The sequence below is a fragment of the Lunatimonas sp. genome, from assembly GCF_020832325.1.
Lineage (GTDB): Bacteria > Bacteroidota > Bacteroidia > Cytophagales > Cyclobacteriaceae > Lunatimonas.
The window spans coordinates 1-57671 of the sequence record NZ_JAFIEU010000027.1 but is presented as its reverse complement, the minus strand read 5'-3'; the positions used below and the strand labels follow the sequence as shown (position 1 = coordinate 57671).

Genomic DNA, 57671 nt, shown 5'->3' with positions numbered 1-57671 from the left:
GATGCTGCCCTGGCCACTGTGTAACCTCCCAAACTGGGACCAAAAACCGCCAACCTCTCCATATCCACATCCGGTCTGCTTTCCAGGTAATCGATTACTTTTCCTATAGGTTTTTCCATGGCAGGTTCCATTTTCATGCCCTCTGCCGCGGTATTTCCCATTCCGGGAAGGTCCACAGTGATCATATTGTAACCACGTTCCTGGTCACCTATGCCAAATATCATACACATGTCCTCACAAAAGGATTCTCCTCCACCTACATTGTATATCGTCGGCCTTTTGACATTGCTGTTATCTGGTTTGATAAAATAACCAGGTAGTTTCTTCCCTTCAAATTCAATTTCAATGGCTTCAATGGGTGGGTTAAATAATGCCGCAGCTTTCCTGATATTTTCTACAGAATGCTTTCTGATTTCATTATAGCGCTGGGTTTCTTTCACAGGACTCAGATTCAACAGAGCAGCCCTATTTAAGTAGTATACACGTAAGAAAGTTTCTCTGGCTGTTATGGCATGTCCACGGGAAAGGCTTTTTTGCGCTTGAATTTCTAATAAATCTGCTATTTTGGTGAGTTCACGTACCCATGCTTGGGTATCATACTGTCCAACATTCCTGACGGCAGCAAAGGCTTCGCCCACATCGGCTCCTCCTCTTGCTCCAAATGCAAGGAGATAGGAAAAGTAGGCATCTACGATCGGATTTTTGTAATAAAACCTCATTCTTCCGACAAGGGGTTTATTGTCTTTGGACACCTGGTGGGAATCGTTTTTTGCGGCTGTGTTGTGTATTGTCTGGACTTTCATTGTATTGGAATTTTGGTAAGATAACTTGTTGATTTACCGTAAAATTCACCAAAAAAAACCCCGTTCTTAGGGAAAAAACCAGTGGAAATTTGGTACAAAAATCAGTTTAGAATGACCGTATTCTCAGATCCATTGCTATATTGGAATTCTCAGTCCTTCTTTTCCAGTCCCTTTCGGAAAGCAGCAGGGGTCAATCCGCTCATTTTTTTGAAAAATTTTACAAAATGACTGTAGTCATCAAAGTTTAAGGTCCAAGCCAGTTCCTTGATGCCCATATCCGTTGAGCTTAGCAGGGTTTTCGCGTACAAATAGGTCATCTCATTGATCAAACACTTAGGCGTGGTTTGAAAAACCTTTTTTACTGCATCCGCTAGGTAAGCGGAGCTTATACCCAGCATTCGGGCATAGCATGTCACCGATTTTTCCTTCAAGTAGTGCTCAAGAACCAAACTTTTAAACCTGGTTGCTACCTGCTGGTATGGAGAAACCACAAATATACCGGATTGATCCCTATCGGACACAATTCGGTTTACATAGACTACCAAAACCTGTAGCAAGTTGCGTGTCACCATGGTCTGTTCCTCCCCAAACGCACGACTTTCTCGAAGCATCAACTTAAAAACGCCCCTCAACAGCCGGTACTCCTTTTTGGAGAGCGACAGGATCAACGGGTTCACGTGATGAAGAAATGCAAAGCTTTCCTTCTGATGACCTATGCGTCCCAAGTTCAAAAATGATTCCTTGAAATTCACCAAATATCCGTCCCAATTGCCCGTTTTTTTCCAAGACAGGATTTGACCGGGCAGAAAAACCACCATAGTATAAGCTTCGGTTTCTTCGCGCAGGTCAAAGACATCCACCTTTGCTTTAATTTCACTCCCAATGGCAATTTGGAAATAGCTGATGCTATACGGTCCCATTTCCTGTACGATATCATCACCCAAGTCTCTGAAGCGAAAGACATGGAATGCGTCGTTCATGGACCGCATGGGCGTATTGGCGGCTTTGTAATAGTCGTTGAACTCTCTGTAGGTCGGTATTTGCAGCTCCTCCCCCATTTGCGCTTAGAATCGTTGGTAAACTATTCTTCTGGTTTCATCCGGAATGGTAGGCAAATCCACCCATCATAGCAAGCTTTTGATAGTCGTTACCATCAAGCTGGTTGCTTTTCGATGGCCTCTTCCATCGATTTGGTTGGTGGTCCCGCAGAAATACAGGTCCGTTTTCGGATTGTAAAAGGCAAAGCTGCCGGTCTGCCCCCAAAATCCCAAGATCTCTCCAGGGTACTTAATTGGAGAAAATATCCATGGAATCCATAGTTTCTCCAATCCTACCCCAAAAAGAAACAGCCCGGGAGGAGGGAATATCGTCTTCCACTGTTTCATGGATGCAATGCGTGACGTTGGAAAAAAGACGCCCGAAAAAAAGCCTTTTACAAACACCATTACCTCCTCAATGGTGGAAACGATACCACCCTCCGGCCCAATTGAAGCCATATATGTCGGCAGCCACAATTTCTTGGTCCCGTAGTAGAATGGAACCGGTCTAGTATCCTTCGGATCCTCGTACAAATAGGTGTGTTTCAGATTCAGGGGATCAAAAATACAGGCTTTCAGCACTTCGCTCAGAGGTAGGCCGGTCACTTCCTCTATAACTTTGCCCAATAGCTGGTAGTTGGAATCGGAATAGGCGGCCTTTTTTCCTGGTATAAAATTCGATTCCAGCTTCTTAACCAATGAGATGGTCCTGTCTAATGGCCATGCTTCGTCCTTACCTTCCAAGAGTTCATCGGCTGCTGTCCTTCCGTTTTCCTGTTTGTGAAAAAAGTAATCGGGAATTCCCGAGGTATTGCTGATAAGGTGCCGAATCGTAAGTTGGCGGGAATAATCCACCCCTTTGAATATGTGAAGGCCATCGCAGAAGCTATCGGGTAAATGCCTGCTGATTTTATCATCCAGGCTGACCTTTCCATCTTCGATAAGTTTCATCATGATCACAGTGATGTACATCTTAGTGACAGACGCAATAAAATACGGATCTTCTACCCGCATGTCCCCTGCGGATCCGGACCATAAAATACTGCCGTCGCCGCGTTCAACCTTCATGGCCACACTGAAAATCCGCTTTTGGTCTACCATGTCCTGCAGCGATTGCTGAAGGTTCATTGTAAGTTTTTTTGCGTTCATACCCTAAATATAAGCCAAAAAAATCAGGGGGTAAAGGGCTGATTATACGTAAGATCTACGATTTCCAGCTTCAGCCATGTCCATTCCCCAGTCTCCAGCCCCCAGGTGGCCGTCATCTTGGAGGGCACCCGAATCCCCTCAAACACCTTGTGATCCTCCACCTGAAGAATCCATTCCCTTCGGCCTGCATCGGACTCATTGCCCCGGAACCGCATGGCTGAAAACAACACCAAATCACCCTCTGGACTGAAATGAAAAACCCCGCTGCCCCGGGTACCTTTGTATTCCATAGTTGCCCTGACACTAGAATCGCTCAGAGCTTCCCAGGTGATGTAGGGACTCAAGGCCATGGAAGGAAACCAAACCACTTCCCCCAAGTAGCGTTGTAGCGTTCCTTCATCCAACTTCTCTCCGGCCTCATTGACCACGGTAAGCAGCGAATTGACCTTGATCAGTATCTCCCCCTTACCATCCTCAAACTTATCCCGACCCTGAAATCCCAACAAGCTATTCATGCGTACGTCCACGCTCCATATAAAGGAAGGCGGGTCCGCAGTGGTAAACTGCACTGCATGGGCGCTCATCCAGGCGTTCTGCTCCGGCTTTAACTTCATATTTGCGCGCTGGGTGACTTTCCCTATATGGATAAAGGGCTTACCCAACATACCGGAGTGCCGAAGCCAACGCTGCACCGATTCAGGAAGATGGCCAATCGCTTCCTCGGTGACATAGGAGGTTTCCAGAGGTTGATGGTGGTTGGTCAATTGAAGGGTCTCCTGCGCGATTCGGGCCTGAAACCAGTAAGACGCAGCCATTGTGATGGATACCAATAAAATGGCTACATTCGGCAGAGTTCCAAATTTCGCATCGCGCCAATAGACAAATACCAATACTTGAGACAAACCCATAGCCACGAATCCTACAATCCAAGCAAACTTGGCATTAGCCCCATACAACCAGGCAAATACCAAGATCAACAGGGCTGCCAACAGCCAAAGCAGCCCTTTGGACTTTGTAATAGGCATCGTCAGTCCCTTTACCTCTTTGAACCCAAAGCCTTTAACAAAACCGAGCACATGGATCATACCATGCACCAAGATCAGGAGGAAAAACAGCATTCTCATAGGATTCGGTGTTCAAGGTTTTGCCATCGGGTTCCCATTATGAGTCCACGGGAGGAATTAACACTACAAGTCGACAAAAAATCGACCCTCCAACCAAGAAGCTAACCTTGTATTCTGCCCTGGGTCATCCATTCGGCTGGAAAAAGACAGGTTACTTCTCACTTCAATACCGAAATTTCTACCAACCCGCTTATTTTGCTTGGTACCAACTACTACAGGCACGTGTCCCCCTAGGACACTGAATCGGGATTCGCTAGCTTCGATTACAATTACCTCATTTCCATACTCCCCCCCTCCAAAAGAGGTGCTCTCCAGCATACCCATAGAAAGCGAATGAAATGAAAACCCGACACCTAAACCTACATAAAACAAATATTTAGCAGGTAAATAACCTACTCTGTCAGGATTGGTATAATAGACTGGCGTAAGATCAAACGCAATAGAACGCTGACCACTTATCTCCGCGATCTTTTGCCTGCCTTCATTAACATTTATCACATTATTTGGTGAAAACCCGGCCAAAAGACTACCTGAATATTTCAAATCGAAAAATGTGTTCAGATTTTTGGCGTAGCTAGCAAACAGGCCTGCTTGAGGAACAGGCTCTACCCGTTGTCCGATCACATCAATTGTCGAAAAAAAGCTAGACGATAAAATGGGTCCAGCAGACCAACCACTCTTTCTCTCAAGTTGTGCGGATGCACTATTCATCGAAAAGCAAAAGAGAGTAAACACCAATCCAATTTTGAGTACCACAGACACGTTATTCATAGTTTAGATTTTGACTTTCATACATTCACATACCGACTAACTGCATATCTCTTCTTGATCCAAACCCTATTCAACAAAATACTCGATTTTGGCTTTAGAAAAAATCTAAAACTATCCGAGTGCACCCAACTTTAGGCTGGATCCACATCAACGATTACTCGTATAGACCTAAATTCCCTTTCCTGGTATACCTCATGGATTTTTTCCTCTAGCATTCGTTTGAATACCGTTTGAGCAGTCCCATGCCGGTCTAATTTAACAAGAATTTCGAAGATATACTGATTTTTTATTTTTCCAATCAAACCTTTCTCCGGTCCTAAAACAATATTTTTTACAGTTATCTCTTTGAGTAATCCCGCAAGGAATTTTGCCGCTTTTTCGGAAACCTTGTTATCCTTGTGCTTAACCGTAATCCGGATATTTTTCACCCAAGGTGGATAAAAAAACCGCTTCCGATCAGCCATTTCCAACTGAAAAAAACCTACGTAGTCTCCTCTTAGTACAAAATCGAACAACGGATGATCAGGTTTTCTGGTTTGCAAAATCACCGTACCTGTCTTTTCTCTCCTGCCAGCCCTACCTGCTACTTGGGTAATCATCTGGAAGGCCCGCTCACCTGATCGAAAATCAGGAAAAAACAGCATTCTATCCGCATCTAGTACACCAACCACAGTAACACCGTCAAAGTCCAGTCCTTTGGAGATCATTTGGGTGCCCACCAATATATCGATATTCCGCGCGGCAAAATCCTCCAAAATACGCTGATAGCCGTGCTTGCTTCTGGTGGTATCTAAGTCCATACGGGCTACCCGGGCTTCAGGGAATAGCAACGCAATATTCTCTTCAATCCGCTCGGTACCTAGTCCCACCGCAGAAATCTTCGGATTCCCACATGCACCACAAACCTGCGGAGGCTGGTCCTTAAATCCACAATAATGACACCTCAATTCCTCTGCATACTGGTGATAGGTAAGACTGACATCACAGCGCTCGCAAGTAGGCGTCCATCCGCATTCATCACAGGAGAGAAATGGCGAGTAACCTCGCCGGTTTTGGAACAACAACACTTGCTCCTGCCGGTTTAACGCTTCCTGAATCTTTTCCCGGAGTAGCCGGGTCATATCCAGTTTCAATAGGTTTTTCTTTTTATCCTGATTGATGTTTGCCAGTAAGTATTGGGGCAGACCGGCCTTACCGAACCGCTCATCCATTTGCACCAGGCCGTATTTTCCACTTAGCGCATTTTGATAAGATTCAAAAGACGGGGTTGCGCTACCCAGCAATACCTTCGCCTGATGAAGCCAAGCCAGCATAATCGCCGAATCCCTTGCTTGAAACCTAGGTGCCGGGTCATACTGCTTGTACGAACTTTCGTGTTCTTCGTCCACGATGATCAACCCCAAACTGGAGAACGGTAGAAACACCGAGGAACGCACGCCAACTACAAAGTCGTATCTACCAGACAAAACTCCCTGCCAAACTTCCACCCGCTCATTATCAGAGTATTTTGAATGATACACACCCATCTTGGAACCAAACACACCCAATAACCGACTAACCATGTGTGTCGTTAATGCTATCTCAGGCAACAGCAGCAGAACCTGCGAGCCACTCTGTAGGGCCTCAGAAATCAATCGGATATAAATCTCGGTCTTGCCACTGCCCGTAACTCCATGCAGGAGTACCGTTTGCTTTTCTTCAAAGTGTCTCTTAATATCCTCCTGTGCACGCTCTTGGGTCGAGGTTAAGGTAAACTCTTTTCCGACCGGAACCACTTCCTCAAATCGACTCACAACCACCTGAAACTCCTCGAAAACACCGTTTTTCACCAGTGTAGCAAGGGAGCTAGTAGACAAGCCTGACTCCTTGAACGCTCGCTTTAACATCCCCTTTCGGTTGATTTCCGGCTGTTGGTAAACGGGGATATGCTGCAAATATTTTAACAGGACCTGTTCCTGTTTCGTTTGCCCTTGGAGCTCAGAAAAGAGGGCTTCTAGCTCCTTTTTGTCGGAAGCGTACGTAGGATGCAACCTAACGCGGCTTTCCTTTTTAGGCGTATATTTCTCCTTCAGCTTTTCGAACAACAAGATCGCATCCTTGGCTACCAAACTCTTAATAATGGGATGGACAGACTTAACCCCTAATAGCGTGCTGCATGCCTCCATGTCGAGTTCTTTTTTTTCCTCCAATGCCTCCAAAATCACCAGTTCGCGTTTGTCTAAAGCGATTCCAGGGGATGCCAAGTCGAAATCCGGATGAAGCTGTATACGGCTCTCACTGCTTATTTTCAAGCCGCTAGGTAGGGCAGCATTCATCACCTCACCTAGGTTACAGCAATAATAGGTGGCCATCCAATCCCAAAACTTTATTTGCAGCGCATTTACTACAGCCTCGTTGTCTAACAAATCCAAAATCTGTTTGGCGTCGTATGCAGTCGGTGCCTTCTGGTGAATCCTACCAACAACTCCCGTTAAAATCTTTTTGGAACCAAACGGAACGATGACCCTGAACCCGATGCCGAGTACTCCCGCCAAGTTTCGAGGTACCCGATACGTAAACATCCTAGGAATGGGTACAGGAATGATGACATCTGCATACCAAACTTCCGCCTGCACTTCACTGGTATTTCCGAACAAATCTATCAACTCGATATCTTTTTTTTCTAATTAATCAAACAATTCCACCGCTTGCTTCTACCCGTTGAGGGATATCGCCGCCACATCCTGCTTGTGTAATGAACACGCTAAACAAATTGCATAATTACGCATCCCCTCCGCAGTCGAGCATCTTTGACTGGATAGCGGCAATCTCCGATGAAAAGTCTATTTCCGGCTGAAGGTCCTCCATTTCCTGGATCAATTTCGCCAAAAACCGTTGATGTTCGTTACTTCCCGGATAAAACGGTCTATGTGACATAGACCTCCGCATTTTAATCACCCGTTCATATTTCTTACGAACCGCAGGCTCCATGAAGGAATCCGAAAATTTAGTCCAAATATAATCTTCGGCAACCTCCGACGGGTGAATCATATCTGCTTTGTAAAACCGATAGTCTCTGAGGTCATCCATCATCCATTCATAACTTGGAAAATAATCTACAAAACCATACGTAGTCTCCAGCTGATGGCACAAAACCCGCAAGGTACTTTTACTTAGCTGGTTTTCCGGAATACCGTCCTTGATATGACGTACGGGACTCACTGTAACCACCACTCGAACATCCGGATTGATACGCAACAGTAGCTCTTGGAACCCCCTAAAGGCTTCTTCCATTTCACTTGTATGTAACAACCGTTTTGAAAAAAACGCAGTGGGCTGCTTGTGGCAATTGGCAACAGGAATCTTCCATTCCGTATGCTCATAACTATATGCTGTGCCCCAGGTAAGAAAAACATGACTACATCTGGTCAAATGATCCATTACCTGCTGGCTCGTCGCTGAAAACTGCTCATGCAACAGCTCCTCGGATGGCGCATGAAAGGAGGAATGAAGCCTGTAGTGGAAATACCGAGACTGATAGGTCAATACACCCTGCTTGTCCAACGCCTCTCCAAGCATACAACTTGACAAAAGTTTTACCAACGAAAGAGGATTGTAAATAATACCAAACGGATTTGCAAGTACATTGAACTTGCCAGCGGAAAGCCTATCCCCTAGCAAGCCAGCAAAACAGGATCCCATCGAAAAGACTGCTTTCTCATAGGAAAGCTTATGCGAGTAGTGAGGACTAGGGAATGCCGTACGAAAATCCATACGGGCAAAGATAGAAAAAACCTACTCAATACACCCGGAACGCCCTAAATCAAAAGGTATCACCACCATACAAATCCAATTTATTTAACCGTAGATTCAACATATTATTTGTTAAACTAATCAATGACTACCAAATAGCTTCGTTCAGAATCAGTTTAAAATAAAAAATTAATGATATATATTAAGTATTTTTTATATCATTTAAATAATTACCAATCAATGTATTTGTGATTTTAAGAAATATTATAGATTATTGCCAAAAAACAATCATCAACCATTAACAACATTAAAACATGAAAAAGGATATTTTGGTAAAAACAGCGGAAATGGCTTTGGATAAAATCAAAAGCTTAGACTTGGATGAAGGCTTGGTAAAGGACTTGGAATGGTGCTTGGGTAGTTATCAATTCGACGGCGTCCCTACGGGACTTGTAGAGAAATGCAAGGAGGCACTGTATCTGCTAAAAATCGAAAAGGAAAAAAAGCCCAGATCAATAAACAAGAAATTGATCGAAAGCTTGGAAGCCTTATAAAAACAAAGAGGGACATGTTACAATGTCCCTCTTCTTCTTTGTATCTGTAACTAGCTTATTCCGCTACTACGTTGAACTTAACGGAAGTTTTTACCTCACGGTGAAGATCGATTTCAGCTTCAAACTCACCTGCGGTAGACACGCTTTGGCTGATTGCAATCTTTTTCCGATCTACGTCTATCCCTTTTTCTGCTAGGGCATCAGAGATTTGAAGCGTAGTAACTTTACCAAAGATCTTACCGGACTCACCGATTTTCGCTTTGATTTCAAGCACAGTCTGCTCAATTTTAGTGGCAAGATTTTCTGCTTCCGTTTTGATTTTTTCTGCCTTGTGCGCAGCTTGCTTGATGTTCTCTTCGAGAATTCGCTTGTTAGAAGGTGTCGCCAATACGGCAAAACCTTGGGGAATCAGGTAATTACGACCATAACCTGGCTTTACGTCTACCAAGTCATTTTTGTACCCTAGCCCTTTTATATCTGTTTTTAATATTACGTTCATCTTTTGTCAAATTTGATAGGAATGGAACTCCGGATACTACTTCAATCCGTCAGTAACGTAAGGTAAAAGCGCCAACAACCTGGCCTTTTTAATCGCATTTGCTACCTTTCGCTGATATTTGGCTGAATTCCCTGTAAGTCTTCTAGGAAGGATCTTTCCTTGCTCGTTTACAAATTTCAACAAAAAGTTGGGATCTTTGTAATCGATGTACTTGATACCAAGCTTCTTAAATCGGCAGTATTTCTTCTTAACCTGCTCTCTGTTTATGGGTTCGTTTCTAAGTGTCATTTGGCAGCTTCCTCCTTAGCTTCGGCTTTTTTGTTAAACTCTCCTTTTCTTCTTCTTTCCGCGTAAGCGATGGCGTGCTTATCCAATACCGTAGTAAGGAAACGTAAGATTTTCTCATCCCTGCGATACTCGATCTCCAATTTCTTGATCAAAGTAGGATCTGCCTTAAACTCTACCAAAACGTAGAACCCAGTACTCTTCTTTTGGATGGGGTAGGCCATTTTTTTCAGCCCCCAATTTTCCACATTGATAATGTCTGCTCCCTCATCTTTTAACAAGTTTACAAACTTGTCTACGGTATCCTTCATCTGAACATCAGACAAAACGGGAGTAAGTATGAATACCGTCTCGTAATTTTTTTGGAACATTTTTGTTTTTTTAAATGTGTGATATTTAAATCAGTCGGCAAAATTAACTGAATCTGACCAAAATACCAACATAGATTAGGTATTATTTGACTTCAAAGCTTTGGAAGCCAATTTCTACACCGTCAGCAAACAACCGAATCTGATGCCTTCCTTTTGCATAGTCGGATCCTTTTTCGTAAAAATAGGTCAGTCGCTGTTTACTGTTATCAAACAGGATATCCTGCCGAGCTGTAAAGAACTCCTCTCTCCCATCAATGCTAAAGGTGCCAGAGCCCTTGGCTACATCAAAAATCACCTGACTGTTTGGAGACAGAATTTGAAGATAGATATCTTTGGTGCCCAAAGGGGCTAGTTCATTTTCAGCTAGCGTAAAGGTGATCTTCAATTTTTCCAACTGCCGGTTTCTGAATTCACCTTCACGTTCACGCCCTCGTGCGTTAACAGCCGCTATGACGATATTTTCAGCCCGCAGTCTTCCTGCTACGGTAACTTTGTCCTCCAACTCTTGGGTTTTGATGTTCAGTTTGACTACTTCGTCTTCTATCTCGGCATTAGCCGACTTAAGGTCCTTGTTCTCTGAAAACAGTTGCTCATTCACCCGCTTCAGCTCAGCTATGTCGTTATCCTTGGCAACCAATACCCTCCTGTACCGATCAATCTCCCGATTTAGGCGATCAATATCTTCAATGGTCCTGTTCTTATCATCACTCCTTGCCTTCAGCAGTTGATCTTTAATTACCAAGAGGGAATCAATGTCTCCCCCCAAACGCTGAATCTCCTGAATTCTTAGGTCAAGTTGAAAAGTGATTGAGTCAAGGCGCAGGTTGAGATCAGTATTTTCTTCGGACAACAAAAGAATTTCTTCTGTTTTTTGCTGCTTTTCCTTATGATCTGCAAAAAGCCTAATGCCACTCAACACAACCAAGATGACCAAAACAATGATCAAAATATTCTTTCCCTTCTCTTGGCTTGAAGATTTTTTTCCGGATTCTTCCATTATTAAATAAGGTAATTTGGTAACTATTTAAAACCTATTCACGGTCCGCTTTTGATATTCCAAACGAAACGGGGTCTTTAAAGATTCACTTTAAATTCGATACCTTAGCAATTATTAAACCAAATTAAACACATTTCCAAAATTACAACCACAATCTGGATGAACTACCAACAGATTTCAAAAGGCTTTTTCACTATTTTTCCGTTTCGTAATATTTTTTATGCGAATTACTACAAAAAAAGGATTGCGTTTTAGCGATTCTTTTGTTAAACTGTCATCTAAATTGTTATTTCAAGTTTGACATCAATTAGTTGCAAACGTCCAACATCCTGTAGGTCAATCTATTTGTTATTAAAATATTATGTTTTTGTTAAATTTTTAATCACATCTTATCTTTTAGATTAAATTTGTAATCTGAGGGGTCACCAAATGATCATAGAATTTTCAAAAATACGGAACCATAATCGGTATGCCTAGAGGTTTCCGGGTAAATCAAAATTTTTACTGGCAATAAATGGATACTGAGTCGAATTGTGAAAAAAAGTAATATAAGGTTCATTCTACTGATTATAGGATCATTAATCGTGCTTAGCGGCATGTATTATGCCACGGTTAATATAAGCACAGTGTACACTATACACTCACGTGGCATGGTGTTGCCTGGTAAAGCATGGGAACTCCAACGCTTTGCAGACGGAAATTTCATAACGTTACTCAAGGACAATTTCAAGGGCATCACCGATAGATTCAATGTTACCGAGTTTTCTCGTGGCGACGTGGTAGAATTTCGCCTTCTACACAACGCGGAAGAAAATCCGTGGATCAGACAAGGAGATACGCTTGGATATATTAACTCCAACGAAGAGCAAAGAAGGTATCGGCAATTACAGGATGAATTAGAAGTTCTTCAAGCCGAATTGCTTTTTTATACAACAGGGCAAAAACCAGAAGATATTGAGGTAAGTTGGGAAAAACTGAAATTAGCAGAGCAAGATCTGAAGACAGAAACGTTGCTTTTTCAACGTAATCAGGTACTCTATGAAGATTCGGTCATTAGTAAGCGGGAACACGAAATATTTGAAAATACGCTTAAGTTAAAGGAAGCTGAATTGCAAATAAGATCCGCTGAGTACACGTCTGCCATCACAGGGGACAAACCTGAACAGGAGTTGTTGATCCGGTCCAAGATTATTCAAACTACAAACCAGTTGGAAAAGATCAGTGAAAGGTTAAGCTACTTCACGGTGATTTCTCCGATTGACGGTATCCTAAAGAAAAACATTGACCTGCTACCAGACCGCATGCAACTAACAGTATGGGACACTTCCCGCTTAGCTGTCGTAATACCCATTGAGGTTTTCGAAAAAAAGTTTATAAAACTCGGTAACGAAATTTCATTCTATAGCCTGTCAGAAAAGACCTATTTGACCGGTAAAATCACTTCGATAAATAATTTAGTTCAACAATCGAATAACAAACAGGTGGTATTCGCAACTGCGGAAGTCGATGAGAACATCTCATTGGAAACGTTGGGGGAGTTGGTCGAAGTCAAAATATTGGGTGAAGAGATTTCGCTCAAAGAATATGTTCATCGGATTATAAACAAAACTATTTCCCGATGATTCGTTACCGCTACGAAAAAAAGTATCTGGTGCGCAACGGTGACTTGGAGGGGCTAAGACGTAGATTTATGCCGTTTCTAGAACCGGATGGATTTACTCAAATGAAAGGTGGTATACCTGAATACACGGTAAGGAGTATTTACTTCGATTCAAAAGATTCAAAATCATTTTACGAAAAAATAGAGGGGCTGAGTGAACGAAAGAAGATGAGGGTTAGAGGATATGGAACGGTCACGCCCGAAACAAAAGTAGTATTGGAAATCAAACGCAAACTCACAGATCGAATTCATAAAAATCGTGTATTCATTCCCTATCAAGAATTAGAGGAAATAGTACTCCATTCAAGATTGAACCGTCTAGCTTCTCAATCCAAAACAGTAGATGACAACCTGTCCCGCTTTTTATTCAACATAAAAAGGTATAACCTTGCTCCTAAGAACCTGATTGTATACGATCGAGAGGCCTACCAAGGGCGATTTAACCCAGGAGTCAGGGTAACGTTTGACAAACGAATACGTCAGAAAAAAACCGACAAACTCAGTAGCTTGTTTTCGAACAAAGGATTGCGGCAGGTTTGGAAAGAAAGTTTTATCTTGGAGGTCAAATATTTTGAACCGGAGATGCCCAGCTGGGCCAAGTCAATCGTCGGGGAATTTCGGCTAAAACCTGAAGCACTATCTAAATATACCAACAGCGTAGAACACTCCCTATTCTTTTAGAAAAAACTGAACAATGGAAGAAAATTTTCAGCAACTATTTACTTTTTCGTTAACCGTACGGGAAGCAATTGCCAACATCCTCATTGCGTTTGTTTGTGGGATAGCCATTGCGATTCTTTACCGAATCACCTACCGCGGAGTTAGCTATTCGTCCAGTTTCACCAACTCAATCATTATGCTGACTATGATCACTGCCCTGGTGATCATGGTCATCGGAAACAACGTAGCACGGGCATTTGGACTGGTGGGAGCGATGTCGATTATTCGGTTCAGAACAGCTGTGAAAGAAAGTCAAGATATCATGTTTATCTTTTTCGCATTAGGAATTGGATTGTCGGCAGGAGTTGGACTCTACGCAGTGACCCTAGCAAGTACCGTTTTGATCGGTGCCGCGATTTTCATTACAAGCAAACTAAACTATGCCAGTCCACCCAAACGTGAATTTTTGCTGCAAATTCTCTATCTTGACGAGGTAATTGGAGAAAATCCTTTTCAAACAACTTTGAAGAAATACTGCTCAAAAAATAAACTAGTCAATCTGAAAGCGGTCGAGGAAGATGTAGGTAGTGCCATCGAGGCCTCTTTTTATATCCGTTTAAAATCCGAAGAACTGGGTCCAGCGATGGTCTCGGATTTAAAAGCTCTAGGGGGCGTTTCAAACGTAAACCTATTCTTTGATGAAAATTAACCTATAATGGCTCAAGTGAGAAGTGAAATGAGAAGTTGGGTTTTTTATGTATTATTGATTGTCAGTCTAACGCTGTTACCCAGGGCAAAAGGATTTACCCAACAGCTTTTCATAAACGAGATCATGTCTTCGAACGCCACTACCGTGGCAGATAGAGACGGGGATTATAGCGATTGGATCGAGATCTATAACCAACACGATACTCCTGTAAATCTGCAAGGATTCAGACTCTCAGACAATCTCTCCAATCCTGAAAAGTGGATTTTCCCTTCGATATCTGTCCCGGCTAAAAGCCTCTTGATCGTCTGGGCATCTGGCAAAGACACACAGACAGGGTCGGAAATACACACAAATTTCAGCATCTCCGCGTCGGGAGAACCGCTGATCCTCTCCAACCCCCAAGGTGAAGTAATCGATCAAATAGAAGCCATTGCAATCCCTACAGATATCTCGTACGGAAGAAAAACGGATGGATCGAACGAATTTGCCTTCTTTTCAGCTGCAACCCCCGGATCTCCCAACGCAGGAGGTGCCATCACGCAGGGGGTCACTCCGCCCATCAGTGCTACTACTCCCCCGGGATTTTATACCGGCGAGGTGACTGTTGACTTTACAGCCGCAGATAGCGGGACCAAAATACACTACACCTTGGATGGATCCAAACCTACTCCATCAAGTCCACAATGGCAAGGCAGTCGAACACTCTCGGACCGGTCGTCTGCAAACAATTACTTTTCGATGATACGGACGACGAATCATGGAGGCGAACGTGGATATAGGTCGCCGGACGGTAAGGTAAATAAAGGTACCGTGGTTCGGACCTTGGCTGTTAAAACCGGTCACGAACCGGTGGAACAGACCTTCACCTACTTCGTTTTTCCAAGAGGCAACAACCACTATTCCCTCCCTGTACTTTCGCTGGTGACAGACGAAGAAAACCTGTTTTCTAACGAAACAGGACTCTTTGTACCCGGAAACACTTACGATGCAAGTAATCCTTCTCCCCATTACACCGGAAACTACTTCCAACGCGGTGATGAGTGGGAGCGACCGGCAAATATTACCTACTTTGGTAAAAATGGGCAAATTGGATTTCAGGAAGATGTCGGCATTCGGATACATGGAGGCGTTACCAGGCATTTTCCGCTAAAGGCATTACGGATATACCTAAGATCTTCCTATGGCAATAGCAGCCTGAACTACCCGCTTTTCAATGAAAGGTCGTACGTTGATGCCAGAAGGTTTATCCTTAGAGGCTCAGGCAATGATTATGGAGACACCTATTTTCGTGATGCATATGCCCAGCAGTTGGTCCGTCATCTCGATGTAGACTACCAAGCGTACGAGCCTTCCATCCTTTTTGTAAATGGAGAATATTGGGGCATTCACAATATTCGGGAACGGCAGGACAAATACTATCTGCAAAACCTATTTGGTGTAGACCCGGACAATGTCGATCTGCTAACCCGAAGAAATACAGTTCAGGAAGGCGATGCGAAGAAATATGACTTCGTATTGGCAAGACTTGCGCAGCTAAACCCCAATGATGCTTCAAGCCTTGAGGAAATAGACACCTACATAGATCTGGATAGCCATATCGACTATATGATTACCCAAATCTATGTGGCAAATACCGATTGGCCGCATAACAACATTGATTTTTGGCGGGAACGTGTAACGTATGCGCCAGGCCTCCCGAAGGGTAGGGATGGCAGGTTCCGTTGGATTTTGTATGACACAGATTTTGGACTAGGTCATGTCAACAATGCTGACCATAATACCGTAAAGTGGGTAACCGCCAGGACAGGCCAAGGAGGACAGGAGTGGCCAAATTTCGTATTCAGAAAACTCTTGGAGCACCCGGAATACAAGGAGCGCTTTCTGGTACGGTTTCTAGACCAACTGAACACCGCACTGCATCCAGACAGAACTACGGCCCTCTTAGCAGACCTCCGGGATAAAATTGCCCCCGAAATGGAAGAGCACATAAAAAGATGGCGACAGCCCAGTTCACTTTCCGTTTGGAGGGACAACGTGGCCCATATGGAACGGTTTGTCAAAGAAAGGCAAACTGCCGTACGAGGGCATCTTCGCGAACATTTTCAAATCAACCAAGAGACAGAACTGACATTGAACGTTAATGACCCTCTTGCAGGATTTATCCAACTAAACCAAACCCCTATCCATCCCACAACCCCAGGCGTGAGGGCAGAAGCCTATCCATGGAAAGGTGTCTATTTTCAAGGAGTTCCAATAACGCTTACCGCCCAGCCCACAAAAGGATTTCTCTTTGACTATTGGCAGGTGGATGGGCAGCAGTTAAATGAGCATTCATTGGTGCTCACAGTGGAAAAAGACACACACGTACAGGCATTTTTCTCCAAAGACCCTGAAGAACGGTTGACGACTGTTCACTATTGGCACTTTGACACCAGCATAGAAAACGACACTCCACTATCGGAAATCTCTGCTACCTATTCAGCCACCGAATTACCAGGCGCTATACGCTATATACCCGCTCCAGAAAATGCGGAATCATCGCTCATCCCGGGAATTATGGACCGGGTCAATGACCCTACCCAACTGAACATCCAAAAAGACCTGTTGGACGAGCTGGGACTAGAAGAATCTACCATGCGGGGTATCCGTGTCCGGAATCCCTTGGAAATTGCCGGTGCAAAAGGGTACCTGATTCTAGACCTGCCTACGACCGGACATAAAGAGCCAATATTTTCAGCTGCGGTATCACGCACGGCAAACGGACCGGGAAAAATCGTACTTTCCTACCGTTCTGACGAATCCGAAGATTGGAGGCAGGAAGCATTGAGTCAAACCGAATTTGAATTGTCAACCGAGTATTCACTGATTGAGGTTAGTTTTGAGTCCGGACCGGGCACAACGCACAATGCCTCTCTTCAGCTACGAATCGATTTCTTCGAAAACACCGAAAATACCTCCGGCAATGTTCGTTTCAACAACGTAGCGTTGCGAGCCTTTCCACTTCTGGGTTCAGATCTAATCACCGGAATACCTCTAATTCCCAGCGAAACCCGTTATCCATTTGCAGACAACATATATCCGAATCCTACAACAGGCGTATTGCACATCCAACTTTCAGCAGCCAAACTAAGAGACCTAAACCAGATACAAATTCTAGATGCTACCGGTGCGGAAGTTTGGAAAAGTACGGAATTCGTAACAGATCAGATAACGCTGCAATTGGATGCATTCCCTCCGGGACTTTATTTGATCCATATGATGGGTAAAAACCAGCTTGAATCACATAAACTAATAAAAAAATAAGAGAGGGGCCTCTCGCGTGAGAGAATATATGCCTTTCAAAACAAATACGCGACTCGTATATGGGCAACGATATTTTTTCGATCATCTCCCTTTTGTAGCCTGTACAGCGTGGCGTTTGGGTCCCTCTCTAGCACCCAATAATAGTTTAGTGTGTTTACGTACTGTAATCTGGACGAAATAAGAAGGCTGCCTACCTTTCGGTCTAGTACAAACGAGGGCACCAAATCTACCCAATAGCGATCCCATCCATTGATGTGCTCAAAATGCAGGTAAAAGGCATCGTTATTATTCACTATACGCTCAAACTGCACACCTATTTTATCCATTTGCCTCACCCAACTAACCTCTAAAAACAAGGAATTGCTCCCTGACCCGTGTCCAAAGCCGAGCGTTTGGCCTCTGTGTGTATAACCATGACGGACGTGATCGTGCGTATACCAAGTCCTACTCTCACGGATTGCTTTTCTAACGGTCTGTCCTGTTTGGGTTTGCTCAAAGTTCAACTGGATAAACTCATCCTCTTTTCTTAACCGAATCAGCTTGTTAAAACCGAGTGTGAATGCCCTGTATAGATCTGGGTTGACCATCGCTTCCCGGGTGGTTTTGCTGTTTCCATTGGTGCCATACTCACCATAAATCTCAAATAGTCCTTCGGTAGAAAGCCAGCGTAAAAAACCAGCACTTTGTTGTTGTCGTCTCGCAATCACGGGATCATCTATATCGGAAAATCGCTTTCGCCCATTAAAAATGGGAAGATAATCTCCCAGTTCGTTCAATTCATTGGTATATACCTGGGAAGTACTACTATACCCTAAAAACAATCCTGGGACTATCTTGGGCTGAAAAGAAACTACCAATCCTGCCAAATACCTCGAGTCTTCGTCCCGTTTCGGGTCATACAGCGGAGTTCTACTGACCACCATTTCGTGATTTGGTGGAAGAAAACCAGAATTTTGAAGTCTTCCCGCAATCAACTGACCCTCGAAACTTCCGAGCGCAGTTTCAATCGGTTTGGCCGTATTTGCCGTAAAATGCATAAATCCAGGCGCGTTATTACTCAGCATAATCGAGTTTCTATAGCCAGGGCCCCACCATAAATATTCGTTGGAAATACCAACAGAAATACCATTGGGCAATGTATACCGAATACTACTGTTCCCCAAGAGCATGGTGCTGTGACTATTTTCACCAAAGCGCTCCGGCCGATCGATTCGGTTCAAAAATTCATAATAGTCCCTCCAGTTGGTGCTGTGTGTACTAGGCATTCCTCTAAACTCCTTATTTTGAGCAAAGTGAATTTCTGGCTGCAACTGAAGGCTAAAGTTGCCATAACGTGCCAAAAGCCCCCCGGTAATCAAAAATTGGCTTCCCCTATTTGGAATCATCGCTCCGTTGTTTTGTCCAAATGGATAGGCGGAGTTTAACTGATAATGTGTCTGAAGGGGGAGTTTTGTAACCGTGAGTTCATCTATCGACTCCTTCTGAGCAAAAAGTTTACCTATCTGCTCATCGAGGTGCAGGGTTTCGGAACCCGCAACGGTATTTAAAGGAATGGGTTTTACCATAAAGGAAATACCCTCAGGAAAATGTCCCTGCATCTGTTGTCTGCGGAGGTACTCATCCACAATCGGCGTGGCCAAGGGCAAAGACTGGGCAAACGATTGAAAAGCAGCAACTATCAATAAGCAGCATGTAAAGGCACACCGCAATACGTGCAGAGATATCAGCTGCTTTATTTCCTTTTTTCCTTTCGGCTTTATATTACTATTTTGCATCGTTGAGGCTATAGGTTAGATTCACTTGGGTTAAAAAGGATAAATAAATGAAACGTTTCCCTGAAAGTTAAAAACGTCTCTTCCTCCGGGGTTAATCAATCCATCTCCAGGTTCCACCCCCCATTGATAGTTTAGTGATCTTATGAAATTCAGCTTCACTCCCACCAGGAAATCCTGAAAGCGCCATTCTCCAAATGGAGACAGTGCCAAGTCTACCCACCGCTGCTCGTCGGTATCATCGTTGAAACGTTTGACGAAAATATCCTGATGGCGGTTCAGCCGATCCAGACGAACGCCTATCCGGTTAATTCGCTGCACCCATGCTGTTTCCAACGTTTGCAAATTACTTGAAGGACCCAAACCGGTTGCCAGCATTTGCCCCCTGTGCGTAAAGCCGTTGGCCGCGCGGGAATGTCCACCCCAATTTGCTCCACCCGTAAAACCATCGTATCGAGCCAAAATATTGATTGACTCCTGTTGTTGAAACATTTCAAAACGAACCTGAATTTGTGAATTCTCTACCAAATCAAATAGCTTGGAAAAACCAATGAGGTACGCCCGAGCATGTTCTGGGTTCAACCACATGCCTCTCCATGTAGCTTCATGGTCTCGGCGCCCGTATTCAAAGTAAACCTCGGACTTGGCTTCTGGAATCACCCATCTGACAAACACAGTGGCCTGTTGATCCCGCCCGTCCAAATCAATATCAAACCCAGCTGCGGCCTTTTGGAAAGGTGCGAAAATCGGAAAATACTCGTTGAAACCTGTTCCCCTATATGACTCATACTGCTGAAAGGTCCTCGCCAACCCAACTGACAATCCGGATATCCACTTTGGTTGGTAGGTAAGTATCATCCCATTTAGGTACCTTCTTTCGTCTCTATACCTTAATCGGGTGCTAATGAAGTTTTCAAACTCAGCTCCTTTCAAATACCCTGAGATTATCTGTCCTTCAAAGGCTCCCAAAAACGTTTTGGCCGGCCTTCGAGTCTTCAGCGTTACATGCTCAAAACCAAAAGCATTGTTTGAAAAAATCAGCGCGTTGAACTGTCCAGGCCCCCACCAGAGGTTCTCCGTCGAAACCCCCGCTGAGAAAGCCCCAATATTTAGCATTACATTGCTTTGGCCGGGAAGTACGCGACCATAAGACGTATCCCCAAAACGCTCAAGGAACTCAGTTTGGGTGCTTTTGAGAATTCCCGGATCGTAATACTTATTTTGGGCCCAAATCACCTCGGGCTGGAGCTGAATGCTCAATAGCCCCAACTCCCCATACACTCCGATGCTGGAAAACGTCTGTAAACCGCGGTTAGGAATCATGGGGCCAGTCTGTGGGTAGGGAAATCGGGAGTTCCATTCAGTATAATTCATAAACGGCAACAACTCCAACCTGCCCTTATCTCCTAAATATGCCAGCCGCTTTCCGGTTTCAGTGGTATTTTCTCCGTTACCAAAATCCATCAAATCATAAGAATGGTTCAAGCCGGCTATATTTCTAGGGCTAAGTGGTCTGATCATTAAGGATGGAACCGAATCAATCTCCCCATTTAACTGTAGCCTTCTCAAATAATCGTCAAGTAACGGGTAGCCCGCAGGGATCGTTTGGCCAAAACTGGAAAAACCTGTGATAATCCCAAAAAATAAAAAGAAAAGAGCTTTCGGTGTGCCTAATGCTCCCCATTTAATAGGTAAAACTATCCCCATACTTTTTGTCAAATTTGATGTTACTAACCATGCTGACGGATTCAAATAAAGACCAATTTTCCTGCCAAAGAGGATATACGAACCTTTTTGAGAATAATTCAGTCGGTCACACGGTTTGTCAAAATTAGAAAATACACTGCAATATATCACAATTAGCCAGGGCTTTTTCAATTACTGGCTAAAGGACATAGGCTGTTCTTCGATTTGTTAGCCGGGATAGTACAACACGAGATTTTCACCGCTCAGTCCTTTGCTGAAAAACAAAACACCGCATTCAAAAAAATCCATGGTCAAAGTCACTCCGGGCAACCGTCGAATCTCATTCCACGCCTTATTCATTTCCTTTGACCAATGTATATCACCAATCACCAGCACAGACTGCTCGTGCAATAAGGGCCACACCGCCTCGGCGTATCGGACAGTAGCGTCATAGGTGTGATTTGCATCCAATAAACAGAAATCTACGGAGGAAAAAGAACCCAGCGCCTCTGGCAAAGTGAAATCTGCATTGCCTGGCACTAGTGTAACATTTGGATAGGCTGCCACTGTGCGCCTGGCAATCTGCAGAAGAGCATCCGATGCCTCAAAGCTGAAAACCCGACCCGAGGTGACCTGTGCCAAATACGCTGTAGTGATACCTAAACAGGTGCCAAGCTCAATAACGGTATTTGCCGGTGTAAGGGAACATAAACCCTGATACAGCAGGTTGTAGGACAATCGGCTGGATGAAACACGCGCTACCTGACCTACCCTGCGGGAGTTGGAAACCATTCGCTTGGAGCCTGCGCCATAATCAACGATCTCAAGAAAATGGTTGTCGCCAAGATGCTTTCTTCTTACTTCCTCTATGACAGGGATTCCTTGAGAATTCGTGCGGCGATGTTCCCGTAAAAATTGGTAAATGCGATAGGCCTCGGGGCTTTGTATGCTGTAATGATCTATTCGGATCAAAAAATACCTAATATAGCTCAGGCCGATGAACCAGAGGGCCAAGATCCGGTCAATTATCGAAAATGTCCGCAATGAGTTGAAATTCGGGAATGGTAACCTCAATGATCTTACCGTCTTGTATCCGTTCCATGAAATAGCTGCCCTTCATCTTTCCGAGTCCAGAGCGTAGGTTACATCCGGAGACATACTGATGGAATTTCCCACTTTCCATTACGGGCTGTTGACCAACCACCCCTTCGCCCTCAACGATCTTTCTAGACTCACCGGCATCGAAGATTTCCCACCTTCTGCTCAACAACTGTACGGTGCTGCTACTATTATTTTCTATCAAAACCTTGTATACAAATACAAAGTGGTGTTGGTGCGGACTGGAATAGTCCGCCTGATAGTTCACTTGTACGGAGACCTTAATACCTTCTGTGATCGCAGTTACCATTTTTTTGTATCTAAAAAAACTTATTCGAAATTAGCCGATTAAATTTAAATTATCAATCAGAATTATTCGAATGGATGTCAAAATAGAAAACAGCTGGAAGAAGGTACTTATCGATGAATTCAGTAAGCCGTATTTTCGGCAACTTACCGAATTTGTCAAAGTGGAATACAAAACCAAAACCGTATACCCAAAGGGCGCTGAAATATTCAATGCATTTTGGAAATGCCCATTTGACCAGGTCAAAGTAGTAATATTGGGCCAAGACCCCTATCACGGCCCAAATCAAGCGCATGGACTATCTTTCTCCGTACAGGACGGTGTGCCGTTCCCTCCTTCTTTGCTCAATATCTTCAAAGAATTAAAAGCGGATTTGGAAATCCCCATTCCAGCTAATGGAAATTTGGAACGCTGGGCCAATCAGGGGGTTTTACTCCTTAACGCCACGCTGACAGTAGAGGCCAACAAGGCCGGTAGTCATCAAAACCAAGGCTGGGAAACGTTCACAGACGCTGTTATCCAATTGCTGGCATCGCAGAAAACAGACCTTGTATTCATGCTTTGGGGAGCTTACGCTCAGAAGAAGGGAGCTTTCATATCTTCTGATAAACACCTTAAACTCCTAGCCCCCCATCCCAGTCCGCTTTCCGCACACCGGGGATTTTTGGGTTGCCGCCACTTCAGTCAAGCAAACGAATTCCTGAAACGGTCCGGAAAAAAGGAAATAATCTGGTAAAACAAGCGCTCCCTTCATCAGCGAAGGGAGCGCTTGTCTTATAAGCATTTCATCTGTTTATAATTTGTTCTTTAACGGTCAGATGGAATCCCTGCCTACCGGCAGGCAGGTTGCATGGCTGACAGTCATCCCAGTGTGTGACGGTCGCGTCATGCTCGATTTCATCAGTGAATAGATTTGAAAAATCTGTTCCAGCGGATTTTGTTGAGGAAATTTTTATGCTTTTCCAAAGATAGCCATAAGAACCAGGCTTTACCGACGACGTGATCCTCCGGTACGAAGCCCCAAAAACGCGAATCAAGGGAATCGTGCCGGTTGTCCCCCATCATGAAGTAATAATCCTGCTTAAAGGTATACGAATCTACCTTTTGTCCATCAATGTAAACTTGGTTTGCATCGATGGAGATGTTTTTGTGCCCCTCGTATTTTTCGATGGTATACGCATACTTCCTTACGTTATCCTCGTCCAAGGCAATCGTCCAGCCTTTCGCAGGGACTTCCAAAGGACCGTAATGATCTTTGTTCCATCCAAAATAAGCCCCATCCGGGAAAATGTTGCCATCTCCCTGACCTGACCTACTGGTACGCTTCTTAACGGAAGTAACCACAGGAGAAGTGCTTAATTTTTCAACCATTGAGGCTGTTGCAAATACCAAATATCCGGAGTTGTCCGAAAACGGATAAAAACTGTCCGGATTAATCCCAAACTGATCAAAAAATTCCATATTTAGCGTTCGGTTAGTGAGCACATCGTAGGAGTATTGCATCTCCTCCGGGTTTTCGCTTGGCTGTCCGTTAATGTAAATCTGAGTGTCTTTGATCTCCAAAACGTCTCCAGGCACCGCAACTGCACGCTTGATGTAGTTGGTCTTCAGGTCTGTGGGATACTCGTGTTCTTCCGGATAATTGAACACCACCACATCGTTTCGCTTGATCGAAGTAAAACCAGGCAGTCTAAAGTACGGCAACTGAACCGCATCCGAATAGGACGGAATATCGGTACCCCATACCTTCTGATGAGTCAGAGGAACCTGCAAAATCGTTCTTGGGATTCGTGTACCATAATGCATTTTGCTTACAAACAAAAAATCCCCTACAAGCAGCGACTTCTCCATGGAAGCGGTCGGAATGGTAAAAGGTTCCAGCAGCAACCACCTGATTAAACTGGCGGCGATAACCGCAAAGAGTAGGGCATCTGCCCATTCTCTAAAAGCTGACTTCTTTTTTGGTGTTGTACTCATCTTTTTTCTTTGCTTAGAGGTTCAGGAAATCCTCCATAGATAATATTCCTTTTTTGTCTTTAATCCATTCGGCAACCAATACAGCCCCCTGCGCAAAACCTCTCCTGCTGTGGGCGGTATGTTTGATTTCGATATCGTCTATCTCGGACGAATACGTAACAATATGCGTGCCTGGTGCGGGATCTATCCGCTTGGCAGCAATGGGCAGATAGTCTGTTGACTGTGTCTGATCATCTACCAGTCTCCACCCAGAAAGCCTTGTAATATGTTCGAGCACACCTTCAGCGAGCGAAATGGCGGTTCCACTAGGGGCATCTTTCTTTTCGGTATGATGAATCTCTACCATTGAAACGTGGTAGTCTTGCTGCCCTTTCATCAAATTACTTAAAAAACGGTTGACGCGAAAGAAAATATTTACCCCCACACTGTAGTTTGAAGCATAAAAGAAGGTTCCATCCATTTCCTTGCACCTTGCCTCCACTGCGGGTTTCTTATCCAGCCAGCCGGTGGTACCACTTAGCACAGGGATCGCCCTATCTACACACCACAGGATATTGGCATAGGCCGATTCAGGCTGACTAAACTCAATGGCGACATCAACGGAAGCCGGATCCAATCGGTCTAAATCAGCGATATTTTCGATATTTATTTTTGCAACTATACGGTGGCCGCGTTCTTCGGCGATTTCGCCTATGATCTTGCCCATCTTTCCGTATCCCAGGATCAAAATATTCATACAATCAAAACTTAATTTTAAACGATACTCCAACAGCCGACTGACTCGCCAATAGCGGCTCCAACGACGGCTCAATTTTTAGTGTCAGGTCATCACTGATGTCAAATCCGGACAAGTGGGCATCCACAAATGCATCCACGAACCCTAATGCGTAAATACCACCAAACACTAGGTACATGGAATCCCTGTTCCTTCGCCAGTAGTTTACATTCCGAATAATCCCATCCTGATTTAAGTTGGGGAACGGATTCAGCTCTGGTGGTGAGTTAGGATCTCTTACGATCTCTAGCGCCCTGACAAAGTTTTTGTACCTTCGATTATTAAACTCAAAAAAGTAAATGGAAGTCAAAATCCCTCCGTAGATGAGGGGAACCTTCCATACTTTTTCGTTGTAAATCTGACCGCCGCCGGGAAAGAGCAAGGCATAAAAGGTAGCCTTTTTAGGGTCTTTATAGCCTGGTATACGCGCCTCGTCGGACAGATCATCTTTTTGAATTTCAGGCTCTACCGTGTCGAAAACCAAACTATCCAGATCAGCATCTTGCGCATACAGGTCTTTAGAAGCCCAAAGGCAAACACTCAAAAGCAGGAGGAAGGACCCTATGATTCTTCCTAAATCTACCTCAATACTGCCCATAAACCTCGTTGCGGTTGGCTGATTAGATTAAATCAAGAATTTCCAATATCCGGTTTAGATCATCTGCAGAGTGGAAAGGGATCTTAATTTCGCCCTTATCTTTTTCATCCGTCTTTAGCGCTACCTTCGTGCCAAAATGCGAGGCCAACTTTTGCTGGATCTTGGTAATCTCATACTTTTTCGTCGGATCGATTGAAGGCTTGTCCTCCCTTTCCTTAACGTCTTTGGGACTATTCAGCTCCTTGACGAGCGCTTCTACCTTTCTTACACTCAGTTCGTCCGAAAGGATCCTGTGGAAAATGGCCAGTTGCTTATCAATATCTTCGATATTAATGAGTGCACGCGCATGGCCCATACTGATTCGTTGATCCCGTATCCCAGCCTGAATATCGGGGGGTAGTTTTAGCAATCTAAGATAGTTGTTCACCGTGGTACGGTTTTTCCCCACACGATCGCCTAACTGCTCCTGCTTGAGATCACACTCGGTAAGAAGACGCTGATAGGAATGGGCTATCTCCAATGCATTTAGATTTTCCCGTTGTATATTTTCGATGAGCGCCATTTCCAGCATCTGCTGATCATTGGCTGTTCTTACATAAGCGGGCACCTTTTCCAGGCCGGCAAGTTTGGAAGCCTGATACCTTCTTTCTCCGGAAATTAACTGGTATTCCTTTTCTCCCAAACGTCGTACCGTTATGGGCTGAATGATACCCTGAACTTTAATGGATTCGGATAGTTCCTCTAATGCTGTTTTATCAAAATGGACCCTTGGTTGATAGGGATTGACTTGTATCTCCCCAAGAGGAATTTCAAAAATACCCGCTACAGGATTCACCTTTCCCTCCGTCTCCAATTTGGTGGTTTGTGGTGTATCCTTGAGAAGGGCGCCCAACCCCCTGCCCAACGCATTTCTTTTCTTTACGGGTTTGTTTTCTGCCATAATCTATGATTAGTTAACCTTAGCCATGCCATTCTTGGTAGCAATTTCATTGGCAAGGTTCAGATAAGCCACAGCCCCCTTACCCGTAGCATCGAACGCAACAACGGGCAATCCAAAACTAGGGGATTCGCTCAATTTAATGTTTCTCGGAATGATCGTTTCAAAGGTCATATTCTTGAAGTGCATCCGCACCTCTTCCACCACTTGGTTTGAAAGCCTCAATCGCACATCGTACATGGTCAGTAGGATTCCTTCAATTTCCAAGTTTTGATTCAAACGGGTTTGAATAATCTTTATGGTGTTCAACAACTTACCCAAGCCTTCAAGTGCGAAATACTCACATTGCACCGGAATAATTACCGAATCAGCAGCCGTGAGTGCGTTGATCGTAATTAGTCCAAGTGACGGCGAACAGTCGATGATAATAAAGTCGAAATCATCCTTTATTTCAGCGATCACTTCCCGCATTTTTTCTTCGCGGTTTTCCAGATTCACCATTTCGACCTCAGCACCCACTAAATTAATATGGGAGGGTACGAGGTACAGATTCTCTATTTCGGTCTGAGTAATGATATCCTTGATATCACTTTCATCAACCATACACTCGTATATACTATCGGTGATTCCGGAAGGATCAAAACCTAAGCCTGACGTAGTGTTCGCTTGGGGATCTGCATCGATTACAAGGGATTTGTATTCCAAAACAGCAAGACTGGCCGCGAGGTTCATGGCAGTGGTGGTCTTACCCACACCACCTTTTTGGTTGGCAATTGCAATTACTTTTCCCATTTAATTATTTCCAAGGATAATTTTTTCTCCGATTTCTAGCAAAATAAGTTCTTTATGGGCTTCCAATGCTTTCCGCTGTGCTTGTTCCTTGTCCAACAGTATATAGGGAAAGGTGTCATAATGCATACCGATGACTCTATCTGTTCCGACAAAATCTGCCGCCTTTAGGGCGTCTTCGATTCCCATGGTGAAGTTATCCCCTATCGGCAATAGTGCAAAATCTATCGAAAATTCCTCTCCGATTAATTTCATGTCGTAGGTCAATGCGGTATCTCCCGCATAATAAAAGGACCCGTGTTTGGTTTCGACTACAAAACCTCCTGGATTTCCACCTGGACTGTCGTCGGGAAGGGTACTACTATGAATAGCGTTCACATATTTGACTTTTCCAAAATCGAATACCTTCGAACCCCCATGATTCATTGGATGTACATTTTCAATTCCCTTTTTCTGAAACCAACTGACAATCTCAAAATTGGACACTAACATGGCCCCACTCTGCTTGGCGATCTCCTCTACATCAGCCACGTGGTCTGCATGCCCATGGGAAACCAAGATATAATCTGGTGAAATTTTCGATATATCTATGGATTTAGCCCCGTCATTGGGGGTTATGAATGGGTCAAATAGAACCTTCTTACCGTCAATAGTAATCAAAAACGCTGAATGACCATAAAAGGTAACTTCAATCATGCTGCCTGGTTTTTACGTTTTCAAATATTTACAAATATATCATTTAATTCTAAACCACGTAAATATAGTTTTCCACACGAGGGTGTGGAAACCGCCATTGCACTTCCACGAAAAGGGCATATTCTCTCGAGAACTACCATTTCAAAACCCTTCAGCCAGTAACAAAAAAGAGGCTGTCTCTCCCTTCGAAACAGCCTCTTTCTTCCTGATTATTTCTTCTTTTTCTTTGCATCGGCGTTCTTCATAGCCTCTTCCAACTTCAACTGAAACTTTGACTTTTTCTTGTTGGCATTTTTGAGTTTGGTCTCCTCCACTTTTTCACGAATCTTGTCATCGTCTACAAACTGCTTGATCAGCGCTTGTTGTCCGAAAGTAACCATGTTGGAAACGAAATAATAAAAACTCAATGCCGCCGGAAACGAGTTCAGCACAAACATAAACACCACCGGCATAATGTAACCTATGTTCTTCATAGGCCCTTGGGCTGTGGTCAACTGATTATTGAAATGGGTGTAGGCAATTTGGGATATCGTCATCAACAACGTAAACAAACTGACGTGTGCTCCATAAAAAGGTATGGTGAATGGTAGCTTGATGAAGGTATCGTAGGTCGAAAGGTCATGCGCCCACAAGAACGACTCTTGCCTCAATTCAATGGAATTAGGAAAAAAGAAGAACATCGCCAACAAAAAGGGCATTTGAAGCACCATGGGCAAGCATCCGGAAATAGGGCTCACCCCTAGTTGTCCAAATAACTTCATTTGCTCCTGCTGCATTTTGGCAGGATCCTCCCCATACTTTTCCTTTAGCTCATCAATCTCCGGCTTGATAACGCGCATCTTAGCCATACCTATGTAAGATTTATAGGTCAGCGGCAGCAAGAACAGCTTGATAATAAAAACAATCAAAATGATAATGACACCGTAGTTGGCAAAGTACTTTTCCAGGAAATGGAAAAGGTTTACGATGATATATTTATTGACCCAGCTTACGAAGAAGTACCCCATATCGACATTCTTGTCAAAATCCGGAGCCACCTTACGCAAAATATTGTAGTTGTTTGGACCAAAGTAATACCGAAGGCTGGCCGCTCCACCTTGCAGTGGCAGCGACAGGGAAGCCGACATGCTTTTTTCCAAATTTGTATCTGTCTCATCGGTTGATTGGGTGAGAGTGCCACCGGCAAATGATTCATCGGCAATTACTCCAGCGGTAAAAAATCGCTGCTTAAATGCTACCCAATGTAAGGGCTTCGACACCTGCGCTTCATCCTCTGAATTTCCGGTAGTAAGGTAATCATAGCTGCCATCTGAGGTATAGTAATTCATGTAGGTCTTCCGCCTGGATTCCTCCAGGTCTTCCTCCAGTCTCTTAAGGCGGGCATCCCACTCCAGTTGAATGGACTGACCGGTTAACTCTCCCGCAAGGTTTTGCACTTGTATATTGTGCTGAAGCTCAAATCCCGAGGCCCCCAGGGTGTAGGTACGTCTAACACTTCCTGCGCCTGTACGGGCAATAAATACTACACTGCCAGCACCTTCTTCAACGGAGAAATACAGGTCATTGAGATCCACAGGGCCATTCTTACCGGGGAGTTGGTATGAAAACGAAGTGAACCCTTCCTCGATCAGGTATAGGGGCTCCATTTCCCATGTTTTAAACTCTTTTAATTGAACCCGCTGAATCTCTCCACCTTTGGAGGAAAAAGTGACCACGATATCTTCGTTTTCTAACACCACAATTCGCTCTTCCCCTTGCGCTGCCGAAGCAAATACCCCAAACTGCTGCTGAAGTTTGACCTGTGAAAGGCTATCTCCTTCAACTTCGGGTACCCCGCGCTGCGGTTGTACATCAGGAGTGTTCTGAACGATCTGTTCCACCGCTTCTTCCTGTGGCAATGACTCCGGTCCGCTTGCAAAAAAGAGGGAGTATATTAACAGTACTCCTGCGAAAAGTAGAAGACCTGTCGCTTGATTTTTATCCATAACATTTTATTTTTTCCAGCCTCCCGCTAGGATAGCGGATTTTTGGAGCGTGATTCTCTTGAAACCTAAACCTGTTGCTTTTTATCTATTGCCGCCTGTACGAATCGGATGAACAACGGATGTGGCGAAAGTACGGTACTCTTATATTCCGGGTGAAACTGTGTGCCAACAAACCATGGGTGATCTTGTACCTCCATGATCTCAACCAGACCACTATCCGGATTCTTACCTGCTGCGACCATCCCATTTCGCTCAAATAGCTCTAAGTACTTGTTATTGAATTCATAGCGGTGACGGTGTCGTTCACTAACCTTTCCCTTTCCATAGGCAATGGCAGACTTGGTGCCTTTTATCAGATCACAAGGGTATGCACCTAAACGCATGGTTCCTCCCATCTGCGTGATGCCCTTCTGTTCTTCCATCAGAAAGATAACCGGGTCTCCCGTATCTGGCCTCATTTCTGTAGAACACGCATCTGCTAACCCTAGCACATTCTTGGCAAACTCAATTACAGCGATCTGCATACCAAGACATATACCGAAGAACGGTACCTTATTTTCCCGCGCAAATTTAACCGCTTCAATCTTACCAACCAACCCGCGCTCACCAAATCCTGGGGCTACCAAAATGCCGTCCAATTCGCCTAGCTTCTTTTCTACATTGTCAGGATTTATCTCCTCCGAAGAGATCAACGATAGATTAACCTTACATTCCAGCGATGCTCCCGCATGGATAAAAGACTCAATTATCGATTTATAGGCATCCGGAAGCGAAACATATTTACCTACCAGGCCAATTTTGACCTCTTGGGTGGGATTTTTAAGTCGACCCAGAAATTCCTTCCACTGCTCCAAATCGGTGTTTGTCCGTCCGGTCAACTTCAACTTGGCAATAACGCGCTCGTCCAGTTTTTCCTTCTTCATCAACAACGGCACATCGTAGATAGTATCTGCGTCCATTGCCTCGATCACACAATTCAACTGTACGTTGCAAAACAGGGCGATCTTCTTCTTAACGTCCACCGGGAGGTGATGTTCAGTCCGGCAAACCAAGATATCCGGCTGCACACCGGCTTCTAAAAGTTGCTTTACAGAGTGTTGGGTAGGTTTCGTTTTGAGTTCCTTCGCAGCTGCCAGGTAAGGTATCAGTGTCAAATGAATAACCAAAAAATTGTTTGGGCCCAAATCCCAGCGGATTTGGCGCACTGCCTCGATAAACGGAAGCGACTCAATATCTCCTACGCAACCACCAATTTCGGTAATAATCACATCGTATTTTCCCTCCACCCCAAGCTTGTAAAAATTACGCTTGATTTCATCAGTAATGTGAGGTATTACCTGGACCGTCTTCCCCAAATACTCTCCCTTCCGTTCCTTGGTGATCACATTGTTGTAGATCCTTCCAGTAGTAACATTATTTCCCTGAGAAGTGGGTGTATTCAAAAAGCGCTCGTAGTGGCCCAAATCCAAGTCGGTTTCTGCACCATCCTCGGTCACATAGCACTCTCCATGCTCGTATGGATTGAGCGTACCGGGATCGATGTTTAGGTAGGGGTCGAATTTCTGAATCGTCACGGAAAACCCTCTGGACTGCAATAGCTTTGCCAGTGAGGCAGCAATGATGCCTTTGCCCAGAGAAGAGGTAACACCTCCAGTGATAAAAATGTGCTTGGTTGAATTGCCCATAAGAATGGAAGGATGAAGTTTTGTTTATATTCTTATGGGATGCAAAATTAGTCAAAATTATTGACTTCGGGATTGGGTTTTGGATATTAATTTTGACCACTAGTTGCTGCTGCCAAAATCGCTATCTCATGTAAAGGCTGTAAACCAGGCGGTAACTTCCTAACATCTACCGGTGATAAATCCCGGCATTTTTTCTTTGATCTTGCGGCAGCTTGATACTGACATGCTCCTTGTATTTGTAGTTCAATGGATGAAAAATATTACCAAACAGCGTCCAAGGCAAGGGATACCCCGGGCTCCTGCCTGAAAGCCGGTAATATTTTTGCTTCAGCTCTTTAATCAAGAAGTTTTTTGTCTCTATCTTTTTCTCTCTAGGGTGTAGTGCCGGTGCATTTGCGAGCGCTTCCAATTGTTGATCCAGGTAATGATTTAAATTTTCCATCATTTCAAACGAAAAAGACGTATGAGGTCGCCCAATCCAAGCGATTACCGAAACCAAATCTTTCCAAAGCTTAGGCATCCACCTGCCTTCGGGATCAGCGATTTTTGCCGCCCCGCCTTTTGCCTCTGGGCGACCAACCAAGTAGACGGAGGGGTCTAAAAACTCCTCCCAAGTAGGCAAGAAATTAACCTCGGTAGCCTTGACATCATGCCAAGCACCGCCATAGTGATGCCACAAATAGGAACGTACATAGTCTGATTGATGTACCGCACTCAGGTACCTGAAAGCTGGATGTATCGGAGACCCTGCTTTTTCTAAATGATAAAAACTCTCCTTCGTTACCAAAAAAACCGGCACACCTACATGCTTGACCAAATACTCTAAGCTTAGCTTCCGCACCTCGCTCAGTGGGCCCTCCGACCAGTAGCACCACATCAGGCAAGGGACACCATTTCGGCTCTCTGCAGATGGCACGTTACTTAAATCGTTAATTGGTCCAGTCATCCCTGTTTAGTTTCAATGTAAACTAGCCCGGTCGCCTAACACTTCATTTAATCCATCACCAAAGATACTGAATCTGCTTTGGTTCTGATTTTCAACCAGTCTAGGAGTTTCTTGCGCTCCTGCATTTCTGGCTTCACGGTAAAGGTCGCATAGGCTATCAAGACGGTGTCCAATCGGTCGCTATCTAAATTGGCAATCACCGATCGGTTCACAGCAAAAGCCCACAAGTTCTGATGATTGACTTTTGCTTCGTTTGCCAGATCCATCGTCATATTGGAGGTTTCGGTGTATTTGGTAATCTCTCCCTCCAAAAAACGGATTTGCTGATCTTTGTTCTGCAAAAGAATTTCATTCCTTTCGTATAGGTCCTTTAAAATATCCGATCTTAGGACGTTCATATCAGCCCCTGAGTCTCCACTTTGTTTGATATGAAGGTAGGTATTCTTTAGATTGGAAGTTTCAGTCCTCCGCTGCAAGGCTTCTAGCGTAGGCCCATCAATTCGCTCCCCTACCAGTGCTATCTCAATGACGCTACTATCGGGACTGTACGTAAACTCTGCATTGATAATTTGAGTTCTTGGAAAGTCAAATTCGGCAGACACGAACGAGTTGGCCGCTTTTTCCCAAATGGTACGCTTTACAATATTGTAGGCCAAATAAACGCTGGGAACTATAGTCAATATAGTGAAAATGGTGATATAGTTCCTTACCGTCTTTTCTCTCTTTTCGTCCAAAAACTCCTTTTTGGGAAAACCCATAAACCGCACAATCAAATAGGTAGATAAACTGATAAATACCGAATTGATAAAAAAGAGATAGAATGCTCCGAGGAAATAATAGAGATTGCCAGTAGCCAATCCGTATCCAGCCGTACACAGCGGCGGCATCAGTGCGGTGGCGATGGCGACACCGGGAATAGCATTACTTTTCTCCTTTCTGGATCCCGCCACAATACCAGCCAGCCCCCCAAAAAGGGCAATCAATACATCCCAAATCGTTGGTTCAGTCCTGGCTAACAACTCCGACTGGGCATCATCCAAAGGGGTAAATGAAAAATAAATCGTAGACGTAAGAATACTGATAATGATGGCGATACCCAAATTCTTGAGGGACTTTTGGAGCAATTCAAAATCGTTGATGCCGGCCGCCATGCCAATCCCCATAATTGGGCCCATCAGGGGAGAAATTAACATCGCTCCGATAATTACGGCGGTAGAATTTACGTTTAACCCAACCGAAGCCACAAAAATGGCAAATATCAGAATCCATAGGTTGGCCCCTTTAAACTCTACGTTTTTCTTGATGTAGTCAATGGTTTCGAGTTCATCCTCCTTGCCCTCGTGCAGATCAAACCGCTCTTTGATAAAAAGCAGCAAGGTGCTGATCCGCTCGGCCAACCATCCGATGTTTTTCTTTTCCTTCATTTTTCTAATTGCAGCCTTTTAGCCGAGAACGAAATTAGAAAAATTTATCTTTTAAGGGCATTTTTATCTCAAAAACATGCTGAACAGTCATTTTATCTAATGTGACAAAAATTACATGGCCTATCTGAAAGAAAAGATATATTTGACTCAACTGAAGCCAAAACATCAAAAAAAGAATGAATGACAAGTGTTCTGCACAAGCCTTCAGACAAACAAATAGCTACATCCAAAACCAAAAAATAACCGTATGAAGCATTACCAAATACTGATCGTAGGGGGCGGAACAGCCGGCATCATGGTAGCTGCCAGGCTAAAAAGGGCCGACAAAAACCTTTCGATAGGCCTCATAGAGCCCTCCGAAGAACATTACTATCAGCCTGCCTGGACCTTGGTGGGAGCCGGAACCTACGAGATGAAAGACACCGTCCGTAGGGAAGCCGATTACATTCCGAAGGGAGTAGATTGGATTCAGGACTATGCGGAATCGATTGACCCGGAAAGCCGTCAGGTGGGCACCCGACGTTCCGGAGCCTTTTCCTACGACTACTTGGTAGTAGCTCCTGGACTTGTCATGGACCTAGACGGAATACCGGGACTCAGGGAAAGCCTTGGCAAAGACGGAGTATGTTCCAATTATACCGACCCAGAATACACTTTTGAAGTTTTAAAGAATTTCAAAGGTGGAAATGCTGTTTTTACCCAACCGGCCACACCCATCAAATGCGGAGGTGCCCCACAGAAAATCATGTACCTGGCCGAGGATTACTTTAGGAAAAACGGCTTACGAGAAAAAACAAACGTGGTGTTTGCCACTCCGGGAACCGTTATTTTTGGGGTAAAGGATTTTGCCAATACCCTCAACCGAATCATTCAGGAGCGTGACATCATATTTAAACCCTACTACACTCCAGTAAAAATAGATCCTGCCAAAAAAGTTATTCACTTTGTCTTCAACAAGACCGGTATCAATAGCTGCGTGGGAACAGAAGATAGCAGGATTCAGGAGGAGGTAATCGGGGATACTGAAATAATCATTCCCTACGACATGCTTCATTTGGCACCTCCTCAAAAAGCGCCTGATTTTATATCAAAATCACCCTTGGCTCACCAAAGCGGTCCTTCCAAGGGTTGGGTAAATGTAAATATCAACACACTTCAACACCACGACTTCCCCAACATCTTTGCGCTAGGCGATGTGGCCGCCCTCCCCACTGCCAAAACAGGTGCAGCGATACGAAAGCAAGCACCTGTGGTTGCGGAAAACCTGCTGGCCATGATCAAGCGCAATGCCCTTTCATCCAAGAGATATGAAGGCTATTCTTCCTGTCCGCTTGTGACTGGATATGGAAAAATGGTACTAGCAGAATTTAAATACGACAACGTCAGAGACAGTGACCCCTTCCTCTCTAAGCTGATGGATACCAGCAAAGAGCAATATGCGATGTGGATACTGAAAAAATACGGCTTGCCTTATCTCTACTGGAACCAAATGTTACGCGGCAAAATGTAACACAGTCTTTTTTCCATTTTTCCACTTAATTACAGGTCCCTCCTAGCAAACAAGCATAGGAGGGACTTTAATTTTATCCCTCCTATCCACGTAATAATGCGGCTTCGACTAGACTTTTCTTTAAAATTTCGATACTTTCATGAAATATTCATCACACGTTAAAAATAGCTATGGATTTTAATCTAAAACAATATGGTATTGAAGTAGAAAATATTCTCCGAAATGGAGAACGTTCGGTTCTCTACGAGTCGGCCATACGATTGGAACAGGGTTCAGCGATTTCCAGCAGCGGTGCTTTGATGTGCTATTCCGGAAAACGAACCGGCAGAAGTCCAAAAGATAAGCGAATTGTCCGCCACAAAAAATCGGAAATGAATATTGACTGGGGAGCGGTAAACTTTGAGATGGACGAACATACCTTTATGGTGAACCGCGAAAGAGCAATCGATTATTTCAACACTCGAAATAATCTCTACGTGGTGGATGCCTTTGCCGGATGGGACCCAAAATACCGCCTTAAAATCCGGATCATCTGTACGCGGGCCTACCACGCGCTTTTCATGGAAAATATGCTGATCATGCCTATCCCAGAAGAGTTAGCTTCTTTTGGTGAACCTGACTATATCGTCTTTAACGGTGGTAGTTTTCCAGCCAACTCCTTCACCACTACCATGACGTCAAAAACCAGCATTGGCCTTAGCTTAGAGCGAAAAGAAATGGTCATACTGGGTACCGAGTATGCGGGAGAAATGAAGAAGGGTATTTTTTCCATTATGAACTACCTCATGCCATTGGAAAACGTACTACCCATGCACTGTTCTGCCAATGTCGGTGAAACAGGTGACGTAACCGTACTGTTTGGTCTCTCTGGGACAGGAAAGACCACATTGAGCGCCGACCCCAAGCGAAAACTCATAGGCGACGACGAACATTGCTGGACAGGTGATGGCATTTTCAACATCGAAGGTGGCTGCTACGCCAAAGCCATTGACCTAAGCGAAGAACACGAACCCGATATCTTCCGAGCTATTAGGTATGGCACCGTACTGGAAAATGTGGTATTTGACCCGCAAACCCGGGTGGTGGATTACACCGATACCACCATTACCCAAAATACGCGTGCCTCGTATCCTATTGGATTTATCGAAAACACCCAGATACCCTGCATTGCAGGGCATCCCAAACACATCATCTTTTTGACCTGTGACGCTTTTGGGGTGCTTCCGCCCGTTGCAAAACTTACTCCCGAACAGGCCAGCTATCATTTTATTTCCGGATATACCGCAAAAGTTGCCGGTACAGAAATGGGGGTACAAGAACCTTCAGCAACCTTCAGCGCCTGCTTTGGGGCCGCCTTTATGATGTGGCATCCCAATGAATATGCCAAGCTTTTGGCTAAAAAAATGAAAGAACATCAAACCCAAGCATGGCTGGTAAATACCGGATGGATAGGAGGAGATTACGGCACTGGATCCCGAATAAAACTCAAATACACCCGGGCTATCTTGGATGCTATCCACCACGGGGATTTTGACGGTGTTGCAACGCATGAAGAAGAAAACTTCGGTCTCGCTATTCCCAGCATCTGTCCGGGAGTGCCCTCTGAAATCCTTATTCCAGAAAACACCTGGGCAGACAAGGCTAAATTCAGAAAAATAAAGGACAAGTTGGTTCAATTATTTGTTGACAATTTCACAAAGTTTGAATCCAAAGTTAGTCCCGAAATCCGGGCAGCAGGTCCAAAAATCTAATCGAAAAAAACTGGGCTGAGGGTTCCATAGGGTACCTTCAGCTCAGTCTTTTAATTTTTTGTAATCATACCAACATCCCTCGATGCAGCGGGGTTCGAGTGGAATCCATCTCATCCGGTCACCGATAAAATCCACTTGGTAGGTCAAGGTTTGAGTCGTCTCTTCGCTTCCACTGCAAAATACATCCATGATAAGCTCTCCTTCCTCATAATAGAAAAAACCACTTCCACAATCCTCGGCCGGTTGCATCACAAAGGTACGGTTGGATAGAAATGAAATTTGCAGACCATCGTGAACCCTAGATTCTACAGGCATGCCACCGCTACTGGAAGCAGCGGCTACCAACTTCCATGTTCCCTCTAGCCCTTCCGGATTCGACTGAAAAGGCGTCTCCCCTACCTGACATCCTGCCAATAGTAAACATAATATCCACCATCTATTCATAGGTATACGCTTGTTCGTCACGGAAAATTACTTGTAACCCGAATGAAATTGAGGTGGTTTCTTGCGTGTAGCCCAACCACCCCGATGAAGAGTTAGTCGCTAATGCTCGATCTCCCAACCTACCTGCACTTCAGCCCTATTTATCCCCGAGACGGAAACCAGCTGCAAAACGCTACAAATCAGCGAAAAAAAAAAAAAATTAAATCACACGAGAATCTGTCTGCCAAAGGTCGGCATTCGCTCCCAAATGTTCCTTGAGGGGAGTGGTTATGCTGGTCAATTCCTCAAAAAGGGCAGGGTCACTCGGTATGTCGTACGCACGGACGTTCCTTCGTGCTTGATCCGCATTTCTACCCCCCACGATCACGCCACCAACGCCTTGCTGATTCAACAACCAAGCTAAACTTAAGGCACTCATGTCCAGTCCTTGTTCATCGGAAATCCGCTTGATCAGCGAGATTGTCTGAAAAGTCAATTCCTCGCGACCTTCTTCCTGGTGTCTAGACAAAGGCCGATCTTTGGTAAAATGCCGGGTTCTCGCCCGGTCGTCGGGTACCTCTGTCCAATTAGAAAACTTCCCCGTCAGGAGGCCTTGCATAATGGGGGAATAACAAAGCACGGGTACACCGTCTTCGATAGAAAGAGGTAAAACTTCATATTCAATGGCTCGGAATAGTAGGTTATATGCCATTTGATTGCTGCTGATAGAAAACCCCGATTGCCTGCATTCATCTAAACTCTTTTTTCCAAAATTTGAAACTCCGTATGCACGTATTTTTCCAGCATCCTTCAGTTGCTGAAGCGCACCCAATGTCTCTTCTAAAGGAATTTCCGGATTTGGCCAATGCAACTGGTAGAGATCTATGTAGTCCGTCTGAAGATTTCTAAGGCCACGTTCACATGCCTTGATGACATCTCCACCGGCAAAATCCTGGGGACCAACCTTGGAAGCTATGACAATCCGGTGCCTTTCTCCCTTTAGCGCTTTGGCCAGCAGGTTTTCCGAATGTCCTCCACCGTATGCCTCGGCTGTGTCAAAGCAATTAACTCCACTATCGTATGCTGCCCTTAGTGCAGCATACGAATCCCTTTCCTCCTGGGGGCCCCAATTGAATCCCCCCACGATTGCCCAACAACCGAAGATAATACGGGAAATTTCGATATCGGAATGTGGCAGTGTAATACTAGTCTTCATCATGATAAAATTTTGATGGTTGATTCGTTTTGATGGTTGACAAAAATCCTACTTCCATAAATCGTAAAGGAACTGCTCCCTGCTAACAAGGTAGCCAAACACTGAATACGGTGAATTCATGTTCAACCGAATCGATTGTCATCTTTCCACCTAGATCTGCCACAAGTTTCCTGACCACGGGTAATCCAAAACCAAATCCACGTTCACCTTCAGTTCCCTTGGTCGATTCCACTTGCCCGTTAAGAATTTCTACGATTTTATCTGGAGACATCCCAATTCCGTTGTCCTTTACCTGTAGGGTTATCTTCTTTGACATGTCATTCAGTTCCAACGAAAGGGTGACTTGAACGTCTTTTCCTTTGGGGGTGAACTTAATCGCGTTGGATAGCAGGTTTCCCGCAATTTGTAGCAGCTTACCCTTCGCAAAGGGTATATCGCTGTGCGCTCCCTCTACCCTTACTTCTAGGTTGACTTCCTTTTGACTTGCCTGCACGCCGTATAGGCTTTGCAATTTTTTCTGAAACACTGAGAGGGTATATTCGTCCTCACTCAATTCCCGAAAGGCCTTACTCGGACTTAATGCCTCGATAAGTATTTGATCGGTCAAATCCAACAGGGCTTGACTACTATTAAATATATATTCCACCGCCTGCAAGGTTTCGGGTAAATTACCATTTTCACCCTTGTCTTTTATCAACTGCGATAAACCCAATATGCCTCCCAATGGTCCGCGGATATCATGTGCTACTTTCTTTGATGCCTCTTTCGCTTTGCTCATCTCCTCCTCCATATGATGCAACGTCCTCATCATACCCAAACGTTTGACCACTTCATTGGCGATGATTTGCAACATCGCTACTTTGGTTTCATCAAGTCTTTTTGGCTCGGTGTCCAGCACACACAGGGCTCCCAAGTTATTTCCCTCTTCTGTCCTAAGTGGGATTCCCCAATAGTACTTCAACTCTTTTTGGTCTATGGCGAAGCCTTGATCTTTGAATTGAGTGTCTTCCAAGATATTTCTAACCTCAAAAGGCTTGTCATCGACAATGGTAAACTGACAGATCGTCTGTTCTCTGGATACCTGACCCGTTTCTATGCCAGTCGCGGCGACGCTCCACTGTGTGTACGCATCAATGATGTTGATCAGAGAAAATTCTGTTTCAGCGATTTTGGCAGCCAATTCGGTTAGATCCTTAAAGTGGTCCTCCAATTCAGCATAATCCAACCCATAACTGCTTAGATCAAGGAGTCGTTCAAGTTCATTTGGTGGATAAGGAGCAGTCATTGTCTCTATTCGGGGTTTGAAGCAAAACCCTACAAAAATAAGGCATTATTGAGGGAAAATCTAATTTATCGAAAGGTGATGATAAATTCAGCGCCCTCGTCCAGGCGGCTATTTAGCCTGATCTTACCGCCAAGAGCGGTGACATGATTATACACAAGGTATAAGCCAATGCCATTACTGTCAGGATGATCTGAAAATTTTTGACGAAAGCCAAATAGCCTGCCCTGTATCACTTCCATATCAAATCCAATCCCATTGTCCCGGATAACCAGCTCCTTTTTCCCCTCCTGGAGCCTCGTGGAAATGGATATCCGAAGATCCTCATCCACCTTTCTGTACTTAACGGCGTTTGTCAGCAAGTTCAGCAAGATACTGTACATGAAGAGCCTATTAAATGAAACAGCTTCCCATGCAGAGAAATCCATGGCTATCGCGGCACCGGAGGAACTGATCAAGGACTCAACAGACATGACTACTTCTTCAACGATTTGCGGCAAATACACCGTTTCCTCTTGTACTTTAAGCCTATCGCCCTGTCCAAAAGCGGTGAGATAATGGTCAAGCGTTTCTTTTAATTTGGTTGTACTCAACCGCATCATCTCCAAAAATTCTTCCGTTTCCTCATCACGGACTTTTGATTGATCCAAAAGTTCAAATATCGAAAGCATATTGTTCACCGGAGAACGGAGGTCATGGGAAGCAGTGTAATTCGCCTGCTTCATTTCCTCAATTACATTTCCAAGTTTCTCGATGATGATATTCCGATCGGTTTCCTGCTGTTTCTTTAAAGATATGTCCTTGGCAATGGCATAGATCAACCTTTTCTCTGGGACAGGAAAAGAAGTCCAAGACAACCAAACAACCCTTCCCGTTTTTGTGAGGTATCGATTTTCGAAATTGACGAGAGGCTTACCATAGCGGACGTGATCTCTGCTCAATACGGTTGCAACACTATCTTCCTGAAAAACAAAGGAATCAATTGGATTTTCAAGAAGTTCATGCTCTGAATACCCCATCAACCGGGTCCACGAGGGATTTAGCTTCCGAAAATACCCATCAAAACCGGCTATGCATAACAAATCCGGTGATTGCTGAAAAAAAATATCCAAATCGAATTCTAACGTCATTCCTTCTCCCTTGGTAACCATTTCTCCTACGCTAGTTGGGTAAATGCTAAAATTAACCAAAAATTGATCAACCACGATCATGTTGGCAAATAATTACCGGCAAATATCTCTTGCTCTCAGCAAAAGTGTCGCAAGATTACGAATTTCTCCCAAAGAGGGGTAGTTTTGGCTTTTTTGCGAGTATATCCAGTAAATTCAGTTTCAATCACCAATTAACTATTCGCTCATGTCAAAAAAATGGAAATTGTTTTTCCTTGTGTTCGCGCTATACAGCAACGCCTCAAATGCCCAAGAAACAAAGCTTTGGCGGGCAGTGGAAGACAAGGTTTACCTCCAAGAAAAATCTACAGTTATACCTACCACACGACCAGTGCAGCAAGTCGCGATCCACGAAAACAAGATATTTGCGTTGATCGATAATCGTATCTGCCAACTGACCGACAAAATATTTGAGCCCATCCCTCAATCACCAAGCGGGCTGGCCAAACTAAAAACTTTAGGAGATCAGCTAGTTGCTTTTGGGCCAGGAGGGCTTTACAGATTAGAAGGTAGTAGCTGGCGAAAACTAGACAACAAACCCATCGTTGACGTGTGCATGCACCTGTCCAAACCGCACGCTGCCACCAAAGACGACATATTTGTTCTTGAAAACGACAAGTTAGTAAATATCATGCCAGAAGGCGGGTACCTGTCCAGTGATATTACCATGGTGATGGAAGATGGTACGCAACTCCTTGCGGATCCGGTGAAGCTTGGCCCTATTACAGCGATAGAAAGCTATGCAGGCACCCTCCACATCTTGCGACCCGGCAAGTTGGTCCAACTCGCCGGAGCCATCGTAAACGAACACTTGATTGACTGGGGAAACCTACCCTCCAACAATACCCAAGAAATGCTGTCTGTGGGAAGTCGCTTGTTGATTAGCACCGACCGCGGATTGGGCGTCCTGCGGGGTGCCTCCATGAGTGGTATCAAAGGAGCAGACGGGCTACCCGTTGAAAACACCCAACAGCTTGTTCGGGGCTTTGCGGGGGATGTATGGATCGGGACTCCACGAGGTGCAATACGCATGGTAGGAAAGGACTGGCATTACTTTGGAGCAGATCATTGGCTTCCAGATAATCAAGTCAATGGGATCGCGGTCGGTGACCATGCCGTCTATATCGCCACAGATAAAGGGCTTGGGGTGATTTCGTACGAACCCTACACGCTGCTGAAAAAAGCTGACCACTACGAGAAATGGCTGGATCACTGGGGTCATAAGCGACTAGGATTTATTCATACCCTCTACGACTACGAGGGAGAATGGGTACGGGAAATCAGCGACAACGACGGGTCTCACACTGCATCTTACCTTACCGGTATGAGCTACAAATATGCGGTCACAGGCGATGAAACGGCGAGAAAAGAGGCCTCTGAGGCTTTCGAGGCCATGCTGTGGCTGGAGCGTATCACCCCCATCGATGGCCTGATAGCTCGATCCATTTGGTCCAGGCAGGGAGACAAGGGCAGAATGGGCAAGAGAGGTTCCGGTGGATTACCCGCCAAATGGAACGCTACTGCAGACAGTCTTTGGTATTGGAAAGGGGATGCCTCTAGCGATGAAATCATCGCGCACTTTTATTCGGTATCACTGTTTCACGACCTGGCTGCGGATGCCCGCGAAAAGGAACTGGCCAAAGAACACATGCGCCGGATTGCAGGATATATCATGGACAACGGCTGGGTGCTGATCGACTACGACGGACAACCTACCCGTTGGGGTAGATGGAATCCCGAATACCTTCTTCGCCCCTATGGCTGGGAAGACCGTGGCGTAAACGGATTGGAAGCATTGGCCTTTTCCTACGCCACGTACGCACTCACCGGGGAAGAAAGATTTAAACAAGGCTACCAACAACTCATAGACTGGGGATATGCCCAAAATACCATTCGGCAGAAAAAAACATTTCCCCCCTCAGAAATTGCCCCATGGGATGACAACTTGGCCTTTGAAGCCTACAATACCTTACTACGCTACGAAAAGGATCCGGCACGTAGGTCCGTCTATCTCCGTAGCCTGGAGCGAACCTACGAGATCAAGCGTATGGAGCAAATTCCCTGGTTCAATTTCAGCTATGCCGCCTTTACCGGAAACGATGCGGAATTGGATGAAGCTGTACAGCATCTGAGAGAGTGGACCCTGGATTGCATCGAACACAACTACCAAAACTCCCATCGAGACGACCTCTTTGTCGCGCCAGGCTACACCTCCTATGAGGGTGGTCTCAAGGCCATTTCGCCTCGGGAAAAAAGTGTCATGCGAGGTGCTAGAAGGGCTATCGTACTCGATGGAGGGGTAAACGGCAAGCGAATCATGGAACCTGTCGGCTTCCTCAGGGACTATTGGATGGGCAGGTATTATGGCTTTATACAAGCGCCAGAGGCTACAGAAACTGACCTCATCCGTGTCGATGCATCTTGGATGACAGAACAAGGGGCAAAACCCTATGTCGGACCTAAAAGACCAAACTTTTAACCCGCAAAACGGGAATGTTTTACTCAATCCCCCTTAGAAAGCAATTTCTGAGGGGGATTTTCATCGATGGAAAACCACATATCGTCCGCAAAAAGTCAGTGTATATCAATGAAAAGTATAGCTCCGATGTCAAGCTAGCACCTAAGCATAAAGCGTACCATCGAATATGAGGGGCCTCCGATCAATTCACCGAGTTATAAAACATAACGTGAATTTCCTCGGGTATTACCGAAGGCCGAACTTTCATCAAAACCTCATTTTTGGTTTGCAACCAATTTGAACCGAAAGTCTAACAATCGCCAACTTTCCATCATGCAACATATACACCTGGCTTGAATTAAAAGAAATCTCGTAAGCAACATCGATGTACCGTATCTACCTGTTCTAATCGGTTCAATAAACTTCCAAATACAAAAAACAATCCTAATTATTTCAGTGTTTAGCCAATTCGCTCCATCAATCCACTCCCAAATGATCTTCTTCATATTGCAGGAATTCAATGATTCCACCCTTGAGATTATAGAGGTTTGTGTACGAAAATTTATCCTCAAGTTCTCGAATTGCCTTTGCACTTCTACCTCCCATTTTACAGTGAATTACCACCTTTTTTTCCCGTGAAATTCTATTGGTATTATCAAGAATGGTTTGCAATGGAATCAACTCCCCACCCATATTTACGTCCTCAAATTCCTCTATTTCCCTTACGTCAATTAATTGAAAATCCTCACCTGAAGCCCTCCACTCTATAAATTGCTCAACGTCAATCTCCTTCACCTTTCTTTCAACTGCACTTACTCCACAAAATTGTTCATAATCGATCAGTTTAAATTGGGTCGGTGTCTTTCCATTTAACGGATTGGTGTCTTTTCTTGTGATTTTAAATAATCTAGATGTAAATGACAACGCATCGAAAGTAAACAATTTACCACTTAGCGGTTCTCCAACTCCCGTAATCACTTTGATAACTTCCAAAGCCTGTAGACTACCAATTATTCCTGGTAACACACCAAGAACTCCACCTTCGGCACAATTGGGAACCAATCCCGGAGGCGGGGGGGAATCATATAGGTCTCTATAGTTCGGACCTAGAACACCATTCTTATCCCGATAGTTAAATACGGTGACCTGCCCCTCAAACTGAAAAATTGAAGCATACACATTTGTTTTTCCCGCAAGTACACAAGCATCGTTGACTAGATAACGAGTAGGAAAATTGTCCGTTCCGTCTGCCACGACATCATATCTACTAACCAACTCCAATGCATTCTTGGAACAAAATTGCTCATTAAACACCTCTATATTGATGTAGGGGTTGATTGCTTCCAACCTTTCTTTTGCAGCCTCTACTTTGGGCTTACCCACCTCAGATACACCAAAAAGCACCTGCCGGTGTAAATTACTGTCATCAACGGTATCGAAATCAATAATCCCAATGTTACCTACACCCGCGGCAGCCAGATAAAGTAACAGCGGGCTGCCCAAGCCCCCAGAACCTATAACTAAAACTTTAGCCTTCTTGAGACATATTTGCCCCTCCATGCCAAATTCTGGGATAATAATATGCCTATTGTATCTTGCAAGCTCCTCTTTGGAAAACCGAAGTTCATCGTCCAATGAACCTCCGGCAATAGCTGGAACAATACTGATAACAGCCTTTCTGTCTACAACTGAATTCTCTCCATTCAGGCTTCTTATGTCATCCTCGTCTATAAATATGTTTATAAAAGACGGAATTTTGCCCTCGGAAGTACTGAGATAATTCTTCACCCCAGGGTATTGCAGCACCAAATTTTCTACTATTTCCTTGATTGTGCCACCCTCAACTTGCACCTCGGATGCATTGCCTGTAAATTTTCTAAGCGGAGTCGGTATAATAACTTTTGCCATAATTATTTAACTATAAAATCTAATTTCTTCTTCCATAAACACTGCCATTTCCGTCATTCTCCAACACCTAGCATGTAGGTATTTGTAATCAATCATGGACAAAATAAGATAAAAAAAGCCGGGAAAAGCAAACCTTTTATCTGTTTCAGATGGAATAGGGGGATAATTTAGGTGAGTATGATAAACGCCTAATATCTCCAAATTCGATTCTAACGCGATTCTCTCCGCCCTCAAATAGTCATCGGTGCTAATAAGATAGAAATGTTGTCTATCTTTCGTTTCACTGTTTGAAACACGTACGAAATCGCTTACTTCTCCTGTCTCTTCATCCAACAGTCTACCCAGCAATAATCCACATAATTCCTCTGCTACATTCTCTGTATGGCCGATAAGGCGATTCATAAGCCCAGTAGAAATTTTCAACATATGTATTTACCAGCTACAAAACGATGTAGGCAATTTTCAATAATTAATTTTCACCTTCCAAATGCATCATTAGTTCGTCTATCCGTTCAGTACCATTCAATGACTCGATCATCAAAGGTACCATAACGCCAAAATCGGACACTTTAATGTTATCAGCCGCTAAGAATTTCGGTGATATTCCCCATTTCAGAATTTCGTACGTAATGCCTGGATCTACTTTGGAAAGAGAATATGCAAATATCTTTCTCATACTGGCGATCAACAAATTCTTTGCTTCCACTTCACAAAGCTGTGGATCCAATCGATTGACAAAGTCTATTAACTCCGATTCATCGTAGGGGATCAATGTACTGATAATGATATCCTTGGAAGAATTTATTTTTCTAACCCTATTTTCATAAACATTAATCAAAAGGTTCAATTCAAGGGATTGGCTCCAATCCAACTGCCCCCTGAAAAATTTCTCACCATAGCCTAGCGGATTACCTACAAAAACGATCGGAATCCTTCTACCGGACATCTTAATATGATAGAGAGCGACCTCAAGACTTTCTACAGGCCACTCTAGGTTTTTCACAAGCAGAAAGTTACACTGTCCACTTTCTGAATATACCAAGCCATTCAACATCAGAAAAGCAGCTTCTTCAACATTTTGGGCGGTAACAAACTTACCGGGAGAATGAATATTAATTCTATCGGACTCGTATGCGCAGCGTCGTAATTCATCATTCATTAGACTATTGTCCACTATATGGGTAAATCTTACCATCGCAAACAATTTTTCCGGATTTCTTCTTGAAAAATAGTCCATTAACATTTCACAAACCTTTTTGGAAGCAGAATAAACCTCCTCAGTATAATATCGACTTGCTTTTCCTGTAGAAGAAAATACAACTCTTTCTACACTTACAGACGTTTCACATACATTCAATAGGTTCCAAGTTCCTTTTATATTGAGGTCCAATGTGTTTGAAATCTTCTTTTCTGCAAGTCCTGGATTTCTCTGTGCTGCCGTATGAAATACAAGCTGAGGGCTATACCTATCAAAAACCTCCATCAAACCCTCTTGGTCTAGAATCGAACAAGTCTCAAGCTGAATCCGATCATCTTTTGGGATCGGAAAAAAACTATCATTCTCACTGCGTATATCACATATGACAATACGCTTAGGTTGAAATACCAATAGCTCTCGAACCAACTTTGATCCCACACAACCTAATCCTCCGGTTACCAAGCATATCTTTCCACGAACAATATCACCCACTTCATCCAAAGGCAAACTTAGAATCCGGTTTCTAGAGGGCAATAAAGGGTCTTCTACTATCCTTCCTTGGCTTTCGTACGTATTTACCAGTTTCTGCGTCAATGTGACCAACTCCTCATATCCGCTCTGCGTATCGGATTCTGCCGAAGCCTCCCAAATCAAACTAAATATATCATCCCTCATATACCAACATCATCTTATGATTCATCCAAAAACCTTGTTCTGACGGTAAAGTCAACCTTGAGAATTCATTTACTTCCAAAAATTTCTAATTCTTTGTAGTTAGGCTCTAGTAATATGGTACTATTCCACGTAAATGTAACGAGGCTAAATTTAATAAGAAGATTTTGAATTCCTATGCTATGTTTTTTTTTATGATGCTGATATTTAGTTGGAACAGCAATTTTTTGCTGCCTACCCCGTAAACACCACGTAAAAAAGTTAAGCTGTCAAAAGGTATATAGGCTTTGCTACCATACCCTTCAAAAAAGTTGTCTGAGAAAAAATTTGACAAAAACCTATTTGAGGTTCGCCAAAAGGTTTGTAATATTCAGCACGAAACCAAAAAGAAGCTGAGAAAGCTTTGCACCATATCAAAAACCCACGCTTACGCGTTTTTGGTTTAGGATAAAATTTTTACATTATTAAATCAAACTAATTACACATGCATTTTGAAGAAACCATCCTTAAAGGAGCCTACCAAATTAAATACAATAAAATAGGAGATGAGCGCGGATTTTTTACACGAACCTTTTGCCAACGCGAATTCCAAGAACATGGATTGACTGCTAACGTTGCTCAGGGAAACCTTTCATTTTCCAAAAAATCGGGCACATTCCGTGGTTTCCACTATCAGGTTGCACCCCATCAAGAGACAAAACTTGTGCAGTGTATTCAAGGGTCCATCTTTGACATAATTATTGACCTGCGAACCGAGTCTCCGACCTTTAAAAAATGGTACGGAACCGAGCTAAGTGCGATAAACGGCACGATGCTTTATGTACCGAAAGGTTTCGCTCACGGTTTTATTACACTAGAGGATGATACATTGGTAAGTTACTTGGTTTCTGAGTTTTACTCTCCCACATCAGAAAGAGGAATCAAGTGGGACGATCCTCAATTTGGGATACAATTACCCATTCCTATTTCTGTAATTTCAGAAAAAGACCTTTCCCATGCTTATTTTGAGCTGTAACCCGAATTAATTATGATAATTGTAGACAAAGCATTAGCCCAGCGGGAGAAAGATGGTAACCCAATACGAGTAGGCATGATTGGTGCAGGTTTTATGGCCCAAGGGATTGCTGTTCAAATAGAGTTATTTACCGCAGGGATGGAATTGGCGGCGATTTCCAACAGAACGCTTTCGAAGGCTAAAGAGGTATTCGAACTTGCCAATGCCAAAAACATTGTAAATGTAGATACACTTCAATCCCTTAATCAATCTATTCGGTTTGGTAATAAAGCAATAACGGATAATCCGTTTTTGCTTTGCGAAGCCGATGGGTTGGATGTGATTATTGAGGTGACTGGGGCTGTAGAATTAGGCAGCCAAATAGCGATGAGTGCCATAAAAAACAGCAAGCATATCGTCATGATGAATGCTGAAACTGACGGCACTGTAGGACCTATCTTAAAGGTATATGCAGATCGCCAAGGCGTCGTCTTTACAAATGCAGACGGTGACCAACCGGGTGTAACACTTAATTTATTTCGCTTTGTAAAGCAAATTGGACTTAAACCTGTCATGTGTGGGAATATCAAGGGACTCCATGATCCCTATAGAAACCCAACTACCCAAGAGGGATTTGCGAAGAAATGGAAACAAAACCCTGCAATGGTAACCTCTTTTGCTGATGGAAGTAAAATCTCGTTTGAACAAGCTATCACAGCAAATGCTACCGGTATGCGTGTGGCTAAACGTGGAATGCATGGGCCTACCGTGGAAATGGGCAAGCATGTTAGAGAATGTCTCGATGAATATCCAATCGAGGATCTATTGGAAGGGCCTGGAATTGTAGATTATATTGTAGGTGCTAGTCCTGGGCCTGGAGTTTTTGTAGTTGGTACAATGGAAAACCCGACACAAAAACACTATCTAAACCTTTATAAGGTTGGTGAAGGCCCTCTTTATTGTTTTTACAATCCATATCACCTATGTCATTTCGAAGTCCCTATCACCGTGGCGAGAGCTGTTCTTTTCAATGACGCAGCGATTGCTCCGGAAGAACACCTCGTTGATGTGGTAGCAGCAGCAAAAATTGATTTAACGAAAGGGTCTGTTATAGATGGAATTGGACATTATATGACGTATGGATTGTGCGAAAACACAGACATTTCGCTTAAAGAAAACCTACTGCCATTGGGGTTGGCAGAAGGATGCATCTTAAAACGAGATGTGGCAAAAGATCAAGTGCTAACGTACGACGATGTAATTTTGCCACCAGGAAGAACAGTAGACAAGCTTAGAGAAGAGCAAGTTGCACACTTTCACTCTCGGTAAACCGAACTGTCTAAAACCACCGAGAAAAAGGTTCTAAAAAAACCTATCGACTATATGATCTGCCAAGCCAAGGAATCATTGAGTAAAGATTCCTCCTGAAGTCGATTTAGCACCCTTAGTCGAATCAAATCGGAGTTTCTGAAATTTCTATCAGAGAACTTCATAGTACGAAGGCCTGCCTCCAATTCTCTGACGGTCATCGGTAGATCATATATAGGTTGATGATTTGGCGCTAATCTCGAAAATAAATCAAAATTTACTTTATAGGATCGTTTATCGGCGGGTGCGTTCTTATTTAGACTCAAAGAGACTCCAGGGATTATTTCTGTTACGGCCTCCGCCATTGTTTTAATTTGAAAATTCCATGAATTGGACCCAATATTTACCGCAAGAAAATCTCCACCACAGGAGGTCTCTCTTACAGTGGCCCATTCAATTGCTCTTGACATATCTTTTACATGCACCATTGCTCTCCAAGGTGTCCCATCGCTCAAAATCTCGAGCTTTTGGTCTGCAACCGCACCAGCTACAAAATCATTTAATACCAAATCCAACCTCAACCTTTGACTAAATCCGCAGGCGGTAGAAAATCTCAATGAGGTAATAACAAAAGATGAATCCGCCAATTGCCTAAGATCTCGTTCTGCATATACCTTCGACTTAGCATAGGCAGTTAGTGGACTGAAGGCACTCTCTTCAGTTTTTGGGTAATCATCTGCCGCCCCATACATGCTACAACTCGAAGCAAAAACAAACGAACGAACACCAGCACTTTTTGCCATTGTAGCTATTTCCACACATGCGCGGTAGTTAACGTCCATGGTTACTTCCTCGAATTTCTTCCCCATAGGATCATTTGAAATAGCCGCCAAATTGATTACCGTATCTACTCCATCCAACAACTGTGCGGGAAACTTCCTTACATCACCAAAAACCTGCCTATCTACCAATACCTCAGGAAAATAACCTGTGCCCGTAAGACAGTCTGCAAAATATCCAATATCGTATCCAATAATCTCAATCTGAGGAAATACATTTCTTAAATGCCGGACCAATACCGGACCTATATACCCCATGTTTCCCGTGATCAAAACTCTCATACTGTCTTCAATTAAATGTCAAAATCAAATTACCAAACCTTCCAGGGTGCGTTTCCGCTTGCCCAAAGCTCCTCCAAATAATTCTTATCCCGAAGTGAGTCCATTGCCTGCCAAAATCCCATATGGACATACGCAGCCAGAAGATCGTTTGCCGCCAAATGCTCCATCGGCCCTCGTTCCCAAATCGTACTATCGTCGTCAATTAGATCAAAAACCTCTGGCTCGAGTACAAAAAAACCTCCATTAATCATCGCCAACTCATTACCGTCCCCCTGTGGCTTCTCCCGAAAGTTTCCAACCCGGTTTCTTTCTCCACCAAGAATAAACGCTCCAAACCGACCAGGCTGCTGTACGGCTGTAAGTGTTGCAGGACATTTTTCTCGTCTATGAAAATCAATACAAGCTCTCACATCAACGTCAGATACACCGTCACCGTATGTCATACAAAAGCTTTCATTACCAATATATTCCTGAACACGCTTTAGCCGACCACCGGTCATAGTGTCCTGTCCGGTATCAACAAGTGTTATTTTCCACGGCTCTGGCTGAGGTTTGTGTACCACAACGTCATTGTTTACCAAATCTATCGTGAAATCTGAATTCAATTGAGAGAAGTTTAAAAAATACTCTTTAATTGATTGGCCTTTATAACCACAACAAATTACGAACTCGTTAATTCCATGATGCGAATAAATCTTCATTATATGCCATAATATAGGCTGGGAACCTATGTGTACCATAGGCTTTGGCCTTACCGCACTTTCTTCACTTATTCGCGTACCAAACCCTCCCGCAAGAATTACTGCCTTCATAGTATTTTATTTGTTACATATTTTTCATACACTTTTTTAAACACTTGTCCCATATGGTCGCCAAAGAGCTGGGAATTAACCTTGGACCTAAAAACCCTATCAGCGTTCTCACTGAAATACTCCCACTTTTGCTTTTGTGTTGCTAAAACCTCAAGCTTCTCTCTCCAACCGGCCACATCATACATGCTAACTTCATAACCAAGTCCCTCACCTTCCACACTGATATTCAAACAGCGATTTCGCGTGATTATCGAGGGCTTTCCAAATGTTAACACATCTTGTATACTGGTCATCCCTTGACAACCCTCCTTGTAATCGGGAAACTTGAGCGGTATCAAAATTGCGATAGACTTCTGGTAAAATGGTATTAAGTCCTTAGAGAATGTTACCGCCCAGTCAACCTCTACATTTGATGGAATATCCGTTGTCTTTGGAATAGATGTTGGTGTACAAAAAATTTTCAACTTAAAAGGCAGCCCTCTAAACGCTTCAATTAAAGTCTCAAAATCACGATCGGTGTGGCCCGCGCTTATAAAGTACTCACAGGATTCAAAAGGAATCCTAGTCACACAATATTTGTCGTAATAAGATATATCCGGTCCCCATTGAGCTGTGGAAAACTTTTCTTTAAACTGTTCCTCTTCAAGTCCTAAAAACTCAATGGTCCTTTGCATCAATGGCTCGCTAAGAAAAACAGCCGCTTCATATTGAGCCAGTACAAGCTTGGAAATGTATCTTGAAATTGCAGTAGATCTCTTGAGCAAGAATGGCTGATGTATCGTAACTACTATTGGCTTTCGAAACCACCCCAAAACTTTTAATAAAAGAAGAAATTTCAAATTTGCCTTCGAATAGGGAGCATAAAGTATATCAAATGATTTCAGTTGAAATAGAATTCTAACCTGCTGATCCAAATGTGTTACCCCAAATACTGCCCCAATTTTGTTAATCCATCTATATTTTACATGTGGAAAAACGATCACCTCAATCTCTCCCTTTTTTTCAATTTCAATTTTGCCCCACACATGGTGACTTCCGCTGATCCCATTCTTCCAAAGATCATAGGCCCGCTCCATTGAATAATTGTTCACCAAAAGTACTCTCATATAAAACAAATGTGGGGACGATGGATTTTCCCAGTTAGTAGAGCCCCATGCAACTATCTTGGAAATCTAAAATAGACTAAAAACCAAAGATATCTTTCCTAGTTCTAATTTCAAAAATATTTCTTAGAAAGCCTTAAGTGATTGATGACATCTGAGGGATAACAAGTCGGGCACACATAATCTTTCACAAAAAACACCCAAATCCGAACAAAAAACGCCGTGCTGCACACAGATAATGGGCAACACGGCTTCTCCTAAAGGTTATTTTTGGGAAGAACTGGTATACCCCAAGGTCTTCATCATGCTTTCATGGCTTTGTTCGGGTGCAAAAAGCCAGTGCTTCACGCTTCCATCCGTATCCCGGTCGATTATGACGTGCTTGGGAGCAGGAATCAAACAATGCTGAATGCCCCCGTATCCGCCCAAGGACTCCTGATAGGCCCCTGTATGAAAAAACCCAATGTATTGCTTCTTCCCTTCTTCCACCTTGGGAAGGTAAATATTGAATTGATGGGCTTCGGAGTTGTAGTAGTCCATGCTGTCACAGGTCAGACCACCCAGGTTGATATTGTGGTATTCCTCGTTCCAATTGTTGACGGCCAGCATGATGTATTTCTGGTTGAGCCCCCAGCTGTCCGGTAGCTGCGTGATGAAGGATCCGTCGATCATGTACCAGAGTTCCTTGTCATTTTGGAGTTTTTCCGCCAGTACACTGTAAAGCACCGCACCGCTTTCTCCGACGGTATAGCTGCCAAATTCCGTAAAAATATGGGGCTCTACCGTGTTGTTTTTCGCACACATCCATTTGATGTTCTTGACGATTTGGTCTGCCATGTACTGGTAATCGTAATCGAAAAAGACGTTGGTCTTGATGGGCCAACCGCCGCCCACATCCATGGTGTCCAATTCCGGAGCGATCTTTTTCAACTCCACGTATTTCTGGATAAAGCGCGTGAGTTCGGACCAATAATAGGCGGTGTCACGTATGCCGGAATTGATGAAAAAATGCAACAGCTTAAGCGATACCTTCGGGTTATCCTTGATCTTTTCCTCGTAGAGGCGCAGGATGTCGTTGTACCTTACGCCCAACCGGGAGGTATAAAAGCCAAACTTGGGTTCCTCATCGGCAGCGATCCGAATGCCCACTTGGAAGGGAACGTTTACATGCTCAAGGTAGTAGTCAATTTCGGACAGGTTGTCCAAAACCGGTACGCAATTGACAAAGCCATCGTTGAGAAGTTCGGCAATATACTGCTTGTACAGATCTCTCTTGAACCCGTTGCAGACAATATAGGTCTGCTTGGTGATTTTCCCCTCCTCATACAGGCTTCGGACCAAGGGTATGTCAAAGGTGGAACTGGTTTCAATGTGTATGTCATTCTTCAGCGCTTCGTGTACGACAAAGCTAAAATGGGAAGACTTGGTGCAGTAACAGTAAGTATAAGACCCCTTGTAATCGTGCGCCTGAATGGCGTTGTTGAAGTAGGTCTTGGCGTTTTGGATGTTTTCGGAAATCTTAGGGAGGTAAGTCAACTTCAACGGTGTGCCATATTGCTGAATAATCTCCATCAGATCCACCCCATTAAATTTCAACTGATCGTTTTCTACGCTAAATTCTTTAGTAGGGAAATCAAAGGTTTGCTTAATGAGATCGATGTATTGGTTCATGTAGTTTGGCTGTTACGAAGTGAAAGTCGGTTCAAAGGTCAAAATTTGCACATATTATTGAAATATCAAACCGAACAGCAACCAATTCCCCCAATAGAATGCACTTATCTGAAAAACCAGACAGCTCAAAATAACTAAAATGGAAATTATGCGGTAAAACCGAAACCCATGGACCGAAGGAACTCCGTCCGCAACACCGACCCAAAGGATGCCCCTGCTGAGGCTGTCCGAATAGGGCAGCCTCATTCGATCCATAAATAAGGTGGGAACAGCCGTGAGGCGGCGGGGGAAGCGCGAAAGGCATGAACAGCCTGTTTTTCAAACTGATTGGTGAAGGCTAAGGCACCTAGCCAGCGTGGCTTTTTGCCGGATAGGGATGACGAACGCCGCTTAACCTGTGGACGCGCTGTAGATACCCTAAATCTCCTTTCGGCGCCGATGCCCATTCCTTCAGAAAACAATCAGGTAGATTCTTTACTTCCTCAAAACCAACGTATCCAAGCAGTTTCACCATCTCGTCCTAATGAAAGTCGAACGGCATTTCCAAAAACCTTGCGAGAAGTTTTTCCTTCAGGGACATAAATTCAAAGCAACTATATTTAGTTGCATTTTCCAAACTTTTCAAGCTTGGCCCATAGGTGGGGATAGTATATCCGTACGTAAATTACAAATGAATATAGCAGTCTATAAATGGGCGAGTGATTTTATTGGAGCCTTCTTCAAATCTCAGTCAGAAAGTTCGCAAAATGCACGGTATCTATTCATTAATAAACGCTTTATTAGACCATTGCAATTGGAATGAAACGGTTTACACCCACTAAAAATATTAGAATTAGTAGGGTGTAGTGAAACCCAAACTTAGTCGGGGGTTTTTAAAAAACGCTGCAACCACCACTCGACCAAAGGGCTTCTATTCAATAGGGAATTTAACTAGCGAAAAATCTGATCTGCCTTCATCTTGAATTATTCCATATATATACCGGTCTTCGTATACCGCCAACCGGAAAATTTCCCTGTCCAATAGTACCTTTCTTACTGGATTGCCTTCAAGATCTAATATTAAAACAGTACTTGAAGTATTCTTTCTTTCTGTTTTATCTTCAACATAAAGCAGATAAATAAATTTATCAGAAATTCATGGTTCACCTTCCCAATTCTGGAATTTTTCCCAGGTCATACTTATATATCTCATCATTTTCAGTGATTGCATAGAGTAAATTGTGAATTCGATCAATATCAAAATTAACCAGTTTTTCTTTTGTAGAAAGTTTACAGATTGGTTGTCCATCCCAATTAATTACGTGAATTTCACCTGGACGATCGCCAGTTGCCCATTCTTGCCTCGTTTGGTTGGCATACAACCCAAACAAAAATTCCCCAGAATCTCTCAAATCAACATAATACTCTTTTTTAAAAGGCATTATCATTCGGGAAGCTTCTATCAAAGACGTGATTTTTGAGTTGACTGTTATGGCCTTGGAGTTTTCTGGATTGTATATGTCATAAATATTTATTTGGTCTAAGAACATCATTCCTCCTGCATATTTTTGTTGTTTAGGGTTGAAAATTGTACAAGCAGCCATTAAGAAAATATCACTTTGATCCTGGAGACCTGAACACACAGCATTGTTAACTTTAGTAATTTTCTGGTCAACTAATCGATAGATTGAATACTGTTGGTTTAGGTTGATAAAATCCAAATTATCAACAAAAATCTCATCTTGATTCAGTTGATACGCTCGGTATACATCCGTATAATTCCCTAATGAAATTGTATCTTGGAATATATCAGCACCCTGAATCAAAGATTTTGTAAGGTTGAAATGGAAAATACCAAGTCTTGCTCTATTGTAAAAGGAAATAAAAAAATCATTTCCTTTTCTCTCCCCTGAAAGAGGCCTCAGAGGGGATTCTAGCTCATTGGGACCCTCACCTTTTTTAATAAAACTTCCTAGCCAATTCAGATCAATAGAGGAGTATGCATGGTAAAGTGTATCAAGACCAGGATTGGAAAAAATAAGAAATGTGTCTAATATAAAAATCTCTGTACCTAAATTTTCTATTGATGTTATTTCTCCTGTTAGTTCATAGGATTTTTTAAATTTGACATAAGTAGGATTTTCGCCCATAAATACCGGACTGTATTCGTTTTGACAGCTAGCGAATAGCAATAAAAGTAATATTATTCCCTTATTAATAACGTTCATATCTAATAGGTGTATTTGAGGTTTGGTTATTCTGGGCATAGTGTTGAAAATCCCCCAAGTCAATAGAGGTAACACAGGGGATTTGATTCATTGTTTAAGGATTGGGATTACATCTATCTCCAAAGTGATACCAAGGGGGAATACCATCCTTAAGTATGCATGGTGAGCATGCTACAGATTGCCCTTGAGACCCCTGTAAAATACTATAACATTTAACTCCGTCGCCTCCTCCACTGGAGCTAGTCTGAGCAAAACCCGCATTGTCTATCTTGATAAATGGATCCTGCAAGCTCAATTTCACATTAAATAGTAACGCCATAAAGAATATCCCCACGGCAATAGTTTTTGCGATTTTGTTTACTTTCGTTTTCATCTCTTTCGAATGTTAATTTAAGATTATTGAATTAGGCATCTAATAAATAAACTCTTTATAGGGGTATGGAGGCTTTCCCAGCATCCTGACGATTAAATTCTCAAATATCCCTTCCTTCATCTTTTGTCGGTTGAACCGGTAGGTATATTCGTTTATATAGGGTTGC

49 protein-coding genes and 1 pseudogene (1 of these 50 running past the window's edge) are annotated in these 57671 nt (G+C 43.7%); 11 read left to right on the top strand and 39 right to left on the bottom strand.

Annotated features, from left to right (window positions below):
• From JJU34_RS10420 to JJU34_RS10390, 7 genes are all read right to left on the bottom strand, one after another.
• On the bottom strand, positions 1 to 803 hold part of the coding region annotated (locus tag JJU34_RS10420) for an alpha/beta hydrolase (RefSeq protein ID WP_228692299.1) (this coding region is incomplete at its 3' end). Its footprint begins 271 nt before the window's first position; 803 of 1074 annotated nt are visible.
• Between the two features lie 149 nt (positions 804 to 952).
• Positions 953 to 1861 carry a helix-turn-helix domain-containing protein gene (locus JJU34_RS10415; RefSeq protein ID WP_228692298.1) on the bottom strand — a complete coding sequence of 303 codons (909 nt, stop codon included), beginning with the start codon at positions 1859 to 1861 and terminating at the stop codon, positions 953 to 955.
• A 66-nt stretch (positions 1862 to 1927) separates the two neighbouring features.
• Positions 1928 to 2968, bottom strand: a complete 1041-nt coding sequence (locus tag JJU34_RS10410) for a serine hydrolase domain-containing protein (RefSeq protein ID WP_228692297.1) — start codon at positions 2966 to 2968, stop codon at positions 1928 to 1930.
• 44 nt (positions 2969 to 3012) lie between these two features.
• Positions 3013 to 4113: a DUF6544 family protein gene (locus JJU34_RS10405; RefSeq protein ID WP_228692296.1), complete on the bottom strand. Its 1101-nt coding sequence runs from the start codon at positions 4111 to 4113 to the stop codon at positions 3013 to 3015.
• A gap of 63 nt (positions 4114 to 4176) precedes the next feature.
• Complete coding sequence (locus tag JJU34_RS10400) at positions 4177 to 4884, bottom strand: hypothetical protein (protein WP_228692295.1); 708 nt, start codon at positions 4882 to 4884, stop codon at positions 4177 to 4179.
• Positions 4885 to 5015: 131 nt separating this feature from the next.
• Entirely contained in the window at positions 5016 to 7529 is a 2514-nt protein-coding gene (gene priA, locus JJU34_RS10395) for a primosomal protein N' (RefSeq protein ID WP_228692294.1), read from the bottom strand.
• Between the two features lie 115 nt (positions 7530 to 7644).
• Positions 7645 to 8637: a GSCFA domain-containing protein gene (locus tag JJU34_RS10390; RefSeq protein WP_228692293.1), complete on the bottom strand. Its 993-nt coding sequence runs from the start codon at positions 8635 to 8637 to the stop codon at positions 7645 to 7647.
• A gap of 293 nt (positions 8638 to 8930) precedes the next feature.
• Here JJU34_RS10390 and JJU34_RS10385 point away from each other — a divergent pair, with 293 nt between their 5' ends.
• Positions 8931 to 9170: a hypothetical protein gene (locus JJU34_RS10385; protein ID WP_228692292.1), complete on the top strand. Its 240-nt coding sequence runs from the start codon at positions 8931 to 8933 to the stop codon at positions 9168 to 9170.
• 55 nt (positions 9171 to 9225) lie between these two features.
• On the opposite strand, the gene rplI is transcribed toward JJU34_RS10385, so the two are convergent.
• The 4 genes from rplI to JJU34_RS10365 form a co-directional block, all read right to left on the bottom strand.
• Positions 9226 to 9669 (bottom strand): 50S ribosomal protein L9, encoded by a 444-nt coding sequence (rplI, locus tag JJU34_RS10380; protein ID WP_228692291.1) that lies wholly within the window; start codon positions 9667 to 9669, stop codon positions 9226 to 9228.
• Positions 9670 to 9705: 36 nt separating this feature from the next.
• Positions 9706 to 9957: a 30S ribosomal protein S18 gene (gene rpsR / locus JJU34_RS10375; protein WP_010853333.1), complete on the bottom strand. Its 252-nt coding sequence runs from the start codon at positions 9955 to 9957 to the stop codon at positions 9706 to 9708.
• Positions 9954 to 10325, bottom strand: a complete 372-nt coding sequence (gene rpsF / locus JJU34_RS10370) for a 30S ribosomal protein S6 (RefSeq protein ID WP_228692290.1) — start codon at positions 10323 to 10325, stop codon at positions 9954 to 9956. The genes rpsR and rpsF overlap by 4 nt, the downstream gene beginning before the upstream one ends.
• An 82-nt stretch (positions 10326 to 10407) precedes the next feature.
• Positions 10408 to 11322, bottom strand: coding sequence for a hypothetical protein (locus JJU34_RS10365; RefSeq protein WP_228692289.1), 915 nt, complete (start codon positions 11320 to 11322; stop codon positions 10408 to 10410).
• Positions 11323 to 11906: 584 nt separating this feature from the next.
• Between JJU34_RS10365 and JJU34_RS10360 the strand changes: the two genes are divergently transcribed.
• From JJU34_RS10360 to JJU34_RS10345, 4 genes are read left to right on the top strand one after another with little or no spacing between them, the layout of a single operon-like run.
• Positions 11907 to 12944: a hypothetical protein gene (locus JJU34_RS10360; RefSeq protein ID WP_228692288.1), complete on the top strand. Its 1038-nt coding sequence runs from the start codon at positions 11907 to 11909 to the stop codon at positions 12942 to 12944.
• Positions 12941 to 13663, top strand: coding sequence for a polyphosphate polymerase domain-containing protein (locus JJU34_RS10355; protein WP_228692287.1), 723 nt, complete (start codon positions 12941 to 12943; stop codon positions 13661 to 13663). The genes JJU34_RS10360 and JJU34_RS10355 overlap by 4 nt, the downstream gene beginning before the upstream one ends.
• A 13-nt stretch (positions 13664 to 13676) precedes the next feature.
• Positions 13677 to 14351, top strand: a complete 675-nt coding sequence (locus JJU34_RS10350) for a DUF4956 domain-containing protein (RefSeq protein WP_228692286.1) — start codon at positions 13677 to 13679, stop codon at positions 14349 to 14351.
• 6 nt (positions 14352 to 14357) lie between these two features.
• Positions 14358 to 17654: a CotH kinase family protein gene (locus JJU34_RS10345; RefSeq protein WP_228692285.1), complete on the top strand. Its 3297-nt coding sequence runs from the start codon at positions 14358 to 14360 to the stop codon at positions 17652 to 17654.
• Positions 17655 to 17689: 35 nt separating this feature from the next.
• Here the strand turns inward: JJU34_RS10345 and JJU34_RS10340 are convergent, their stop codons facing one another.
• The 4 genes from JJU34_RS10340 to apaG form a co-directional block, all read right to left on the bottom strand.
• The gene (locus tag JJU34_RS10340; protein ID WP_228692284.1) at positions 17690 to 19429 is read right to left on the bottom strand and encodes a capsule assembly Wzi family protein; all 1740 of its coding nucleotides are present in this window, start codon (positions 19427 to 19429) and stop codon (positions 17690 to 17692) included.
• Positions 19430 to 19459: 30 nt separating this feature from the next.
• Positions 19460 to 21133, bottom strand: a complete 1674-nt coding sequence (locus JJU34_RS10335; protein WP_228692283.1) for a capsule assembly Wzi family protein — start codon at positions 21131 to 21133, stop codon at positions 19460 to 19462.
• 207 nt (positions 21134 to 21340) lie between these two features.
• Positions 21341 to 22084: a class I SAM-dependent methyltransferase gene (locus JJU34_RS10330; protein ID WP_228692282.1), complete on the bottom strand. Its 744-nt coding sequence runs from the start codon at positions 22082 to 22084 to the stop codon at positions 21341 to 21343.
• 49 nt (positions 22085 to 22133) lie between these two features.
• Positions 22134 to 22520 (bottom strand): Co2+/Mg2+ efflux protein ApaG, encoded by a 387-nt coding sequence (gene apaG / locus JJU34_RS10325; RefSeq protein ID WP_228692281.1) that lies wholly within the window; start codon positions 22518 to 22520, stop codon positions 22134 to 22136.
• Between the two features lie 70 nt (positions 22521 to 22590).
• On the opposite strand from apaG, the gene ung reads away from it, so the two are divergent.
• Positions 22591 to 23253, top strand: coding sequence for a uracil-DNA glycosylase (ung, locus tag JJU34_RS10320; RefSeq protein ID WP_228692280.1), 663 nt, complete (start codon positions 22591 to 22593; stop codon positions 23251 to 23253).
• Positions 23254 to 23417: 164 nt separating this feature from the next.
• On the opposite strand, the gene lepB is transcribed toward ung, so the two are convergent.
• The 10 genes from lepB to JJU34_RS10270 all read right to left on the bottom strand — a co-directional run bounded on the left by lepB (position 23418) and on the right by JJU34_RS10270 (position 34329).
• Positions 23418 to 24494 (bottom strand): signal peptidase I, encoded by a 1077-nt coding sequence (gene lepB, locus JJU34_RS10315; RefSeq protein WP_228692279.1) that lies wholly within the window; start codon positions 24492 to 24494, stop codon positions 23418 to 23420.
• 13 nt (positions 24495 to 24507) lie between these two features.
• A complete protein-coding gene (gene dapB / locus JJU34_RS10310; RefSeq protein WP_228692278.1) occupies positions 24508 to 25230 on the bottom strand; it encodes a 4-hydroxy-tetrahydrodipicolinate reductase in 723 nt (240 codons plus the stop codon).
• 4 nt (positions 25231 to 25234) lie between these two features.
• On the bottom strand, positions 25235 to 25867 hold the full coding sequence (locus JJU34_RS10305; protein ID WP_228692277.1) for a DUF5683 domain-containing protein: 633 nt from the start codon (positions 25865 to 25867) through the stop codon (positions 25235 to 25237).
• 22 nt (positions 25868 to 25889) lie between these two features.
• Entirely contained in the window at positions 25890 to 26807 is a 918-nt protein-coding gene (locus JJU34_RS10300) for a ParB/RepB/Spo0J family partition protein (protein WP_228692276.1), read from the bottom strand.
• 9 nt (positions 26808 to 26816) lie between these two features.
• Positions 26817 to 27596 carry an AAA family ATPase gene (locus tag JJU34_RS10295; RefSeq protein WP_228692274.1) on the bottom strand — a complete coding sequence of 260 codons (780 nt, stop codon included), beginning with the start codon at positions 27594 to 27596 and terminating at the stop codon, positions 26817 to 26819.
• Positions 27597 to 28289: a metal-dependent hydrolase gene (locus JJU34_RS10290; protein ID WP_228692273.1), complete on the bottom strand. Its 693-nt coding sequence runs from the start codon at positions 28287 to 28289 to the stop codon at positions 27597 to 27599.
• 209 nt (positions 28290 to 28498) lie between these two features.
• The gene (gene yidC, locus JJU34_RS10285; RefSeq protein WP_228692272.1) at positions 28499 to 30274 is read right to left on the bottom strand and encodes a membrane protein insertase YidC; all 1776 of its coding nucleotides are present in this window, start codon (positions 30272 to 30274) and stop codon (positions 28499 to 28501) included.
• Positions 30275 to 30339: 65 nt separating this feature from the next.
• A complete protein-coding gene (locus tag JJU34_RS10280) occupies positions 30340 to 31959 on the bottom strand; it encodes a CTP synthase (protein WP_228692271.1) in 1620 nt (539 codons plus the stop codon).
• Between the two features lie 166 nt (positions 31960 to 32125).
• The gene (locus JJU34_RS10275; RefSeq protein WP_228692270.1) at positions 32126 to 32905 is read right to left on the bottom strand and encodes a hypothetical protein; all 780 of its coding nucleotides are present in this window, start codon (positions 32903 to 32905) and stop codon (positions 32126 to 32128) included.
• A 47-nt stretch (positions 32906 to 32952) separates the two neighbouring features.
• Positions 32953 to 34329 carry a TIGR00341 family protein gene (locus tag JJU34_RS10270; protein WP_228692269.1) on the bottom strand — a complete coding sequence of 459 codons (1377 nt, stop codon included), beginning with the start codon at positions 34327 to 34329 and terminating at the stop codon, positions 32953 to 32955.
• Between the two features lie 247 nt (positions 34330 to 34576).
• On the opposite strand from JJU34_RS10270, the gene JJU34_RS10265 reads away from it, so the two are divergent.
• Entirely contained in the window at positions 34577 to 35839 is a 1263-nt protein-coding gene (locus tag JJU34_RS10265; RefSeq protein WP_228692268.1) for an FAD/NAD(P)-binding oxidoreductase, read from the top strand.
• A gap of 170 nt (positions 35840 to 36009) precedes the next feature.
• Complete coding sequence (pckA, locus tag JJU34_RS10260) at positions 36010 to 37590, top strand: phosphoenolpyruvate carboxykinase (ATP) (RefSeq protein ID WP_228692267.1); 1581 nt, start codon at positions 36010 to 36012, stop codon at positions 37588 to 37590.
• A 42-nt stretch (positions 37591 to 37632) separates the two neighbouring features.
• Here the strand turns inward: pckA and JJU34_RS10255 are convergent, their stop codons facing one another.
• The 4 genes from JJU34_RS10255 to JJU34_RS10240 form a co-directional block, all read right to left on the bottom strand.
• Positions 37633 to 38034, bottom strand: coding sequence for a hypothetical protein (locus JJU34_RS10255; protein ID WP_228692266.1), 402 nt, complete (start codon positions 38032 to 38034; stop codon positions 37633 to 37635).
• 199 nt (positions 38035 to 38233) lie between these two features.
• Entirely contained in the window at positions 38234 to 39232 is a 999-nt protein-coding gene (locus JJU34_RS10250) for an aldo/keto reductase (RefSeq protein ID WP_228692265.1), read from the bottom strand.
• Positions 39233 to 39311: 79 nt separating this feature from the next.
• A complete protein-coding gene (locus JJU34_RS10245; RefSeq protein WP_228692264.1) occupies positions 39312 to 40514 on the bottom strand; it encodes a GAF domain-containing sensor histidine kinase in 1203 nt (400 codons plus the stop codon).
• Between the two features lie 65 nt (positions 40515 to 40579).
• Entirely contained in the window at positions 40580 to 41641 is a 1062-nt protein-coding gene (locus JJU34_RS10240) for a PAS domain-containing sensor histidine kinase (protein ID WP_228692263.1), read from the bottom strand.
• 226 nt (positions 41642 to 41867) lie between these two features.
• Between JJU34_RS10240 and JJU34_RS10235 the strand changes: the two genes are divergently transcribed.
• Entirely contained in the window at positions 41868 to 44159 is a 2292-nt protein-coding gene (locus tag JJU34_RS10235) for a hypothetical protein (RefSeq protein WP_228692262.1), read from the top strand.
• A 456-nt stretch (positions 44160 to 44615) separates the two neighbouring features.
• Here the strand turns inward: JJU34_RS10235 and moeB are convergent, their stop codons facing one another.
• The 3 genes from moeB to JJU34_RS10215 form a co-directional block, all read right to left on the bottom strand.
• Entirely contained in the window at positions 44616 to 46046 is a 1431-nt protein-coding gene (moeB, locus tag JJU34_RS10230) for a molybdopterin-synthase adenylyltransferase MoeB (protein WP_366512693.1), read from the bottom strand.
• A gap of 6 nt (positions 46047 to 46052) precedes the next feature.
• A complete protein-coding gene (locus JJU34_RS10220; RefSeq protein WP_228692261.1) occupies positions 46053 to 46448 on the bottom strand; it encodes a Mov34/MPN/PAD-1 family protein in 396 nt (131 codons plus the stop codon).
• A 67-nt stretch (positions 46449 to 46515) separates the two neighbouring features.
• On the bottom strand, positions 46516 to 47919 hold the full coding sequence (locus JJU34_RS10215; protein WP_228692260.1) for a polysaccharide biosynthesis protein: 1404 nt from the start codon (positions 47917 to 47919) through the stop codon (positions 46516 to 46518).
• Between the two features lie 481 nt (positions 47920 to 48400).
• On the opposite strand from JJU34_RS10215, the gene rfbC reads away from it, so the two are divergent.
• Together rfbC and JJU34_RS10205 are read left to right on the top strand one after the other, a co-directional pair.
• A complete protein-coding gene (rfbC, locus tag JJU34_RS10210; RefSeq protein WP_228692259.1) occupies positions 48401 to 48931 on the top strand; it encodes a dTDP-4-dehydrorhamnose 3,5-epimerase in 531 nt (176 codons plus the stop codon).
• Positions 48932 to 48943: 12 nt separating this feature from the next.
• A complete protein-coding gene (locus JJU34_RS10205; protein ID WP_228692258.1) occupies positions 48944 to 50239 on the top strand; it encodes an NAD(P)-dependent oxidoreductase in 1296 nt (431 codons plus the stop codon).
• Between the two features lie 50 nt (positions 50240 to 50289).
• On the opposite strand, the gene JJU34_RS10200 is transcribed toward JJU34_RS10205, so the two are convergent.
• The 7 genes and pseudogenes from JJU34_RS10200 to JJU34_RS10170 form a co-directional block, all read right to left on the bottom strand.
• A complete protein-coding gene (locus JJU34_RS10200) occupies positions 50290 to 51339 on the bottom strand; it encodes an SDR family oxidoreductase (protein WP_228692257.1) in 1050 nt (349 codons plus the stop codon).
• A gap of 29 nt (positions 51340 to 51368) precedes the next feature.
• Positions 51369 to 52151 carry a glucose-1-phosphate cytidylyltransferase gene (gene rfbF, locus JJU34_RS10195; RefSeq protein ID WP_228692256.1) on the bottom strand — a complete coding sequence of 261 codons (783 nt, stop codon included), beginning with the start codon at positions 52149 to 52151 and terminating at the stop codon, positions 51369 to 51371.
• On the bottom strand, positions 52148 to 53257 hold the full coding sequence (locus JJU34_RS10190; protein WP_228692255.1) for a glycosyltransferase: 1110 nt from the start codon (positions 53255 to 53257) through the stop codon (positions 52148 to 52150). Before JJU34_RS10190 ends, rfbF begins: the two co-directional genes overlap by 4 nt.
• Positions 53258 to 53518: 261 nt before the next feature.
• Entirely contained in the window at positions 53519 to 54925 is a 1407-nt protein-coding gene (locus JJU34_RS10185) for an arginine decarboxylase (RefSeq protein ID WP_228692254.1), read from the bottom strand.
• A gap of 1142 nt (positions 54926 to 56067) precedes the next feature.
• A complete protein-coding gene (locus tag JJU34_RS10180) occupies positions 56068 to 57132 on the bottom strand; it encodes a TolB-like 6-bladed beta-propeller domain-containing protein (protein ID WP_228692253.1) in 1065 nt (354 codons plus the stop codon).
• Between the two features lie 94 nt (positions 57133 to 57226).
• Positions 57227 to 57505, bottom strand: coding sequence for a hypothetical protein (locus tag JJU34_RS10175; RefSeq protein ID WP_228692252.1), 279 nt, complete (start codon positions 57503 to 57505; stop codon positions 57227 to 57229).
• A gap of 39 nt (positions 57506 to 57544) precedes the next feature.
• Positions 57545 to 57671 (bottom strand): annotated as a pseudogene (locus JJU34_RS10170) (IS1595 family transposase); the annotation flags it as partial.

What these genes read in the sequence shown, in the direction of transcription:
- JJU34_RS10405 (WP_228692296.1), bottom strand. Translation starts at nt 4,113, where the DNA reads ATGAGAATGCTGTTTTTCCTCCTGATCTTGGTGCATGGTATGATCCAT.
- JJU34_RS10410 (WP_228692297.1), bottom strand. Translation starts at nt 2,968, where the DNA reads ATGAACCTTCAGCAATCGCTGCAGGACATGGTAGACCAAAAGCGGATT.
- JJU34_RS10255 (WP_228692266.1), bottom strand. Translation starts at nt 38,034, where the DNA reads ATGAATAGATGGTGGATATTATGTTTACTATTGGCAGGATGTCAGGTA.
- JJU34_RS10175 (WP_228692252.1), bottom strand. Translation starts at nt 57,505, where the DNA reads ATGAAAACGAAAGTAAACAAAATCGCAAAAACTATTGCCGTGGGGATA.
- rpsR (WP_010853333.1), bottom strand. Translation starts at nt 9,957, where the DNA reads ATGACACTTAGAAACGAACCCATAAACAGAGAGCAGGTTAAGAAGAAA.
- JJU34_RS10185 (WP_228692254.1), bottom strand. Translation starts at nt 54,925, where the DNA reads ATGAACCAATACATCGATCTCATTAAGCAAACCTTTGATTTCCCTACT.
- JJU34_RS10345 (WP_228692285.1), top strand. Translation starts at nt 14,358, where the DNA reads ATGGCTCAAGTGAGAAGTGAAATGAGAAGTTGGGTTTTTTATGTATTA.
- JJU34_RS10355 (WP_228692287.1), top strand. Translation starts at nt 12,941, where the DNA reads ATGATTCGTTACCGCTACGAAAAAAAGTATCTGGTGCGCAACGGTGAC.
- JJU34_RS10290 (WP_228692273.1), bottom strand. Translation starts at nt 28,289, where the DNA reads ATGATTGAAGTTACCTTTTATGGTCATTCAGCGTTTTTGATTACTATT.
- JJU34_RS10235 (WP_228692262.1), top strand. Translation starts at nt 41,868, where the DNA reads ATGTCAAAAAAATGGAAATTGTTTTTCCTTGTGTTCGCGCTATACAGC.
- JJU34_RS10240 (WP_228692263.1), bottom strand. Translation starts at nt 41,641, where the DNA reads ATGACGTTAGAATTCGATTTGGATATTTTTTTTCAGCAATCACCGGAT.
- rpsF (WP_228692290.1), bottom strand. Translation starts at nt 10,325, where the DNA reads ATGTTCCAAAAAAATTACGAGACGGTATTCATACTTACTCCCGTTTTG.
- JJU34_RS10390 (WP_228692293.1), bottom strand. Translation starts at nt 8,637, where the DNA reads ATGGATTTTCGTACGGCATTCCCTAGTCCTCACTACTCGCATAAGCTT.
- pckA (WP_228692267.1), top strand. Translation starts at nt 36,010, where the DNA reads ATGGATTTTAATCTAAAACAATATGGTATTGAAGTAGAAAATATTCTC.
- JJU34_RS10305 (WP_228692277.1), bottom strand. Translation starts at nt 25,867, where the DNA reads ATGGGCAGTATTGAGGTAGATTTAGGAAGAATCATAGGGTCCTTCCTC.
- apaG (WP_228692281.1), bottom strand. Translation starts at nt 22,520, where the DNA reads ATGGTAACTGCGATCACAGAAGGTATTAAGGTCTCCGTACAAGTGAAC.
- JJU34_RS10280 (WP_228692271.1), bottom strand. Translation starts at nt 31,959, where the DNA reads ATGGGCAATTCAACCAAGCACATTTTTATCACTGGAGGTGTTACCTCT.
- JJU34_RS10365 (WP_228692289.1), bottom strand. Translation starts at nt 11,322, where the DNA reads ATGGAAGAATCCGGAAAAAAATCTTCAAGCCAAGAGAAGGGAAAGAAT.
- JJU34_RS10190 (WP_228692255.1), bottom strand. Translation starts at nt 53,257, where the DNA reads ATGAGAGTACTTTTGGTGAACAATTATTCAATGGAGCGGGCCTATGAT.
- JJU34_RS10275 (WP_228692270.1), bottom strand. Translation starts at nt 32,905, where the DNA reads ATGACTGGACCAATTAACGATTTAAGTAACGTGCCATCTGCAGAGAGC.
- JJU34_RS10200 (WP_228692257.1), bottom strand. Translation starts at nt 51,339, where the DNA reads ATGAGAGTTTTGATCACGGGAAACATGGGGTATATAGGTCCGGTATTG.
- dapB (WP_228692278.1), bottom strand. Translation starts at nt 25,230, where the DNA reads ATGAATATTTTGATCCTGGGATACGGAAAGATGGGCAAGATCATAGGC.
- JJU34_RS10300 (WP_228692276.1), bottom strand. Translation starts at nt 26,807, where the DNA reads ATGGCAGAAAACAAACCCGTAAAGAAAAGAAATGCGTTGGGCAGGGGG.
- JJU34_RS10245 (WP_228692264.1), bottom strand. Translation starts at nt 40,514, where the DNA reads ATGACTGCTCCTTATCCACCAAATGAACTTGAACGACTCCTTGATCTA.
- rfbF (WP_228692256.1), bottom strand. Translation starts at nt 52,151, where the DNA reads ATGAAGGCAGTAATTCTTGCGGGAGGGTTTGGTACGCGAATAAGTGAA.
- JJU34_RS10295 (WP_228692274.1), bottom strand. Translation starts at nt 27,596, where the DNA reads ATGGGAAAAGTAATTGCAATTGCCAACCAAAAAGGTGGTGTGGGTAAG.
- JJU34_RS10250 (WP_228692265.1), bottom strand. Translation starts at nt 39,232, where the DNA reads ATGATGAAGACTAGTATTACACTGCCACATTCCGATATCGAAATTTCC.
- moeB (WP_366512693.1), bottom strand. Translation starts at nt 46,046, where the DNA reads ATGGCAAAAGTTATTATACCGACTCCGCTTAGAAAATTTACAGGCAAT.
- rfbC (WP_228692259.1), top strand. Translation starts at nt 48,401, where the DNA reads ATGCATTTTGAAGAAACCATCCTTAAAGGAGCCTACCAAATTAAATAC.
- JJU34_RS10215 (WP_228692260.1), bottom strand. Translation starts at nt 47,919, where the DNA reads ATGAGGGATGATATATTTAGTTTGATTTGGGAGGCTTCGGCAGAATCC.
- yidC (WP_228692272.1), bottom strand. Translation starts at nt 30,274, where the DNA reads ATGGATAAAAATCAAGCGACAGGTCTTCTACTTTTCGCAGGAGTACTG.
- JJU34_RS10415 (WP_228692298.1), bottom strand. Translation starts at nt 1,861, where the DNA reads ATGGGGGAGGAGCTGCAAATACCGACCTACAGAGAGTTCAACGACTAT.
- JJU34_RS10180 (WP_228692253.1), bottom strand. Translation starts at nt 57,132, where the DNA reads ATGAACGTTATTAATAAGGGAATAATATTACTTTTATTGCTATTCGCT.
- ung (WP_228692280.1), top strand. Translation starts at nt 22,591, where the DNA reads ATGGATGTCAAAATAGAAAACAGCTGGAAGAAGGTACTTATCGATGAA.
- JJU34_RS10400 (WP_228692295.1), bottom strand. Translation starts at nt 4,884, where the DNA reads ATGAATAACGTGTCTGTGGTACTCAAAATTGGATTGGTGTTTACTCTC.
- JJU34_RS10335 (WP_228692283.1), bottom strand. Translation starts at nt 21,133, where the DNA reads ATGGGGATAGTTTTACCTATTAAATGGGGAGCATTAGGCACACCGAAA.
- JJU34_RS10265 (WP_228692268.1), top strand. Translation starts at nt 34,577, where the DNA reads ATGAAGCATTACCAAATACTGATCGTAGGGGGCGGAACAGCCGGCATC.
- JJU34_RS10385 (WP_228692292.1), top strand. Translation starts at nt 8,931, where the DNA reads ATGAAAAAGGATATTTTGGTAAAAACAGCGGAAATGGCTTTGGATAAA.
- rplI (WP_228692291.1), bottom strand. Translation starts at nt 9,669, where the DNA reads ATGAACGTAATATTAAAAACAGATATAAAAGGGCTAGGGTACAAAAAT.
- JJU34_RS10340 (WP_228692284.1), bottom strand. Translation starts at nt 19,429, where the DNA reads ATGCAAAATAGTAATATAAAGCCGAAAGGAAAAAAGGAAATAAAGCAG.
- JJU34_RS10220 (WP_228692261.1), bottom strand. Translation starts at nt 46,448, where the DNA reads ATGAATCGCCTTATCGGCCATACAGAGAATGTAGCAGAGGAATTATGT.
- JJU34_RS10270 (WP_228692269.1), bottom strand. Translation starts at nt 34,329, where the DNA reads ATGAAGGAAAAGAAAAACATCGGATGGTTGGCCGAGCGGATCAGCACC.
- lepB (WP_228692279.1), bottom strand. Translation starts at nt 24,494, where the DNA reads ATGAGTACAACACCAAAAAAGAAGTCAGCTTTTAGAGAATGGGCAGAT.
- JJU34_RS10205 (WP_228692258.1), top strand. Translation starts at nt 48,944, where the DNA reads ATGATAATTGTAGACAAAGCATTAGCCCAGCGGGAGAAAGATGGTAAC.
- JJU34_RS10350 (WP_228692286.1), top strand. Translation starts at nt 13,677, where the DNA reads ATGGAAGAAAATTTTCAGCAACTATTTACTTTTTCGTTAACCGTACGG.